This window comes from Pantoea phytobeneficialis (assembly GCF_009728735.1).
In the GTDB taxonomy this organism is placed as follows: domain Bacteria; phylum Pseudomonadota; class Gammaproteobacteria; order Enterobacterales; family Enterobacteriaceae; genus Pantoea; species Pantoea phytobeneficialis.
The window spans coordinates 4240171-4296560 of the sequence record NZ_CP024636.1 but is presented as its reverse complement, the minus strand read 5'-3'; the positions used below and the strand labels follow the sequence as shown (position 1 = coordinate 4296560).

The 56390-nt window shown below is 52.9% G+C and carries 56 protein-coding genes (2 of these 56 only partly in view); 21 read left to right on the top strand and 35 right to left on the bottom strand.

The genetic code is table 11. From position 1 onward, the window contains the following. A protein-coding gene (gene mobA, locus CTZ24_RS20015) for a molybdenum cofactor guanylyltransferase MobA (RefSeq protein WP_021186427.1) crosses the window boundary here: on the bottom strand, window positions 1-319 show its 5' portion. It extends 257 nt beyond the left edge of the window; the window shows 319 of its 576 coding nt (coding positions 1-319); it begins with the start codon at window positions 317-319; the stop codon falls past the left edge of the window. Window positions 320-390: 71 nt separating this feature from the next. On the opposite strand from mobA, the gene CTZ24_RS20010 reads away from it, so the two are divergent. From CTZ24_RS20010 to spfP, 5 genes are all read left to right on the top strand, one after another. Beyond that, window positions 391-666, top strand: a complete 276-nt coding sequence (locus tag CTZ24_RS20010; protein WP_021186428.1) for a YihD family protein — start codon at window positions 391-393, stop codon at window positions 664-666. A 45-nt stretch (window positions 667-711) separates the two neighbouring features. Beyond that, entirely contained in the window at window positions 712-1698 is a 987-nt protein-coding gene (locus CTZ24_RS20005; RefSeq protein WP_021186429.1) for a serine/threonine protein kinase, read from the top strand. A gap of 26 nt (window positions 1699-1724) precedes the next feature. Further along, window positions 1725-2354, top strand: a complete 630-nt coding sequence (dsbA, locus tag CTZ24_RS20000) for a thiol:disulfide interchange protein DsbA (protein ID WP_021186430.1) — start codon at window positions 1725-1727, stop codon at window positions 2352-2354. Between the two features lie 368 nt (window positions 2355-2722). After that, window positions 2723-5509 (top strand): DNA polymerase I, encoded by a 2787-nt coding sequence (gene polA, locus CTZ24_RS19995; protein WP_208724443.1) that lies wholly within the window; start codon window positions 2723-2725, stop codon window positions 5507-5509. A gap of 276 nt (window positions 5510-5785) precedes the next feature. After that, a complete protein-coding gene (spfP, locus tag CTZ24_RS26995; protein WP_071892919.1) occupies window positions 5786-5833 on the top strand; it encodes a small protein SpfP in 48 nt (15 codons plus the stop codon). Between the two features lie 88 nt (window positions 5834-5921). Here spfP and yihA read toward each other — a convergent pair whose 3' ends face one another. Continuing rightward, window positions 5922-6560 (bottom strand): ribosome biogenesis GTP-binding protein YihA/YsxC, encoded by a 639-nt coding sequence (gene yihA / locus CTZ24_RS19990; protein ID WP_208724442.1) that lies wholly within the window; start codon window positions 6558-6560, stop codon window positions 5922-5924. Window positions 6561-7181: 621 nt separating this feature from the next. Between yihA and yihI the strand changes: the two genes are divergently transcribed. Both yihI and hemN read left to right on the top strand, forming a co-directional pair. Then, the gene (gene yihI / locus CTZ24_RS19985) at window positions 7182-7700 is read left to right on the top strand and encodes a Der GTPase-activating protein YihI (protein WP_208724441.1); all 519 of its coding nucleotides are present in this window, start codon (window positions 7182-7184) and stop codon (window positions 7698-7700) included. Between the two features lie 236 nt (window positions 7701-7936). Next, on the top strand, window positions 7937-9310 hold the full coding sequence (gene hemN / locus CTZ24_RS19980) for an oxygen-independent coproporphyrinogen III oxidase (protein WP_208724440.1): 1374 nt from the start codon (window positions 7937-7939) through the stop codon (window positions 9308-9310). Between the two features lie 31 nt (window positions 9311-9341). Here hemN and CTZ24_RS19975 read toward each other — a convergent pair whose 3' ends face one another. The 4 genes from CTZ24_RS19975 to glnA all read right to left on the bottom strand — a co-directional run bounded on the left by CTZ24_RS19975 (window position 9342) and on the right by glnA (window position 13703). Continuing rightward, window positions 9342-9467, bottom strand: a complete 126-nt coding sequence (locus CTZ24_RS19975) for a YshB family small membrane protein (protein WP_021186435.1) — start codon at window positions 9465-9467, stop codon at window positions 9342-9344. 99 nt (window positions 9468-9566) lie between these two features. Continuing rightward, a complete protein-coding gene (gene glnG, locus CTZ24_RS19970; protein WP_013511066.1) occupies window positions 9567-10976 on the bottom strand; it encodes a nitrogen regulation protein NR(I) in 1410 nt (469 codons plus the stop codon). 7 nt (window positions 10977-10983) lie between these two features. Continuing rightward, complete coding sequence (gene glnL / locus CTZ24_RS19965) at window positions 10984-12033, bottom strand: nitrogen regulation protein NR(II) (protein WP_013511065.1); 1050 nt, start codon at window positions 12031-12033, stop codon at window positions 10984-10986. 260 nt (window positions 12034-12293) lie between these two features. Next, complete coding sequence (gene glnA, locus CTZ24_RS19960) at window positions 12294-13703, bottom strand: glutamate--ammonia ligase (RefSeq protein WP_013511064.1); 1410 nt, start codon at window positions 13701-13703, stop codon at window positions 12294-12296. Window positions 13704-14147: 444 nt separating this feature from the next. Between glnA and typA the strand changes: the two genes are divergently transcribed. The 5 genes from typA (at window position 14148) to fabY (ending at window position 19103) form a co-directional block, all read left to right on the top strand. Further along, window positions 14148-15968, top strand: a complete 1821-nt coding sequence (gene typA, locus CTZ24_RS19955; protein ID WP_021186437.1) for a ribosome-dependent GTPase TypA — start codon at window positions 14148-14150, stop codon at window positions 15966-15968. A 224-nt stretch (window positions 15969-16192) separates the two neighbouring features. After that, the gene (gene yihX / locus CTZ24_RS19950; RefSeq protein WP_021186438.1) at window positions 16193-16789 is read left to right on the top strand and encodes a glucose-1-phosphatase; all 597 of its coding nucleotides are present in this window, start codon (window positions 16193-16195) and stop codon (window positions 16787-16789) included. Window positions 16790-16792: 3 nt separating this feature from the next. Then, the gene (locus CTZ24_RS19945) at window positions 16793-17662 is read left to right on the top strand and encodes a virulence factor BrkB family protein (protein ID WP_021186439.1); all 870 of its coding nucleotides are present in this window, start codon (window positions 16793-16795) and stop codon (window positions 17660-17662) included. Beyond that, window positions 17659-18096 (top strand): D-aminoacyl-tRNA deacylase, encoded by a 438-nt coding sequence (gene dtd / locus CTZ24_RS19940; RefSeq protein WP_208724439.1) that lies wholly within the window; start codon window positions 17659-17661, stop codon window positions 18094-18096. The genes CTZ24_RS19945 and dtd overlap by 4 nt, the downstream gene beginning before the upstream one ends. A 59-nt stretch (window positions 18097-18155) precedes the next feature. Beyond that, window positions 18156-19103, top strand: coding sequence for a fatty acid biosynthesis protein FabY (fabY, locus tag CTZ24_RS19935; RefSeq protein ID WP_021186441.1), 948 nt, complete (start codon window positions 18156-18158; stop codon window positions 19101-19103). Between the two features lie 103 nt (window positions 19104-19206). Here fabY and CTZ24_RS19930 read toward each other — a convergent pair whose 3' ends face one another. The 3 genes from CTZ24_RS19930 to CTZ24_RS19920 all read right to left on the bottom strand — a co-directional run bounded on the left by CTZ24_RS19930 (window position 19207) and on the right by CTZ24_RS19920 (window position 23408). Then, entirely contained in the window at window positions 19207-20889 is a 1683-nt protein-coding gene (locus CTZ24_RS19930) for an AsmA family protein (protein ID WP_208724438.1), read from the bottom strand. Between the two features lie 119 nt (window positions 20890-21008). Beyond that, complete coding sequence (locus CTZ24_RS19925) at window positions 21009-22388, bottom strand: nucleobase:cation symporter-2 family protein (RefSeq protein WP_208724437.1); 1380 nt, start codon at window positions 22386-22388, stop codon at window positions 21009-21011. 84 nt (window positions 22389-22472) lie between these two features. Continuing rightward, entirely contained in the window at window positions 22473-23408 is a 936-nt protein-coding gene (locus CTZ24_RS19920; protein WP_208724436.1) for a quinone oxidoreductase family protein, read from the bottom strand. Window positions 23409-23478: 70 nt separating this feature from the next. Between CTZ24_RS19920 and CTZ24_RS19915 the strand changes: the two genes are divergently transcribed. After that, window positions 23479-23967, top strand: coding sequence for a MarR family winged helix-turn-helix transcriptional regulator (locus CTZ24_RS19915; protein ID WP_208724435.1), 489 nt, complete (start codon window positions 23479-23481; stop codon window positions 23965-23967). Window positions 23968-24030: 63 nt separating this feature from the next. Here the strand turns inward: CTZ24_RS19915 and recG are convergent, their stop codons facing one another. From recG to gmk, 5 genes are read right to left on the bottom strand one after another with little or no spacing between them, the layout of a single operon-like run. Further along, window positions 24031-26109, bottom strand: a complete 2079-nt coding sequence (gene recG / locus CTZ24_RS19910; RefSeq protein ID WP_208724434.1) for an ATP-dependent DNA helicase RecG — start codon at window positions 26107-26109, stop codon at window positions 24031-24033. Beyond that, window positions 26106-26801: a tRNA (guanosine(18)-2'-O)-methyltransferase TrmH gene (gene trmH, locus CTZ24_RS19905; protein ID WP_208724433.1), complete on the bottom strand. Its 696-nt coding sequence runs from the start codon at window positions 26799-26801 to the stop codon at window positions 26106-26108. The genes recG and trmH overlap by 4 nt, the downstream gene beginning before the upstream one ends. Window positions 26802-26804: 3 nt before the next feature. Further along, window positions 26805-28913, bottom strand: a complete 2109-nt coding sequence (gene spoT, locus CTZ24_RS19900) for a bifunctional GTP diphosphokinase/guanosine-3',5'-bis pyrophosphate 3'-pyrophosphohydrolase (protein ID WP_021186074.1) — start codon at window positions 28911-28913, stop codon at window positions 26805-26807. A gap of 20 nt (window positions 28914-28933) precedes the next feature. Next, complete coding sequence (rpoZ, locus tag CTZ24_RS19895; RefSeq protein WP_013511051.1) at window positions 28934-29209, bottom strand: DNA-directed RNA polymerase subunit omega; 276 nt, start codon at window positions 29207-29209, stop codon at window positions 28934-28936. 54 nt (window positions 29210-29263) lie between these two features. Further along, complete coding sequence (gmk, locus tag CTZ24_RS19890) at window positions 29264-29887, bottom strand: guanylate kinase (RefSeq protein WP_036627742.1); 624 nt, start codon at window positions 29885-29887, stop codon at window positions 29264-29266. A gap of 239 nt (window positions 29888-30126) precedes the next feature. Here gmk and ligB point away from each other — a divergent pair, with 239 nt between their 5' ends. Then, window positions 30127-31863 (top strand): NAD-dependent DNA ligase LigB, encoded by a 1737-nt coding sequence (gene ligB / locus CTZ24_RS19885; protein ID WP_208724432.1) that lies wholly within the window; start codon window positions 30127-30129, stop codon window positions 31861-31863. On the opposite strand, the gene CTZ24_RS19880 is transcribed toward ligB, so the two are convergent. The 8 genes from CTZ24_RS19880 to CTZ24_RS19845 all read right to left on the bottom strand — a co-directional run bounded on the left by CTZ24_RS19880 (window position 31810) and on the right by CTZ24_RS19845 (window position 39683). Continuing rightward, entirely contained in the window at window positions 31810-32427 is a 618-nt protein-coding gene (locus CTZ24_RS19880) for a trimeric intracellular cation channel family protein (protein WP_013511048.1), read from the bottom strand. The two genes, ligB and CTZ24_RS19880, sit on opposite strands and share 54 nt — an antisense overlap. A 325-nt stretch (window positions 32428-32752) precedes the next feature. Next, window positions 32753-33400, bottom strand: a complete 648-nt coding sequence (locus CTZ24_RS19875; protein ID WP_208724431.1) for an oligosaccharide flippase family protein — start codon at window positions 33398-33400, stop codon at window positions 32753-32755. Window positions 33401-33475: 75 nt separating this feature from the next. After that, complete coding sequence (locus tag CTZ24_RS19870) at window positions 33476-33742, bottom strand: hypothetical protein (protein WP_071783606.1); 267 nt, start codon at window positions 33740-33742, stop codon at window positions 33476-33478. A 436-nt stretch (window positions 33743-34178) separates the two neighbouring features. Next, window positions 34179-34574 (bottom strand): polyketide cyclase, encoded by a 396-nt coding sequence (locus CTZ24_RS19865; protein WP_208724430.1) that lies wholly within the window; start codon window positions 34572-34574, stop codon window positions 34179-34181. 112 nt (window positions 34575-34686) lie between these two features. Continuing rightward, a complete protein-coding gene (locus CTZ24_RS19860; protein ID WP_437180267.1) occupies window positions 34687-35832 on the bottom strand; it encodes an alanine racemase in 1146 nt (381 codons plus the stop codon). Between the two features lie 70 nt (window positions 35833-35902). Further along, window positions 35903-37324: an efflux transporter outer membrane subunit gene (locus CTZ24_RS19855; protein WP_208724429.1), complete on the bottom strand. Its 1422-nt coding sequence runs from the start codon at window positions 37322-37324 to the stop codon at window positions 35903-35905. A gap of 168 nt (window positions 37325-37492) precedes the next feature. Beyond that, window positions 37493-38416 (bottom strand): kdo(2)-lipid IV(A) palmitoleoyltransferase, encoded by a 924-nt coding sequence (lpxP, locus tag CTZ24_RS19850; protein ID WP_208724428.1) that lies wholly within the window; start codon window positions 38414-38416, stop codon window positions 37493-37495. A 403-nt stretch (window positions 38417-38819) separates the two neighbouring features. Beyond that, the gene (locus CTZ24_RS19845) at window positions 38820-39683 is read right to left on the bottom strand and encodes a YicC/YloC family endoribonuclease (RefSeq protein WP_208724427.1); all 864 of its coding nucleotides are present in this window, start codon (window positions 39681-39683) and stop codon (window positions 38820-38822) included. A 151-nt stretch (window positions 39684-39834) separates the two neighbouring features. Between CTZ24_RS19845 and CTZ24_RS19840 the strand changes: the two genes are divergently transcribed. Continuing rightward, window positions 39835-40278 carry a DUF3574 domain-containing protein gene (locus tag CTZ24_RS19840; protein ID WP_021186095.1) on the top strand — a complete coding sequence of 148 codons (444 nt, stop codon included), beginning with the start codon at window positions 39835-39837 and terminating at the stop codon, window positions 40276-40278. A gap of 79 nt (window positions 40279-40357) precedes the next feature. Here CTZ24_RS19840 and CTZ24_RS19835 read toward each other — a convergent pair whose 3' ends face one another. Next, on the bottom strand, window positions 40358-41542 hold the full coding sequence (locus CTZ24_RS19835; RefSeq protein ID WP_036627752.1) for a NupC/NupG family nucleoside CNT transporter: 1185 nt from the start codon (window positions 41540-41542) through the stop codon (window positions 40358-40360). Window positions 41543-41686: 144 nt separating this feature from the next. Here CTZ24_RS19835 and rph point away from each other — a divergent pair, with 144 nt between their 5' ends. Then, the gene (gene rph, locus CTZ24_RS19830; RefSeq protein ID WP_021186097.1) at window positions 41687-42403 is read left to right on the top strand and encodes a ribonuclease PH; all 717 of its coding nucleotides are present in this window, start codon (window positions 41687-41689) and stop codon (window positions 42401-42403) included. 49 nt (window positions 42404-42452) lie between these two features. Next, entirely contained in the window at window positions 42453-43094 is a 642-nt protein-coding gene (gene pyrE / locus CTZ24_RS19825; protein WP_021186098.1) for an orotate phosphoribosyltransferase, read from the top strand. 36 nt (window positions 43095-43130) lie between these two features. On the opposite strand, the gene slmA is transcribed toward pyrE, so the two are convergent. The 3 genes from slmA to coaBC form a co-directional block, all read right to left on the bottom strand. Further along, the gene (gene slmA / locus CTZ24_RS19820) at window positions 43131-43727 is read right to left on the bottom strand and encodes a nucleoid occlusion factor SlmA (RefSeq protein WP_021186099.1); all 597 of its coding nucleotides are present in this window, start codon (window positions 43725-43727) and stop codon (window positions 43131-43133) included. Window positions 43728-43844: 117 nt separating this feature from the next. Further along, on the bottom strand, window positions 43845-44303 hold the full coding sequence (dut, locus tag CTZ24_RS19815) for a dUTP diphosphatase (protein ID WP_013511034.1): 459 nt from the start codon (window positions 44301-44303) through the stop codon (window positions 43845-43847). Then, the gene (coaBC, locus tag CTZ24_RS19810) at window positions 44281-45501 is read right to left on the bottom strand and encodes a bifunctional phosphopantothenoylcysteine decarboxylase/phosphopantothenate--cysteine ligase CoaBC (protein ID WP_208724426.1); all 1221 of its coding nucleotides are present in this window, start codon (window positions 45499-45501) and stop codon (window positions 44281-44283) included. The genes dut and coaBC overlap by 23 nt, the downstream gene beginning before the upstream one ends. A gap of 193 nt (window positions 45502-45694) precedes the next feature. Between coaBC and radC the strand changes: the two genes are divergently transcribed. The 4 genes from radC (at window position 45695) to mutM (ending at window position 47886) form a co-directional block, all read left to right on the top strand. Then, window positions 45695-46348, top strand: coding sequence for a RadC family protein (radC, locus tag CTZ24_RS19805; protein WP_208724425.1), 654 nt, complete (start codon window positions 45695-45697; stop codon window positions 46346-46348). Between the two features lie 243 nt (window positions 46349-46591). Beyond that, entirely contained in the window at window positions 46592-46828 is a 237-nt protein-coding gene (gene rpmB / locus CTZ24_RS19800) for a 50S ribosomal protein L28 (protein ID WP_013511031.1), read from the top strand. An 11-nt stretch (window positions 46829-46839) separates the two neighbouring features. Further along, complete coding sequence (rpmG, locus tag CTZ24_RS19795) at window positions 46840-47007, top strand: 50S ribosomal protein L33 (RefSeq protein ID WP_001051798.1); 168 nt, start codon at window positions 46840-46842, stop codon at window positions 47005-47007. A 69-nt stretch (window positions 47008-47076) separates the two neighbouring features. Then, window positions 47077-47886 (top strand): bifunctional DNA-formamidopyrimidine glycosylase/DNA-(apurinic or apyrimidinic site) lyase, encoded by an 810-nt coding sequence (gene mutM / locus CTZ24_RS19790; RefSeq protein WP_208724424.1) that lies wholly within the window; start codon window positions 47077-47079, stop codon window positions 47884-47886. Here mutM and coaD read toward each other — a convergent pair. The 9 genes from coaD to CTZ24_RS19745 form a co-directional block, all read right to left on the bottom strand. Beyond that, window positions 47883-48368, bottom strand: a complete 486-nt coding sequence (gene coaD / locus CTZ24_RS19785; RefSeq protein WP_021186104.1) for a pantetheine-phosphate adenylyltransferase — start codon at window positions 48366-48368, stop codon at window positions 47883-47885. The two genes, mutM and coaD, sit on opposite strands and share 4 nt — an antisense overlap. After that, the gene (locus CTZ24_RS19780; RefSeq protein ID WP_021186105.1) at window positions 48365-49141 is read right to left on the bottom strand and encodes a glycosyltransferase family 2 protein; all 777 of its coding nucleotides are present in this window, start codon (window positions 49139-49141) and stop codon (window positions 48365-48367) included. Before CTZ24_RS19780 ends, coaD begins: the two co-directional genes overlap by 4 nt. Beyond that, window positions 49141-50415: a lipid IV(A) 3-deoxy-D-manno-octulosonic acid transferase gene (gene waaA / locus CTZ24_RS19775; RefSeq protein WP_021186106.1), complete on the bottom strand. Its 1275-nt coding sequence runs from the start codon at window positions 50413-50415 to the stop codon at window positions 49141-49143. Before waaA ends, CTZ24_RS19780 begins: the two co-directional genes overlap by 1 nt. Window positions 50416-50507: 92 nt before the next feature. Beyond that, window positions 50508-51641 carry a glycosyltransferase family 4 protein gene (locus CTZ24_RS19770; RefSeq protein WP_208724423.1) on the bottom strand — a complete coding sequence of 378 codons (1134 nt, stop codon included), beginning with the start codon at window positions 51639-51641 and terminating at the stop codon, window positions 50508-50510. After that, window positions 51634-52710, bottom strand: coding sequence for a putative lipopolysaccharide heptosyltransferase III (gene rfaQ, locus CTZ24_RS19765; RefSeq protein ID WP_208724422.1), 1077 nt, complete (start codon window positions 52708-52710; stop codon window positions 51634-51636). Before rfaQ ends, CTZ24_RS19770 begins: the two co-directional genes overlap by 8 nt. A gap of 72 nt (window positions 52711-52782) precedes the next feature. Then, entirely contained in the window at window positions 52783-53766 is a 984-nt protein-coding gene (locus CTZ24_RS19760) for a glycosyltransferase (protein WP_256402038.1), read from the bottom strand. A 21-nt stretch (window positions 53767-53787) separates the two neighbouring features. Next, window positions 53788-55041: an O-antigen ligase family protein gene (locus tag CTZ24_RS19755; RefSeq protein ID WP_208724420.1), complete on the bottom strand. Its 1254-nt coding sequence runs from the start codon at window positions 55039-55041 to the stop codon at window positions 53788-53790. A gap of 35 nt (window positions 55042-55076) precedes the next feature. After that, entirely contained in the window at window positions 55077-56069 is a 993-nt protein-coding gene (locus CTZ24_RS19750) for a glycosyltransferase family 8 protein (RefSeq protein ID WP_208724419.1), read from the bottom strand. Window positions 56070-56078: 9 nt separating this feature from the next. Continuing rightward, window positions 56079-56390 carry the end of a glycosyltransferase family 9 protein gene (locus CTZ24_RS19745; protein ID WP_021186112.1) on the bottom strand. Its footprint extends 765 nt past the window's final position, so only the last 312 of its 1077 coding nucleotides appear in the window; its start codon lies off the right edge, out of view; it ends in the stop codon at window positions 56079-56081.

Sequence of the window (56390 nt, the reverse complement as noted above, 5' to 3'; positions counted from 1 at the left end):
CGAAATCATCAGGGATCCACGGGGTATCGCAGGCACAGAATGCCACCCACTCAGACGGGCTGTGACGCAAACCGCTCAGCATTCCCGCCAGAGGGCCGGGGTAATCCGGCAACGAGTCGCTGACAACCTGACAACCGCTTAACTGATAACGATCAATGTTGCGGTTGGCGCTTATCAACACAATATTGACCTGTGGCCGAAAACGGCGCAGAACGTGTTGATAAAGGGGTTCACCTTGCAACAGCAACAATCCTTTATCCTCACCGCCCATACGGCGCCCCTGGCCACCTGCCAGAATCACGCCGGTTAATGCTGTCATCTTCGTCTCCTTATCAATAGTGGACGATACTTACAGGCTGGCAGCCTCACACCTGCATAAAGGAAAAAATGATGAAATATCACCGTCTCAACGAACTGCTCGAACTTCTGCAACCCGCGTGGCAGAAGGAGTCTGATCTTAACCTGTTGGCATTTTTACAAAAACTGGCGCAGGAATCAGGTTTCAGTGGCCCATTAAGTGAATTAACCGATGACATATTGATTTACCATCTCAAAATGCGTGATGCAGGCAGTGATGCTGAGATTCCCGGTCTGAAAAAGGATTATGAAGTGGACTTTAAAACCGCGCTATTACGCGCACGCGGTGTGATTAAGGACGATGAGTAGTGCTATCCTTGCGCATTAAAGCAAAGGTAACACACAGGCGAAATGATGAGCGAAGCCACCTTTAATTTCCAGACGTTGAACCCAGATGTGATCCTCGATGCACTTTGGGACACGGGTCTGCGCGTAGAATCTGGCTTAACCGCCCTCAACAGCTATGAAAACCGCGTTTATCAATTCAGTGATGATGAGAAACGTCGCTATGTGGTGAAGTTTTATCGCCCGCAGCGCTGGAGCGCTGGCCAAATCCTGGAAGAACACCAGTTTGCGCACGATTTACTGAATGATGAAGTGCCGGTTGCCGCACCTCTGACGTTACAGGGAAATACGCTGAACAACCATGCCGGTTTTATGTTCGCGGTATTTCCCAGTCTGGGTGGGCGGCAGTACGAAACCGATAATGAAGAACAGATGGAGTGGGTCGGTCGCTTTCTGGGGCGGATTCATCAAACTGGTCGCCAAAAAGACTTTCAGCAACGTCCAACCATCGGACTGGATGAATATATTTTACAGCCGCGCCAACAGCTCGAGCAGAGCATGCTGGTGCCGGATGCGCTCAAAGCACAACTGATGGCGGCGATAGACAGATTGAGTCACACGCTGCATCAGATATGGCACACGCGCTGGCAGCCATTGCGACTACATGGTGACTGCCATCCCGGCAATATTCTATGGCGTGATGGCCCCATGTTTGTCGATCTTGATGATGCACGTACCGGACCGGCGGTACAGGATCTGTGGATGCTGGTGAATGGCGATCGGCAGGAACAACTTATCCAGTGGGATATTTTACTGGAGGCTTACAATGAATTCAGTGACTTTGATATACATGAATTGTCACTGATTGAGCCTTTACGCGCGATGCGCATGGTTTATTATTTAGCCTGGGTCGTGCGTCGCTGGCAGGACCCTGCTTTTCCGCGTGCTTTTCCGTGGATGACCGATGAAGATTTTTGGCGTCGGCAAATTACACTTTTTACCGAGCAGGAAAAGCTGTTACACGAACCGCCGTTGCAGCTTAGCCCGCAATTTTAATGAAGCAGTCAGGAGAATTTTTCACGATGAAAAAGATTTGGTTCGCGCTGGTAGGTTTAATGCTGGCATTTAGCGCCTCCGCGGCACAATTTACCGATGGCAAACAGTATGTCACGCTGCCGAAACCCATCGCCGGTGAACCGCAGGTAATGGAGTTTTTCTCTTTCTTCTGTCCGCATTGCTATCAATTCGAACGCGTTTATCATGTCAGCGATGCCGTGAAAAAGAATCTGCCTGCCAACACCAAAGTAACTAAATATCACGTTGATTTCCTGGGTGGTGATTTTGGCCCGGTAGTGACGCACGCGTGGGCAGTGGCAATGGCGCTGGGTGTAGAGGATAAAGTCACGGCTCCAATCTTTGATGGTATCCAGAAAACTCAGACGGTCACTGATGCGGCTAGCCTGAAAGATACCTTTATTAAGGCTGCGGGGATTACCTCTGAAGATTACGATGCAGCGTGGAACAGCTTTGCGGTTAAAGCGCTGGTTGCGCAACAGCAGAAAGCCGCTTCCGATGTAAATCTCCAGGGCGTACCGGCGATGTTTATCAATGGCAAATACATGGTTAACAACGGTGGCCTTGATACCAGTTCGATGGACAATTTCGTGGCAGATTACGCCAACGTAGTTAAATTCCTCGTCGAGAAGAATTAATTTAAGCAGTTAAAACGCCGGCTATGTCGGCGTTTTTCAATTATCCCTCAGCCTTTTATTTACCTTCCTGCTGCAAACCTTGTGGTTAATATCCACATGGACGATCATCTTTTCAAAAAGATGCTTGCTATCACAGAAACTTAATAACCATATGAAAAACATCAGTTTTTACTGGCTATTTACTTGTGTTCAAAGGAAATAACAATACGTTATGAAATTTACGCACAAAGTTATCCACAATAAGATCCCTGCGATCCACCCCGCGTAATGAGGAAAAAGCATCACATCTTCTGGTGCTAATTCAACATTCGTCTCCGGTTATGGCATCCTTATACATCTCTTAATCGCAACGAAGAAAAATCAAACTTATGGCGCACATTGCAGAAAATCCCCTGATTCTGGTAGACGGATCCTCCTATCTCTACCGTGCATATCATGCCTTTCCGCCCCTGACCAACAGCGCAGGCGAGCCAACTGGCGCCATGTATGGTGTTCTCAACATGTTGAAAAGCCTGTTGATGCAGTACCAACCCAGCCATGTTGCTGTGGTCTTCGATGCGAAAGGAAAAACATTCCGCGATGAGTTGTTCGAGCACTACAAGTCACACCGCCCCCCTATGCCTGACGACCTGCGTGCGCAGATCGAACCGCTCCATGAAATGGTTAAAGCAATGGGCTTGCCACTGCTGGCGGTAACCGGTGTGGAGGCGGACGACGTCATCGGCACGCTGGCACTTGAAGCAGAAAAGCAGGGACTAGCGGTACTGATCAGTACCGGTGATAAGGATATGGCCCAATTGGTCACGCCTGGCATCACGCTGATCAACACCATGACCAATACGGTGCTCGGGCCAGAAGAGGTTGAGCAGAAATATGGTGTGCCACCCTCACTGATTATCGATTTCCTCGCCATGATGGGTGACAGCTCGGACAACATTCCTGGCGTACCCGGCGTGGGTGAAAAGACTGCGCAGGCTCTGCTGCAAGGGCTGGGTGGCATGCAGTCTATCTATGACAACCTGGAAAAAGTGGCCGACCTGTCATTTCGTGGTGCCAAAACGATGGCGGCGAAACTGGAACAGAATCGTGACGTGGCATTCCTTTCTTATCAGCTGGCAACCATTAAAACCGACGTAGAACTGGAACTCGGCTGTGAGCAGCTGACGGTGAATGATCCGGATGTCGCCGTACTACAGACGCTATTCAGCCGGTATGAATTCAAGCGCTGGCTGGTCGATCTGCAAGAAGGAAAATGGTTGCAGGGCAAAAAGGGTAACGCGCAGACACCGCAAGCACTGCCGGATCAGCCTGTGGCCGAAGCCGAAACGGCGAGCGTGTTGTCATCTGATGGTTATGTCACCATTCTGGATCAAGATACCTTTGCGAGTTGGTTAGACAAGCTGAAAACAAGCGAGCTGTTTGCTTTCGATCTGGAAACCGATTCGCTGGATACCCTGAGTGCCAACATTGTGGGTATCGCCTTCGCTGTGGCTCCAGGTGAAGCTGCCTATCTGCCGGTGGCCCATGATTATCTTGATGCTCCTGATCAGCTGGACAGAGCTGAAGTACTGGCTCAACTGAAACCTTTGCTGGAAGACAGCAACGCCGCCAAAGTCGGGCAAAATCTCAAATACGATCGCGGCGTTCTGAAGAACTATGACATCGAGCTGAACGGTATTAAATACGACACCATGCTGGAGTCATATTGTCTGAACAGCGTGGGTGGGAAGCACGATATGGACAGCCTCGCAGCGCGCTGGCTGAATCATAAAACCGTCACCTTTGAAGAGATTGCCGGGAAAGGTAAAAATCAACTGACCTTTAACCAGATTGCCATCGAGCAGGCAGGGCATTACGCCGCAGAAGATGCGGATGTCACCTTGCAGTTGCATCTGAAAATGTGGCCGGAGCTGGAGAAAGAAGCGGGTCCGAAAAAAGTCTTCACAGAGATCGAGATACCGCTGCTGAAGGTGATCTCCCGTGTAGAACGCAATGGCGTGTTAATTGATCAGAACATCCTGGCAAAACATTCCCAGGAGCTAACAACACGTCTGGCTGAGCTGGAGCAGCAAGCGCACGAGCTGGCGGGTGAGCCGTTCAACCTCTCTTCAACCAAACAGTTGCAAACCATTCTGTTTGAAAAGCAGGGGATCAAACCGACGAAGAAAACCCCGGGTGGCGCGCCATCAACCAGTGAAGAAGTGTTGGCGGAGTTGGCGCTCGATTATCCGTTGCCGAAGGTGATACTGGAACATCGTGGTTTGTCGAAGTTGAAATCAACTTATACCGATAAATTGCCGCTGATGATCAACCCGGTCACCGGTCGAGTGCACACTTCATACCACCAGGCGGTTACGGCAACCGGTCGTTTGTCATCCACCGATCCCAACCTGCAAAATATCCCGGTACGCAACGATGAAGGACGGCGTATTCGCCAGGCGTTTATTGCCGGACCGGATAAGCGCATTGTCGCGGCGGACTACTCACAGATTGAGCTGCGTATTATGGCGCATCTGTCGCAGGATAAGGGGCTGCTGGACGCTTTTGCGCAAGGGGAGGACATTCACCGTGCTACCGCAGCAGAAGTGTTTGGAGTGGCGCTGAGTAAGGTTTCTGGTGAACAGCGCCGTAGCGCGAAAGCGATCAACTTTGGTTTGATCTACGGGATGAGTGCATTTGGCTTGTCGCGCCAGCTGAATATCGGTGCCGGTGAAGCGAAAAAGTATATGGATCTCTACTTTGAACGCTATCCGGGCGTATTGCGTTACATGGAAGAGACACGGGAGCTGGCGGCGGAGAAAGGCTATGTTGAGACCCTGGATGGTCGTCGCTTGTGGCTGCCGGACATCACCTCCAGCAACGCGATTCGCCGTAAAGCAGCAGAGCGTGCGGCGATCAACGCCCCGATGCAGGGAACGGCGGCGGATATTATCAAGCGTGCGATGATTGCGGTGGATGGTTGGTTACTGCAACAAAATGACGACAACGTCAAAATGATCATGCAGGTGCACGATGAATTGGTGTTTGAGATTCATCAGGACGCGGTGGACAGCGCCAGCGACAAGATCCGTCAATTGATGGAGAGCAGCATGAAGTTGGACGTTCCGTTGCAGGTTGAGGTCGGTACCGGCGAAAACTGGGACCAGGCACACTAAGTCACACCTCATAAGCGGTGAAAAGCCGCTTATGACAATGTCATAAGAAAAAAGTTTACTTAATCGGTTCAGCAAGCCGGTAAAGCGGTCTGTAAAATGCGCGTTTTGTAACTGCTTAACGTCTAAGCATTTTTTTGGTAATTAAACTACATCGGATGCGCGTTTTTGTGACGAACCTGGTAAAAAAGATGTCGATTCCTGAAACTAAACAACAAAAAATCCTTTGTGGGTCAGGAAAAATCAGGTAAAGTTTCTCGCGTAGGGTACAGAGGTAAGATGTTCTATCTTTCAGACCTTTTACTTCACGTAATCGGATTTGGCTGAATATTAGCCGCCCCAGTCATTTATGACTGGGGCGTTTTTTATTGGGCGTTTATCTGAAAATGCGGGTCATTACACCCGCAGAGACGCGTTATGCAGAGGGCGGGCTGTCATCTTCCTGTGCCGGTTCCAGTTCACTGAACCAGTTATCCAGTTTTTGACGCAGTTTATCGACACCCAGCTTCTTCAGGGACGAAAACATTTCGACCTGCACATCCCCCTGAAAAGCCAGCGACGCTTCGCGTACCATATTCAGTTGTGCTTTACGTGCGCCAGAAGCCAGCTTGTCAGCTTTGGTCAGCAACACTAAAACCGGGATCTGACTCTGCACCGCCCATTCAATCATCTGTTGGTCGAGATCTTTCAGTGGATGACGAATATCCATCAGCACCACCAACCCCTTCAACGCCTGACGTTTTTGTAGATATTCCCCCAGCGCGCGTTGCCATTTGCGCTTCATCTCCTCGGGGACTTCGGCGTAACCATAACCGGGTAAATCCACCAGACGTTTGCCTTCCACCACCTCAAACAGGTTGATCAGTTGGGTACGACCCGGCGTTTTACTGGTACGCGCCAGGCTTTTTTGGTTGGTCAGGGTATTCAGCGCACTGGATTTGCCTGCATTCGAGCGACCGGCAAAGGCAACTTCAATGCCTGTATCTGAAGGCAAGTGACGAATATCCGGGGCACTGAGAACGAAATGGGTGATGTGATAGTTCAAAGCAGACAAAGTAAAACTCCAGCAAAATGATTCACGCAATTGCGCAGAGTATACCTGTTATGGCGCAAAAGTGCCCGATGGCGTCTTTGCGCGCCATTTTGTAAGAGATATGCGATAAGTGCTGCCAGTCATTAACGTTTCTCGTTACTAGGCTATGAATATTTATATTTTAATTTCAATGAATTAATAAAATTCGTGGCATTTTCACTATAAATAAGAGAAGCGTCTTACTTGTTCATTTTACCTATTGGTCTACATTTGGAGTCAGTGCAAGGCCGCACTCATCAGATGATGTGCTCAGGAGCGTCAGGGGGGACGAAGAGCAGGCAGGACTCGATTCAGGAACGAATCGGACAAGGACAGGGAAATTCGCAGGAGCGATTTGGCGAGGGAAAAACCGGGACGTTGTGAGCCATTAATGGATTTATCTCGTGTTTCCTTCGTATGAAGGTGCGAAATAAGGCGACAGCATTGGCTGTCGCCTTTTTTCTTTGTCTGCTTTCTGCTAGATTTCGCCGCAATTCTATACCTTAAATCATTCGGGCTGCGGTAAGGCGAAAAGCGCACTCACCTCACCAGTCCGTAATATGACGGGTATATACTGATTAAAAATTGCCGAGGCCCAACACCATGAAGCAACCTGCACAATCCCCCCGCGGCAAACCGGCCGCGAAAGCGAAACGTAAATCGCGTGAAGATTTGAATCTTGAAGCGCGCGACCGTAAACGCGACAAAAAGCACCGTGGCCATGCTGCGGGTAGCCGGGCGAATCCGGAAAAACAGGCCACAGGAAAAGGTCAGGGCAAAACTGCCCAGGATCCGCGTCTGGGCAGCAAAAAACCGATTGCCCTGGTGGCGGAAGGACAAACTTCAGTCGTGAAAAAACCGGCTCCTAAAGCAAAAGCGGAAAAAGTTCGCCTCACGCCGCAGGAAGAGCTGGCAAAGCTGGAGAATGATGAGCGTCTGGATACATTGCTGGATCGTCTGGAAAGCGGTGAAACGCTGAGCGGTGAAGAGCAGGCCTGGCTGGATGAAACGCTGGACCGTATCGATGAGCTGATGGAAACGCTCGGCATCGCGCTGGATGATGACGCTGACGATGATGAGCAGGCAGAAGAAGACATGATGCGCCTGCTGAAAGGCAAATAAGGGCATTTTTGATCGGCATGCGTATGTGCGCATGCCACGCTAAACAGGTATTGACCGATGTTTTGGCCTGGATCAATTTTAGCGCTGCTGCTGGCATGTTATCTCATCAGCTTATTGTTTAAACTACGCCGTCTGTCGCGCCTGAAGTCGCGTTTACGCCGGGTTTCTGCTCGTCACCCTGTTCACTCTTCTGCTTCGCGACCCGCCTTCAGACGACGTCACCGTAAGGAGTGAGCATGTCATCGCAGCAGATTGAATGGGATCAGCGGCTAATCGAAAAGTATAATTACGCCGGTCCACGCTACACCTCCTATCCTACTGCGCTGGAATTCAGTGAGAATTTTGGCGAAGCCGATTTTCAGCAAGCGGTGGCTCGCTATCCCGAACGTCCTCTCTCACTTTATGTGCATATCCCGTTTTGCCATCGGCTGTGCTACTTCTGTGGTTGCAATAAAATCGTCACGCGTCAGTTGCACAAAGCAGACCGTTACCTTGATGTGCTGGAGCAGGAAATTCGTCAGCGTGCGCCGCTATTTGCGGGCCGCCGTGTTACCCAGCTGCACTGGGGTGGTGGAACGCCCACGTTCCTCAATCAGCAGCAGGTTAGTCGGCTGGTGGGCCTGTTGCGCAGCCATTTTCTCCTTGCGGATGATATCGAAATGTCGATCGAGGTTGATCCGCGCGAAATTGAGCTGGAGATGATCGATCATCTGGGCGCGCTGGGTTTCAACCGCCTTAGCATGGGCGTACAGGATTTCAATAAAGCGGTGCAGGAGAAGGTCAATCGCGTGCAGGATGAGGCAATGATCTTTGCGCTGGTGCAACGTGCGCGTGATCAGGGTTTTCGCTCGGTCAGTATCGATCTTATCTACGGATTGCCCCTGCAAACGCCAGAGAGCTTTGCATTTACCTTGCAACGCGTTATCGACCTCAACCCTGATCGTCTCAGCGTATTTAATTACGCGCATCTGCCCGCGTTATTCGCCGCCCAACGCAAGATCAAAGATGATGAGCTACCCAGTGCTACGCAAAAGCTGGAAATTTTGCAGCAGACCATTGCCACGTTAACCGGTGAAGGCTATCAGTTCATTGGTATGGATCACTTCGCCCGGCCGGACGACGAACTGGCGGTGGCGCAGCGTGCTGGCAAATTGCACCGTAATTTTCAGGGATATACCACGCAGGGTGAGACGGACCTGCTGGGGTTGGGGGTGTCGGCAATAAGTATGATCGGCGACAGTTACGCGCAGAACCATAAAGAGTTAAAAACCTGGTACGCCAGCGTGGAGGAGCAAGGTAACGCGCTATGGCGCGGCCTGACCCTTAGTGACGATGATTGCCTGCGTCGTGATGTTATTAAGGCGCTGATTTGTAACTTCGCACTGGATTACGCGGCTATTGAGGCGCAGTGGCCGATCGCCTTCAGGCGCTATTTTGCTGAGGACTTGCAACTATTGGCGCCGCTGGTGGCGGATGGTTTAGTGGAACAGCATGAAAGGGGATTGCGCATCACTGGCGTGGGCCGCCTGCTGATCCGTAATATCTGCATGTGCTTTGATGCGTATCTGCGGCAGAAAGCGCGCCAGCAGCAGTTTTCGCGGGTGATTTAAAACGACAAAGGGAGCCAGGGCTCCCTTTGTATTAACTGAACAGACTCACGGTAATGGCGCACATCACAGCAGCAATGGCCGTTTGCGGTGAATGGCTGGCCGCGTTGCCGATCGCCGCGATATTATGCGTGATCACCTGGATGACTGACTGGAACATGTTCTCTTCTCCCGATTGCCGCCCGTATGATACTGAACGGCACCGGTCTGTACAGATGGGGTGAGCATAAAAATCGTGCAATAAGCCCGCTTTTTACACTTACTCCATGCCCAGCTCTTTCAGTTTACGTGTCAGGGTATTACGTCCCCAGCCAAGCAAACGCGCCGCTTCCTGTTTATGTCCCTGCGTATGACGCAAAGCGGTTGTGAGCAGGGTGCGCTCCATCTCCGGCTGTGCCTCAGATAGCAGGTTTTGATGACCGGAACGCAGTGCACGATCCGCCCATTGTGCCAGTAAGGTGGCCCAGCTATCCGGCAGCGACTGCACCGGACTTTCCGGCGTACTGGATTCAAACAGTTCTGCGGGCAGATCCTGAATCAGTACTTCCTGGCCCGCAGCCATCACGGTCAGCCAGCGACAGGTATTTTCCAGCTGGCGCACGTTACCGGACCAATGCAAACGCGTCAGCGCCGCTTCGGTTTCCGGGTGCAAAATTTTCGCTTCTACACCCAGTTCGCGTGCAGCAACTTGCAGGAAGTAGCGGGCCAGGCGCGGAATATCTTCACGACGTTCACGCAGCGGTGGCAGATGAACACGAATTACGTTCAGACGATGGAATAAGTCTTCACGGAATTTGCCTTCCTGTACGCGCATTTCCAGGTTTTGGTGGGTTGCGGCGATGATACGCACATCCACTTTAACTGGCGCATAACCGCCAACACGGTAGAACTGACCATCGGCCAGCACGCGCAGCAGGCGGGTTTGCACGTCGAGCGGCATATCGCCGATCTCATCAAGGAACAGCGTACCGCCATCAGCTTGCTCAAAACGTCCCTGACGAATCTGATTGGCACCGGTAAATGCACCTTTCTCATGACCAAACAGCTCAGACTCAATCAAATCTTTGGGAATCGCCGCCATGTTCAGCGCGATAAAGGGTGCTTTAGCGCGCGGGCTATGGCGATGCAGGGCATGCGCCACCAGTTCTTTACCGGTCCCGGATTCACCGTTAATCAGCACGCTGATAGAAGAACGCGACAGACGGCCAATAATGCGAAACACATCCTGCATCGCTGGTGCTTCACCGATAATATCGGTCGTCGGGCCGCTTACCGGTTGATTGCGCGGCTGCTGCTGCTCCTGATAGTGGCTGATGGCGCGTTCTACCAACGCGACCGCTTCATCAATATCAAATGGCTTTGGCAGGTAATCAAAAGCACCCTGCTGATAAGCACTGACGGCGGCATCAAGATCGGAGTGCGCCGTCATAATGATGACCGGCAGCATCGGATGGCGCTGTTTGATTTGTTTCAGCAATGCCAATCCGTCCATGCCTGGCATACGAATATCTGACAGTAAAACATCTGGGGTTTTGGTCGAGAGCGCTTCCAGCACCTCGTTGCCGCTGTCAAACGTTGCACAGCTCAAACCGGCTCCAGTGAGCGCACGTTCAAGCACCCAGCGGATGGAGCTATCGTCATCGACGATCCAGACTATCCCTCGTTGCATAGAAACCTCACTGGCGAATAGGCAGGTAAACCGAGAATTCGGTGTGACCAGGCCAACTGTTAAATTCTATTTTTCCTGAATGCTGATCGATCAGACTGCGGGCAATCGACAGACCTAAACCGGTGCCGCCTTCGCGCCCACTCACCATCGGATAGAACAGCGTATCCTGCAGTTGAGCCGGAATGCCTGGGCCGTCATCTTCAATATCAATGCGTGCCACCAGGCGATATCGCACACCATGCAGCGTTAACTGGAACGCGGTGCGGGTGCGGATAATAATTGTGCCGCCTTCTTCACCCAACGCCTGAAGTGCGTTGCGTACTACATTCAGCAGAACTTGTTCGATTTGATCCGGGTCGTGTGGCAACTCCGGCAGGCTGGGGTCGTAATCACGCACCAGCGAAACGTTATCCGGCAACTCCATCGACACCAGATTGACCACGCGTTCAGCCACCTGATGAATGCTCTGAGTGACATGCAAACCAGGCTGCTGAGGGCCAAGCAAACGATCTACCAGATTTCTCAGTCGATCGGCTTGCTCAATAATGACCTTGGTATATTCATTCAGCGAAGGGTCGGGTAGGGCGCGAGATAGTAATTGCGCGGCACCACGCAACCCCCCCAGCGGGTTTTTAATTTCATGTGCCAGACCACGTACTAAATCGCGGGCGGCGACCTGCTGAGCATGCTGAATTTGTTCCTGACTGAGGCGGCGTTGATTATCCATCGGCGCCATTTCCAGCAAAATTAAGCCATCGGGCAGACGTTGCGCCGTGAGCGACATAATATGCGCGCGGCCATCCACCACTAAGGTCACTTCGCTGTCTGTAAAGCCCTGGCCGGCCTCAAGACTCTCGCGCATAACCTCAATATTCAGCGAAAAATAGCCGGTTAATTCAGGTAACGGCGTGCCAAATAATTTCCGTGAACTCTGCGCCAGTAATTGCTGTGCCGCCGGATTGGCGTAATGAATAACTAATTCATTATCAACCAGCAAAATACTGTTTATCAGGGAGTTGAGAATCTGCCCCGCATCGGGCAGCGTGCCAGTTGCCATACAGCGTTCCTCTGCACTAATTTAGTGCATTATAGCCTTTGGTTGTAAAAACCGTAATTTGAACGATGAATTCGTGGAGAAAAAAGCCCATCCGAAGATGGGCTGAAAGTTTCCACGGCAACAAAAAATCTTCAGCGTCTTTCGTGCCGCAGCCGCGTTGGCTGCTCTCACTCACTCGGGGCACTGAGCTATCTCAGCTCCCCGGGATTCATTCGGTTGCCGCCTTGCTGCAACACGAAATCCGCGGAATATTTAATTAATTACACGCTGTAGTACAGCTCGAACTCTACCGGGTGCGGAGTCATGCGAACGCGGTCGTTTTCAGACTTACGCAGTTCGATGTACGCGTCGATAGCGTCGTCGGTGAACACGCCACCACGGGTCAGGAACTCGCGGTCTTCGTTCAGGCAGTTCAGCGCTTCTTCCAGTGAACCAGCCACTTTTGGAATCTCAGCTTCTTCTTCCGGCGGCAGGTCATACAGGTTTTTGTCCATCGCATCGCCCGGGTGGATCTTGTTGATGATGCCGTCGAGGCCAGCCATCAGCAGCGCGGTGAATGCCAGGTACGGGTTAGCAGCCGGGTCCGGGAAGCGCGCTTCAATACGACGTGCTTTCGGGCTGGCAACAACCGGGATACGGATTGAAGCAGAACGGTTACGGGCAGAGTAAGCCAGCATTACCGGAGCTTCGTAGCCTGGGACCAGACGCTTGTAAGAGTTGGTGGTCGGGTTAGCCAGGGCGTTGATGGCTTTAGCGTGCTTGATGATACCGCCGATGTAGAACAGAGCAGTTTCAGACAGGCCGCCGTATTTGTCGCCAGAGAACAGGTTCACGCCGCCTTTAGACAGAGACATGTGGCAGTGCATACCTGAACCGTTGTCACCGAACATCGGCTTCGGCATGAAGGTTGCAGTTTTGCCGTAAGCGTGAGCAACGTTGTGAACAACGTATTTGTAGATCTGAATTTCGTCAGCTTTTTTGGTCATGGTGTTGAAGCGGGTTGCCACTTCGTTCTGACCAGCAGTTGCCACTTCGTGGTGATGAGCTTCAACCACCAGACCCATCTGCTCCATGGTCAGACACATAGCAGAACGGATGTCCTGAGCTGAGTCAACCGGCGGAACCGGGAAGTAACCACCTTTGATGGCCGGACGGTGACCTTTGTTGCCACCTTCGTATTCTTTACCGGTGTTCCATGCTGCTTCGATATCGTCGATAGCAACGTGTGAACCAGAAGTTGAAGAACCGAAACGGATGTCATCGAACAGGAAGAATTCCGGCTCAGGTCCGAACAGAACGGTATCAGCGATACCAGAAGAACGCAGGAAGTCTTCTGCGCGCTTGGCGATAGAACGCGGGTCGCGATCGTAGCCCTGCATGGTGCCTGGCTCAAGGATGTCACAACGGATGATCAGCGTCGGATCTTCGAAGAACGGGTCCAGAACGGCAGTGGTTGCGTCCGGCATCAGTACCATGTCTGATTCGTTAATGCCTTTCCAGCCACCGATGGAGGAGCCATCGAACATTTTGCCTTCTTCGAAGAAGTCAGCGTTAACCTGGTGAGCAGGGATAGTAACGTGCTGTTCTTTACCTTTGGTATCGGTAAAACGCAGGTCAACAAACTTAACTTCGTGCTCGTTCATCATCGAGAGAACGTGTTCAGCGGACATACTCAACTCTCCTGGAAATTGTCATTGTCGTCGTGGTGAGAGAACTTCGTTGCCTGGAATGTGTCATGGGTTCTGACATCTCCTAACCAAAGATCTCGGCAAGCTCTTCAACCGTTGTGCAACTGTCGTTTTCGCTTGAGAATACTAAAGCGAATTCTGTGCCAACTTTATTACAGCGGATAAAATCGTGCTGTGATGCGCCCTGTCGTGAGTCGATGACTGCACCAGGATGGATTTGATGCACTGAAATGGTGCCTTTGTGGCAAATAAAAGCACCATTTCAGTGCAAAATGCCATCGCAGTGCAGATTAATGCACCGCAATTGGTGCTAAAAACCAGCGCTGTAAGAAACTTTAGGCGAAATCTGTGATCATGTTCAGTCTTCCGCTTAATCCGTGTACAATAGCGCGTTATTTCTATTTCTATAATGCCTGAGGCAAAGCTGTGACCGAAAATTTGCGTAACATCGCCATCATCGCGCACGTTGACCACGGTAAGACCACCCTGGTTGATAAACTGCTGCAACAGTCCGGTACTTTTGACGCCCGTACCGAAGCGACTGAGCGCGTAATGGACTCCAACGATTTGGAGAAAGAGCGTGGAATCACCATCCTCGCGAAAAACACCGCCATCAAATGGAATGACTATCGTATCAACATCGTTGATACCCCGGGACACGCCGACTTCGGTGGTGAAGTTGAGCGCGTGATGTCCATGGTGGACTCGGTGCTGCTGGTTGTCGATGCGATGGATGGCCCGATGCCGCAAACTCGCTTCGTAACCAAAAAAGCCTTTGCTCACGGCCTGAAGCCGATTGTTGTTATCAACAAAGTTGACCGTCCTGGCGCGCGTCCGGACTGGGTGGTTGATCAGGTATTTGACCTGTTCGTTAACCTTGATGCGACTGACGAACAGCTGGACTTCCCGATCATTTACGCTTCTGCGCTGAATGGTATCGCAGGTCTGGATCACAACGACATGGCAGACGACATGACCCCGCTGTATCAGGCGATTGTTGACCGTGTTTCTCCGCCGCAGGTTGAAGTCGAAGCGCCGTTGCAGATGCAGATCTCTCAGCTGGACTACAACAACTACCTGGGTGTTATCGGTATCGGCCGCATCAAACGCGGTAAAGTGAAGCCGAACCAGCAAGTGACCATCATCGACAGCGAAGGCAAAACCCGTAACGGTAAAGTCGGTAAAGTACTGGGCCACCTCGGTCTGGAACGTATCGAAAGCGACCTGGCTGAAGCGGGCGACATCATCGCGATCACCGGTCTGGGTGAGCTGAACATCTCTGACACCATCTGTGATCCGCAGAATGTGGAAGCGCTGCCAGCCCTGAGCGTGGACGAGCCGACAGTAACCATGTTCTTCAACGTCAACACCTCACCGTTCTGCGGTAAAGAAGGTAAGTACGTGACCTCGCGCCAGATTCTGGAGCGTCTGAACAAAGAACTGGTACACAACGTTGCGCTGCGCGTTGAAGAAACCGCTGATGCTGACGCCTTCCGCGTTTCAGGTCGTGGTGAACTGCACCTGTCCGTACTGATCGAAAACATGCGTCGTGAAGGCTACGAGCTGGCGGTATCCCGTCCGAAAGTAATCTTCCGTGAGTTCGAAGGCCGTAAACAAGAGCCGTTCGAAAACGTTACCCTCGACATCGAAGAAACCCACCAGGGTTCTGTGATGATGGCGATGGGTGAGCGTAAAGGCGACATGAAAAACATGGATCCAGATGGTAAAGGCCGTGTGCGCCTTGACTACGTGATCCCAAGCCGTGGCCTGATCGGCTTCCGTAACGAATTCATGACCATGACTTCAGGTACTGGTCTGCTGTACTCCACCTTCAGCCACTACGACGACGTGCGTCCGGGCGAAGTGGGTCAGCGTCAGAACGGCGTACTGATCTCGAACGGTCAGGGTAAAGCGGTAGCCTTCGCCCTGTTCGGTTTGCAGGATCGCGGTAAGCTGTTCCTCGGCCACGGTGCAGAAGTCTATGAAGGCCAGATCATCGGTATTCACAGCCGTTCTAACGACCTGACCGTAAACTGCCTGACCGGTAAAAAACTGACCAACATGCGTGCGTCAGGTACCGACGAAGCGACCACTCTGGTTCCGCCAGTGAAAATGACGCTGGAGCAGGCTATCGAGTTCATCGATGACGACGAACTGGTAGAAGTAACTCCACAGTCAATCCGTATTCGTAAACGTCACCTGACCGAGAACGACCGTAAGCGTGCGTCTCGCGGCAGCAAAGACTAAGCGAACACATAGAGAAAGCCCCGCAATGCGGGGCTTTTTTTTGCCTGAGTGTCGGGCAATTGTCTGATAAATGTGCAAGGCCAATTCTGCATGTAACCCGCGTGCGAGCTGAAAAAGAGAAGAGTGCGCCCGCTTCCAGATCGGGCATTTCCCCGCCACCCCGCCTGTTCAGCCTTCGCATTTGCCGCTAGAGTGAATGATCCAGGGAATATAAAGGAGGCGTCATGCTCTACATCTTTGATTTAGGCAATGTGATTGTTGATATCGATTTTAACCGGGTACTTGGCGTCTGGAGTGACCTGGGGCGCGTGCCGCTGGCAACGCTACAAAGCCGTTTCCGCATGGATGAAGCCTTCGAACAACACGAACGCGGCGAAATAAGCGACCCGGAGTTTGCTGCCCGGATATGTGAGCAGCTCGATGTGGCGCTGAGTTATGAACAATTCACCGCAGGCTGGCATGCCGTGTTTATCGATGTACGCCCAGAGACGCTGGCGCTGATGAACCAGCTGCGTGCAGATGGACACCGGGTGGTGATCCTCTCCAATACTAACCAGTTGCACTTTGAGTTCTGGCCGTCGCAATTTCCCGAGGTCCAACAGGCTGCCGATAAACTCTACATGTCGCAGGATATTGGTATGCGTAAACCCGAAGCCCGCATCTATCAGTTCGTGCTGGATAACGAAGGCTTTACGGCTGACCAGGCGGTATTTTTCGATGATAACCCGCCCAATATCGAGGCCGCTCGTGCGCTCGGCATTGAAAGTGTGTTGGTTACCGACAGCAAAACCGTGCCAGCCTGGTTCGCGAGTCATCGCTGAGTGATGTACCTGCGCCATTTGCGCCACTCCTGGCATGCCTTTTTCCTGTGGGTCAAACTGCTGTGGCGGCGCATTGATGAAGACAACATGACGACACAGGCAGGTAACCTGGCCTACGTCTCATTGTTGGCACTGGTGCCCCTGATTGCCGTGGTCTTTGCGCTGTTCGCCGCCTTCCCGGTGTTCTCCGATATTAGCGTGCAGCTCAAAAACTTCATTTTTACCAATTTTATGCCAGCGGCAGGCAACACCATTCAGCGCTATCTGGAACAGTTCGTCGCCAACGTCAATAAGATGACCGCCGTGGGCGCTGTCAGCCTGATCGTCACCGCGCTATTGTTGATGCATTCGGTAGACAGTGCGTTGAACGTTATCTGGCGCAGTGATAAAAAACGGCCAATGGTGTACTCGTTCGCGGTCTACTGGATGATTCTTACCCTTGGTCCACTGCTGGCGGGAGCGAGTCTGGCGATCAGCTCCTACCTGCTGTCGTTGCGCTGGGTGAGCACCTCTGGTGTCAACAGCCTGATCGAGCAGGTGCTACGCGTCTTTCCTCTCTTGCTCTCGATTCTCGCTTTCTGGTTGCTGTACAGCATTGTACCTACCCGCCGCGTTCCCGGACGCGACGCGCTGGTGGGCGCAGTTGTTGCGGGCCTGCTGTTTGAGCTGGGCAAAAAAGGCTTTGCGCTCTATGTTACGATGTTTCCCTCGTATCAGTTGATTTACGGGGTGTTGGCCGTAATCCCGATTCTGTTCCTGTGGGTTTACTGGACCTGGTGTATTGTGTTGTTAGGGGCAGAAATTACCGTCACGCTGGATGACTATCGTCAATTAAAACTGCGTGAACGAGAAAAAGAACGAGAGGAAACATGATTGCTTTGATTCAACGCGTCAGTCGCGCCAGTGTCAGCGTCGACAACGCGGTGGTAGGGGAAATTGGTGCCGGTTTGCTGGTGTTGCTGGGTGTTGAAAAGGGCGACGGTGAGAAAAAAGCACAACGGTTGTGTGAGCGCGTTCTGGGCTATCGCATTTTCGCTGATGAGAACGACAAGATGAACCTTAACGTACAGCAGGCAGGTGGCAGCGTGCTGGTAGTGTCGCAGTTTACGCTGGCTGCTGATACCCAAAAAGGCATGAGACCCTCCTTCTCTGGCGGCGCTGAACCGGCAGAAGCTGAACGTCTCTATGAATATTTCAGCGCCTGCTGCCGTGAGCAGGGCGTATCTACCGCCAATGGCCGCTTTGCCGCCGATATGCAGGTTGAGCTGGTTAACGATGGTCCGGTGACCTTTTGGTTGCAGGTGTGAGATTTTCAGCCGAGCGGCAAGGGATTAGCCACGTAAGCTCCGAACGAGAGAATCACTTTATGTATCATCTTCGCGTACCGCAAACCGCTGAAGAACTGGATATGTACTACCAGTTCCGTTGGGAAATGTTACGAAAACCGTTGCGGCAGCCGCAGGGTTCCGAGCGTGATGCATGGGATGCGTTGGCCCATCATCAAATGGTGGTGGATGAACAGGGCAAGCCGGTCGCTGTCGGGCGGTTATACATTAATGCTGAAAATGAAGCGGCTATCCGCTTCCTTGCCGTTCACCCGTCAGTCCAGGGTAAAGGCTTGGGTACATTGGTGGCGATGACGCTGGAATCAGTGGCGCGCCAGGAAGGGGCAAAACGCGTGACCTGTAGCGCGCGTGAAGATGCCGTCGAATTCTTTGCCAAGCTGGGGTATGTCAATCAGGGGGAGATCACCGCGCCGCAAACCACCCCGGTACGCCATTTCCTGATGATTAAACCGGTGGTGACGCTCGATGATATCCTGCACCGCGCCGACTGGTGCGGGCAGCTCCAGCAGGCATGGTATGAGCATATCCCGTTAAGTGAAAAAATGGGCGTGCGAATTCTGCAATATACCGGGCAGAAGTTTGTCACCACCATGCCGGAAACCGGCAACCAAAACCCACACCATACGTTATTTGCCGGTAGCCTGTTCTCACTGGCGACGCTGACCGGTTGGGGGTTGATCTGGCTGCTGCTGCGTGAGCGTCATCTGGGCGGCACCATTATTCTTGCCGATGCGCACATTCGTTACAGCAAACCGATTAGTGGCCGGCCGGGGGCGATTGCCGATCTCGGTTCGTTGAGTGGCGATCTCGATCGTCTGGCGCGCGGGCGTAAAGCGCGGGTGCAGATGGAGGTTGAACTGTTTGGTGACGATGAGCTGGGGGCGGTGTTTGAAGGGGTATATATCGTTTTACCTGCCGATTCCCAGGGGGCACTGGAAGAGGGTGGCTCTGGCGCGCGGATTGATTAATTAAATCTTGCATACACCGTAGCGACGCGATTTATCGCGCGGGTTTTGAAAGCCGTGAAAATCGCGGGATAAATCGCGCCGCTACAGGGGGTGGTTAGCGTGTTTACGGCTGAATCTGCCCGTCATGCATGGTCTGTTGCACCGACTGGGTATCTGTTGTTACCGACAGATTGCCATTGACGCTTGGACGTAGCGGTGACGCTGCGTTCAGCGAACCGTTCACCTGCAACAATAAATTGCTATTTCCGTTCAACGGCAACGCTGGCCAGCCCCAATTTTGCAGGATATTTGCCGGGACCGCCTGGCCTTTCAGATGCAGCGTCAACGCACGTTGCGGCTGCTGGTTGACCGTAGCCGTCCCCTCCAGTAAACCGCTGCCATTAAAGGCACTCAGTTCATTGACCTGAATCTGTTGATCATCTGCGCTGAAGCTAATTGACGGATGACGTAAATCAGTACGGTTAAAGGTCGCCTCGGCGGCGTTAAAACTGGCTTTACCGGCCCAGAACCCCCATTGCTGCTGTCGGGCCAGCAGCAGGTTTTCACCGCTGCCATCCAGTGCCGTCATCTGGAATGGAAACGCCGGATTGATATCAATAATCAGGTTGCGGTTGGCGGTCACACGTTTCACCAGTACGCTGTCGAGCCACGTTGGTAAGCTCTGTTGCCAGCGGTCGCGCCAGTTCTGCGGCAGGGTATATTCCAGTCCGGCTACCGCCAGTTCATCCAGCGTCAGGCGTTTATCACTGCGCGTCCAGTTACCGCTGGCACGGATGACGCCATTGGCCCAGCGGGAACTGAACTGCGTCAGCGCGATGCCCTGCGTTGAGAAGTCGGCATTCACGATGGGGTCATTCAGTTCAAAGGTACCGTTAATAAAATTCCCGGCATTCATCGCCAGAGAACCGTCTTCGCTCTGCCAGTCATTACCGCGCCAGGTGAAATTCTTCAGGGTTAAATCGAGGTCAGTGACCGCCCAATCCGGCCCTTGCAAACGTGCATCAGTCATATCCAGGCGATTAATTGTCACCGAGGGCACATCACTGATCGGGTTGAGGAAATCGAGCAGATCTTTATGGGTTTGCAGGCGGATATCATTGAGGCGCAACTGGTTAATCTTCCAGTTGCCCTGCGCATCACGTTCGGCATCACCGGTCATCGATCCACGCGCCAGATCGGCCCCAATATTACTCAGCACCAGACGATGTTGTGCCACATTACCTTGCAGCAACACGTTATTTCCCTTCACACCATCCAGGGTCATCTCACCCGCGCTCATCTGAAACTGCGCATCGCTACCCAGCATATCATTGGCAGTTGGCTTCCACGGTAAAATGCCACCGTTCACCTTACGGGCAAACATCGGTAACGCACTGCCCGGACTATCGATGCGCATATTGTTGAGCTGCAAACGGTTGGCCTGAAGCGGCAGCGCGTTATCCGGGGTCAGGTTAGCCAGATTCACTTCGCCGTCACGCAATTCGATGCTGCTAAAGTGCAGTGGATCGCTGAACTGTACCAATGCCAGCCCGAGATCAACGCGTTTCGCGACCAGCACGGCCGGTTGACCATCGTGCCCAAAGCTAAAGTCATCAAGGACGATATGCGAAGGGGAAGAGAAGTTGTGTTCGATTTTACTGAGGGAAAGATGCCAGTCGGTTTTATCACTCACCCAACGGCTAAACCAGCCTGCACCCCACTGTGTTTGCAGCAACACATACAGGATGACCAGCGCCAGCAGAATTAGCAGCAGTAAGGTAAGGAAAAATTTGCCTAGAAATTTCATTGCATCCATCCCGATCTTTTATCCGGTAAGAGGTTGTTATGCCTGAATTACCGTTACAGCTCAACAGCCTGGATGTAAAAGCGGATAAATATCAGGCAGGCCTCAGCCTGCCGTGAGTATTACTTTTCCTGGGGGAAGACGAGATTGAGCACGATAGCGGTGATACCGCCAGCGGCAATGCCTGATGAAAGCAGGGTTTTCAGCCAGTCTGGCGCGAATTGCAGAATCAGTGGCTGCTGAGAAACACCAAGGCCAACAGCCAGCGACAGCGCGATAATCATAATCGCGCGGCGATTCAATGGCTCGCGAGAAACGATGCGTACCCCGGAAGCCGCGATCGTACCAAACATCACTATCGTTGCGCCGCCCAGTACCGGTTCAGGAATGTGCTGCACAAATCCGCTGACCGCCGGGAACAACCCGAGCACAATCAACATCAGTGCCACCACAAAGCCCACATAGCGGCTGGCCACACCGGTCAGCTGGATCACGCCATTATTCTGGCCAAAACAGGAGTTTGGAAACGTATTGAACAATGCGGATACAAAAGAGTTAAGACCATTGGCCAGCACGCCCCCTTTCAGGCGTTTCATATACAGCGGGCCGCTCACCGGTTGTTCAGAAACGTCCGAGGTGGCGGTAATATCGCCGATGGTTTCCAGGGAGGTCACCATAAATACCAACATCAACGGAATCAGCAGATTCCAGTCAAAACCAAGGCCGTAGTAGAGCGGTGATGGCACCGAAACCAGCGCCTGATTGGTCGGGGTGGTATTTTCCGGCAGCATACCTAACGCCCATGCCAGCAAATAGCCAACGGCCATAGCGATCACCAGCGAGGCGACACGCAAATAAGGATTGCGCTGACGGTTGAGCAGAATAATCACCAACAACACCGCGCCAGCCAGCAGCAGGTTTTTCGGTGCGCCAAAACTGTGATCGTTCATGGCTGCAAAACCACCGCCGATGGAGGTTAGCCCAACCTGAATCAGCGACAAACCGATGATCATCACCACAATGCCAGAAACCAGCGGCGTGATAATGCGACGAGCCAGATGCAGCACGCGGGACAGCACCATCTCGGTGCAGGAGGCGACCATCAGCGTTCCAAATAGCGCTGCCATCATGGTGGGAATATCGGCCCCTCCATTTTTCAGCGCCATGCCACCCATAATCAACGGGCTGACAAAGTTAAAACTGGTGCCCTGAATTGACAGCAGCCCGGAACCGACCGGTCCCCAGGTTTTGATTTGCAGAATCGATGCGACGCCAGAGGCAAACAGCGACATGCTAATAATGTGCTGGGTGTCCTGTGCCGGCAGGCCCAGCGCCTGACAAATCAGCAGCGCGGGGGTAATTACCGCGACAAACATCGCCAGCAGATGCTGGCAGGCAGCAAACAGTGTTTGTGGCAACGGTGGGCGATCTTCAAGACGGTAAATCAGTTCACTTTTTGCCGCATTGGCAGGCTGGCGGGGTTCAGCGGTATCGACGGACATGGTGGACGTTCTCAATCACAACAAAGGGGGCGATTTTAAACCGATGCCGAATGAAAGCAAACGTTTGCAATGCCCCTCACCACCTCAGAGCGTAAATACCGTACGGCAACGGCTATCGTCTTCACCCCAGGCGCTATGGACTTCACTCAGTGGTCGCATCTGGAAGGGAATCGAAAAATCGCTTTGCGCTGCGGCTGTCAGTAGCTCGCCGATACAAGCCACCAGTTCGCTATTGGATACGCTACCGAGGCCGCTGCCCATTAGGGTCAGCCCAGAGGAGCGCAGTAACTTGCTGTGCAATGAGATCTCCTGGCCGCTGAGGGAACCAATTTGCACAAAACGGACCACCTTCTCACCACCGGCCACCGCCGCCTGCATGATATCGAGCGCGCTCTGGCCCCACAGATAATCCAGCACCACATCAATGCCGTCAGCCATCAGCGCGGGCAGAGCGGTCGGTAACGCATCAAGGGTCAGCGTAATATCTGCCCCCTGGGTGTGAAGTTGTTCCAGCACCGCACGGTTGCGTCCGGTGGCAATAATTTTTCCGGCACCAAGATGACGCGCGATACGCACTGCCAGTCCACCTGATGTCCCGGTTGCGCCATTGATTAGCACGGTTTCGCCTTGTAGTAAACGTGCGCGACGCGTTAAAGCCGCCCACGAGGACATACCCGGATTGGCAAGTGCAGCAGCCAGCACCGGATCCAGCGTTTTCGGTAGCGGGACGATAGCCTCGGTGGGCACCCGTGTTTTTTCCGCCATACTTCCCCAGGGGGCGTTAAATGCCAGGAAGTACACCGGGTCGCCATTGTTGAGATAACCGGTGCCATCGATCCCGGTAATAAACGGATAGTGCGTGGCCGAGCTGTAATGGGAACCTGCGGCACGCGCCTTCGCCAACTGGCTAATGGCGGCGGCTTTGACTGTGACCACAACCTGGTGGTCATCGGCTTGAGGTTCAGGGAAATCGCCGTATACCGGCAGTTCGCCTGCTGCGGAAACTATTGCTGCTTTCATGTTTTCACCTTCAGTTAATCGGAATATATGTGTATTATGCACACATTATTCCTGTCTCTGGATGCCGTCAATGAAAAGTGTGCAAAATACACATAATAGTTCAGCTTTCGATGATCTGCACAATGCGTTACTGACCATTGTTGGGACGTTCAACCGCCCACAACGTGATGAATTACTAATAAAAGAATCCAATATTCAGCTTGATCGAGCGCTGTTTCCGCTGCTGGTGCAGATCAGTCGTTTCGGTCCGATTGGTGTGGTTGAACTGGCGGATCGGGTTGGGCGTGACTACACCACCGTCAGTCGACAGGTCGCGAAGCTGGAGGAAATTGGTCTGGCGCAGCGCCAGAAGAATACAAAGGACAAGCGCGTCAATGAAGCGGTCATTACGGCTGCGGGTAAAGTGATGACCGACAAAATCGATGCGGCACGGAGCAGGATTTACGGTGAGGTGTTTCAGGCGTGGCAGGAGAATGAGCGTGTTGAGCTGGCGCGGTTACTGCAAAAATTTGTCGGGGATTTTACCGCGCTGGAGCGTGATAAAAACACGGGGACCTGACCCATTCGTAGCGACGCGATGTATCGTGCGGGGTTTTCCTGCAACACGCACGAAATCGTGCCGCTACGCGTTGCTGTAGCGTTCGGTTTCCGGTAGCCAGCGCTCAATCAACGCCACGGCCTGCTCAGGATAATGCTGGTGGATATGGCGTGCCACGCGCTGAACTTCTGGGATCATGCCCTGATCACGCAGCAAATCGGCGACTTTGAACTCGGCGTTACCGGTCTGGCGCGTGCCAAGCAGTTCACCGGGACCACGAATCTCCAGATCATGCTGGGCGATAACAAAGCCGTCGTTGCTGTCACGCAACACCTGCAAACGCTTTTGTGCCGTTTTACTTAGCGGTGCTTTGTACAGCAACACACAATGCGAGGCGATCGCACCGCGCCCGACACGTCCACGTAACTGATGCAGCTGTGCAAGGCCGAGGCGTTCCGGGTTTTCGATGATCATCAGACTGGCGTTCGGCACATCCACTCCAACCTCGATGACCGTCGTGGCGACCAGCAGTTGGATTTCATTGGCTTTAAATGCCTGCATCACCGCCTGCTTTTCAGCCGGTTTCATACGGCCATGCACCAGCCCGACCTGGAGATCCGGCAACGCGACTTTTAGCTCTTGCCAGGTCGCTTCGGCCGCCTGTGCTTCCAGCAGCTCAGACTCTTCAATCAGTGTACAGACCCAATACGCCTGACGACCTTCCTGGCAGGCGCTTTGCACACGCGTGATGATATCGTTACGGCGGCTGTCGGGGATCGCGACGGTGGTGACCGGGGTTCGGCCTGGCGGTAACTCATCAATGGTAGAAGTATCGAGATCCGCGTAGGCGGTCATCGCCAGGGTGCGTGGAATCGGTGTCGCGGTCATGATTAGCTGATGCGGATGAAAACCCTGTTCTTCGCCCTTTTCCCAGAGTGCCAGACGCTGGTGGACGCCAAAACGGTGCTGTTCATCGATAATCACCAACGCCATGCCGTTAAATTGTACCTGCTCCTGAAACAGCGCATGGGTACCGACCACCATCGCTACCTGCCCGCTGGCAATCGCCTCCTGCTGCGCCTGACGAGCCTTACCTTTTTGCTTACCCGCCAGCCAGCCCACCTCAATACCGAGAGGCGCAAACCATTGGCGGAAATTATTAGCGTGCTGTTCGGCGAGCAATTCGGTGGGGGCCATCAGCGCCACCTGCTTGTCGTGGGCAATCACATTTAACGCAGCCATTGCCGCGACCAACGTTTTGCCCGATCCCACATCGCCTTGCACCAGACGCATCATCGGGAAGTCGTGTGCCAGATCGCGCTCAATTTCCGCGACCACCCGTTGCTGCGCGCCGGTAGGGGAGAACGGCAGGGCGGCCAGCAATTTATCGACCAACTGATGATTGGCCGGCATCGGCAGTGCGTGATGGCGCTGTGCACCAGCGCGCACTGCCAACATGCTGAGGTTATGTGCCAGCAGTTCTTCCATAATTAACCGGCGCTGTGCCGGATGACGGCCCGTTTCCAGCTCGCTCAGACGCAAATCAGGTGGCGGGCGATGCAGAGTACGCAATGCGTCTGGCAGGCTAATCAATCCACCGCTCAGTTCTGGCGGCAACAGCTCGGCAATGGCGCAGGTTTCCAGCAGCGCCAGCGCCTGATCGGTCAGGTTGCGCAGCGTTGCCTGGCGGATACCTTCGGTGGTGGGATAAACCGGCGTCAGGGTTTCCTGCAACTCAACGCTGCTGTGTTCGCCCTGAATGCGATATTCGGGATGGATAATCTCTGCACCGCGCTGACCGCGTTTAATCTCGCCGTAAGCAGTGACGCGACGGCCTGACGCCAGGCTGTTTTTCATCCCGGCATTGAAGTTGAAGAAGCGCATGGTCAGCACGCCAGTGCCATCGCTGATTTGGCACACCAGCATACGGCGGCGGCCAAAGGTGATTTCACTGCTCAGCACTTCCCCTTCCACCGTGGCCCAGATGCCCGGCAGCAGGTCATTAATACGATAGAGTTGGGTGCGATCTTCGTAGCGCAGCGGCAGGTGCAGCAGCAGATCCTGGATGGTAAACAGGCCAATTTTGGCCAGTTTCGCCGCCTGGCTGGCGCCGACGCCGGTCAGGGTACTGAGCGGGATGGCATCCAGCAGACGGCCTTTCATTTTTTGCCCGTCGCTTGCATTGTTGCCCACCATTCGGCATCGGCTTCCACTTCACCGAGGTCGTTGATGTGCGGATAGGGCAATCCTTTTTGCTTCGCCACGCGTGCCAGAACCGGGTAACCCCCTTCGAACAGCAGGCGCTGCTGCTCCTCTTCATCCAGCAAACTGTAGGTACGCTGGTACATACCGGCATTTTGTCGCTGGCGTTGTGCTTCATACAGAATCAGCGCGGAAGCGACTGAGACATTAAGCGACTGCACCATGCCAACCATTGGGATAATGATGTCCTGATCCGCGAGGGCCAGCGCTTCTGCGGTGATACCGGTTTTTTCCTGACCCATCAGAATACAGGTGGGACGTGTGTAATTGATCTCGCGAAAATCCACGGCCTTGGCCGACAGGTTCGTCGCCAGCACCTGCATACCCTGCGTCTTCAGATGGGATACGGCTTCAGCGATATTGCGATGCGTTTTGACCTTCACCCAACTGTTGCTACCAGCGGAGGCCGATACCATGGTGCGCATGCGCACGCTGGGCCAGACCGCATGGACCTCATGGATACCGACAGCATCGGCCGTGCGAATTACCGCCGAGACATTGTGCGGCTTATGCACCTGTTCCATACAGACGGTGAGATCGTGCTGGCGCAGGGCCAGCATCTCGCGGATACGAGCAAAACGTTGATCGTTCATGCACTAATTACGATTTCGGTGAACTTTAATCACATCGGGCATTACGCGAATTTTACGCATAATGTTAGCCAGATGGACGCGATCGTGCGCGGTCAGACGGATAAAGGCGCTATAAACACGGCCGTCTCGTTCTTCGGTATTGAGACTTTGAATGTTTGAACCGGCGGTATTGATGGCCGCGGTCAGGTTTGCCAGCGCGCCCTGATGGTTGAACATGTCGACTTTAATTTCGGCGACAAATTCCTGATCGGTCACTTTATCCCATTCTACCGGCATGAACTTTTCTGGTTCTTTCTGGTAGCCGCGAATATTGCGGCAGGACTCGTGGTGCACCACCAGGCCTTTACCAGGGCTGACGTGTGCAACGATCGGATCGCCCGGAATCGGACGGCAGCATTTGGCGAAGGTAATCAGGACACCATCAGCACCTTTAATCGGCAACTTATTACGTTTGTTGCTGACGAGTGGTGCTGAGTTCTCTGATTGCAGCAGATTTTTCGCCACCACTACGCTCATCGCGTTCCCCAGACCAATTTCCGCCAGGAGATCATCCATACTGGTCAACTTCATGCGTTCCAGCTCGCGCTGGATATTTTCTGCCGGAATTTCAGCCAGTTTACGGCTACCACCCAGCGCATGGCTGAGCAGGCGACGGCCGAGGTTAACAGAATCTTCGCGTTTGAGGTTTTTCAGCAACTGGCGAATCTTGGCGCGCGCTTTGGAACTGACGACAAAGTTAAGCCAGGCGGCGTTGGGTCGGGCACCCGGCGCGGTAATAATTTCGATGGTTTGCCCGCTGGTGAGTGGCTGCGACAGCGGATAAGGCTGGCGATCAACGCGTGCGCCGACACAGGCATGGCCAATATCGGTATGGACCGCATAGGCAAAGTCGACAGGTGTTGCGCCAGCGGGCAGTTCGACAATGCGGCCTTCAGGCGTGAACACATAAATCTCGTCCGGGAAGAGATCTGATTTCACGCTTTCAATAAATTCAAAGGAGCTTCCCGCGCTTTGCTGCAACTCCAGCAGGCTTTGCAGCCAGCGCTGGGCACGTACTTGCGCGGTGGTGCCGCTTTCACCGGCCTGTTTATAGGCCCAGTGTGCCGCAACCCCCATTTCCGCCATCTGATCCATATCTTCGGTACGGATTTGCACCTCAACCGGCACGCCGTGCGGGCCAATCATCGAGGTATGCAAAGATTGATAGCCGTTGGCCTTGGGGATAGCGATGTAATCTTTGACGCGTCCAGGACGCGGTTTGTACAGACTGTGCATCTGTCCGAGTACGCGATAGCAGGTATCTAAATCTTTCACGATGACGCGAAAGGCGTAAATATCCATGATCGAGTGAAATCGTTGCTCTTTCAGATGCATTTTGCGGTAGATCGAATAAAGATGCTTCTCACGGCCACTGACGCGACAGGGAATCCCAGCCTCTTGCAGGCGGCCGTCAATCTCAGAAAGAATCTTCTGGATCATCTCTTTACGGTTACCGCGCGCCGCTTTAACCACCTCTTTGATGACCCGATAGCGGTTCGGGTACAACGCTTCAAAGCCCAGCTCCTCCAGCTCGGTTTTCAGGTGATGAATACCGAGACGGTGGGCCAGCGGGCTATAAATTTCGAGGGTTTCTCGTGCGATACGACGGCGTTTATCCGGTCGCAGCGAGCCAAGCGTGCGCATGTTATGGGTGCGGTCAGCCAGTTTGATCAGAATGACGCGGATGTCCTGCACCATCGCCATGATCATTTTGCGGAAGTTTTCAGCCTGGGCTTCTTTCTTATCCCTGAACTTCAACTTATCGAGTTTTGACACCCCTTCAACCAGTTCGGCAACGCTTTTGCCAAACAGTTGTTCCATGTCCTGGTAAGTTGCGGGGGTATCTTCGATAACATCATGCAGCAACGCGGCCATCAGCGTTTCGTGGTCGAGTTTCATCTCGGCCAGAATGCAGGCAACGGCAACAGGATGGGTGATATAAGGCTCACCGCTGGAGCGTGTTTGTCCCTCGTGGGCATCACGCGCGACAAGATAAGCTTGCTTGAGGCGCTTGATTTGCTCCTCAGGCAAGTATTTTTCAATCAGTTGATTGAGGCTTTCAAACAGATACAAGGTTGACCTGCAGGCTGCTGTTAACGACGACCTTCAGCGATAGCGGTAACGGCTTGTAATTCAGCGGCTTCCTGCTCTTGCTGTTCCTGACGATCACGCACATCCAGAATCTGGTTGGTGATCAGACCTTCTTCGATTTCGCGCAGCGCGATAACGGTGGCTTTATCGTTTTCTTCCGGAACCAGCGGATCTTTGCCGCCTACCTGCATCTGACGTGCACGACGTGCAGCGACCAACACCAGGTCAAAACGGTTACCAATTTTTTCTACTGCGTCCTGAACGGTTACGCGTGCCATAGGTGTGCTACTCCACAGATGAAGAAATGACTGGGCATAATACTGAAAGTGAATTCAGACTGCCAATAGTTTGCTGATTAAAGCATCATGTCGCGATTTCTGGCGACTCATGCGCAGACGTTCTGCGCGAATAATGGTTTTCAGATCGGACAACGCCAGATCAAAATCATCATTCACAATTAAATAATCGTATTCGGCATAGTGGCTCATTTCCGCCACGGCCTGCGCCATACGGCGGGCAATCACCTCTTCGCTATCCTGGCCACGGCCGCGCAGACGGCGATCCAACTCTTCCGTTGAGGGTGGCAAAACAAAAATGCTGCGTGCGGCAGGCATTTTCTGGCGGATTTGCTGCGCACCTTGCCAGTCGATATCCAGAAAAACATCAACGCCGGTTGCCAATACACGTTCAATGGCCGCACGGGAGGTGCCGTAATAGTTGCCAAAGACTTCCGCATGCTCAAGGAAGGCATCCTCGGCAATCATGGCTTCGAATTCCGGTTTTGACACAAAAAAGTAATGTTCACCATGACTCTCACCGGGGCGCACGCCACGGGTGGTATGGGAAACAGACACTTGCGTATCGTATAACGGTTGTGTCTTCAACAGCGCCTGAATCAGACTGGATTTACCTGCGCCGCTGGGGGCAGAAACAATATAGAGCGTGCCTTGAGCCATGATTTTCTTGAATTGAGTAAAGAGCGGAGTCGATTTCCTGCACAGTATACACGGCTTACGCCCGCCACGCAGCGTTTGCCGCCGCGTCAGGCGCATTTCTTTTTTTGTGAGGCTGCTCCAGCCGTATTGTTCAGCGCTGCAACTCGTGAAAAAACGCGGGAACATAACATCCAGAATCCTTTTTCGCTGCTGGCTGCCAGATGCAGGGTGTTCTCCAATAGACAAAAAGGAGAACGAAGATGAAAGGATACATGGTTTTGTTGTTATGGCTCTTCAGCGCGGGCGTATTGGCTGAGAGGGTTTGTCCCAACTGGTCCCCGGTACGGGCTGGGCAGGAGATTACGCAGTTACAAACCCAACTCCGACACTGGGATGATGCCTATTACCGGCAGGGACAGAACCTGGTAAGCGATGCTGATTACGACAGCCTGCAACAACGTCTGCAACATTGGCAGCTGTGCTTCACGCCAGACATGGCGACTTACGCGGCACAACCCACAACAGACGGCACTGCGCAGCACCCGGTGGCACATACCGGCGTGCGCAAATTGCGTGACCAGCGGGCTGTCATGGAGTGGATGCAGGGTAAGTCAGATGTGTGGGTCCAGCCGAAGGTTGACGGTGTGGCCGTCACATTGATTTATCGTCAGGGGCGGTTGGCCTCTCTGGTCAGTCGTGGTGACGGCCTGCGCGGTGAAGAGTGGCGGGATAAGGCAGCCATGATCCCGGCTATCCCGCAGCAGATCAGCACCAATCAGAATGAGGTGGTGCTGCAAGGGGAATTATTTTTGCAGATGACCGATCATCAGCAGGCGCAGGATGGTGGCAGCAATGCCCGGGCACAGGTGGCGGGCGCGATGATGCGCCGTGATGCCACTCCGTTGTTGGCGCAACTGGGGGTGTTTATCTGGGCGTGGCCGGATGGTCCGGCGTCCATGTCAGAACGGCTGGCACAATTGTCGCGCTGGGGATTTGACCTGGCCGAACGCTGGAGCGAACGGGTCAATGATGAGGACGAGGTAGCAAGCTGGCGCGATCGCTGGTTTCAGGGAAAATTACCCTTTGCCACCGATGGTATTGTTATCCACCAATCGCCTGTTCGCATGGGGCGTGACTGGCAGCCCGGGCAGGGCAACTGGTCAGCTGCGTGGAAATATCAACCAGCGGAGATCAGCAGCGAAGTGCGTTCGGTGGAGTTCAATGTCGGACGAACCGGAAAAATCGCGGTGGTTTTGAATCTTATCCCGGTGCAGCTGGATGATAAAACCGTGCGCCGGGTCAATATTGGTTCGCTACGACGTTGGCGTGAGCTGGATGTGATTGCAGGCGATCAGGTGACATTGGTTCTCGCCGGATTGGGCATTCCGCGTGTTGAACGGGTTATCTGGCGTGTTGGACTGCGCGAATACCCCGACGCACCACAAAGCAGCGATTTTAATGAACTCAGTTGTCTGGCATTCAATGCACCGTGTCGGGCACAATTCCTGTCACGACTGAGCTGGCTCAGCGAAAAATCAGTGCTGGATATTAACGGTATACAACGCAGCACCTGGCAACGCTTGCTGGATAGCGGCACCATCACCCATCTGTTTTCCTGGCTGGAACTGACTCCCGAACAAATCGCTCAGGTGGCTGGGATATCACCGACGCGGGCGCAACAGATCTGGCGGCGGTTTAATCAGACCCGCCAGCAACCGCTACGCCGTTGGGTGATGGCGCTGGGCTTGCCGATACCGCGTGCCGCATTACAAGCCTTGCCTGACACTCAGTGGCAACAATTGCAGATGCGCACGACGGAGGGCTGGCAACAGCTACCGGGTATTGGCAGCACGCTGGCGCAACGGATTGTGACCATGCTGCACGATCATCAGGTGCAGCAACTCATCACGTTTTTACAGCAACAGGCGATCCCCGGCGGCGCATCAGTGATCGGGATGGGGATAGTTGAAAATCGGCAAGCCGAGGCGGAACCGTAGCGCCAGCAGGCGAGCGAAAAAGCCGAACAATAGGGTGACGATTACCACTACCTCATTGGCCAGCGATGTTTTCAACAGCAGGATATAGAGCCAGCCTGAGGCGAAGGCGACAGCGGCATACAATTCTTTCTGAAACACCAGCGGGATGCGATTGCAGAACATATCGCGCAGTACGCCGCCAAATACACCGGTGATGACTGCGCTAATCGCGGCGATAACTGCGGTATGGCCCCCATCCAGTGCCACCTGGGCACCTATTATGGAGAAAACCACCAGGCCCAACGCATCCAGCACCAGGAAGACTTTGCGCAGATGATTCATCAGCGGTGCTACCACCGTGGTGATTACCGCCGCCGCCGCAACAATCATGATGTATTCGGGATGCTTAACCCAACCCAGCGGATAATGGCCGAGTAGAATGTCACGTACCGATCCGCCACCAATCGCGGTAACGGAAGCGATAATAATGACGCCAAACAGATCCATTTTGCGTCTGCCTGCCGCCAGCGCACCAGTCATGGCCTCGGCGGTGATACCAATGATGTAGAGAACGGTTAACAGCATAGAGCACTCCAGATAATTGGCGGCAAGGCTAAAGACTTCCCAGAGTGTAGACCACTGAGATTTTCTAAAAAAGTGACATCGGATTAGTTGTTTTGATATTAGTGGCTTTATAAGGCCTGTTTTACGGGGGTGTGAGGATAGATGTTTCTTATTCGCATTATAAAAAATGATGTGAAAGGTGTGTTCAGTATGCGCCAATCCGGCTTAACGCATGTGGACAGAAGGGGGGTAGTTGCCGGCGTGGAAAAGAAAAAAGCGTGCTGGCAAGCAGCACGCGAACGCATCCTCTCAGATGCCCAGAGCCCACCATACAGACTTGTTTTTATTATCCGTTTCTTGCTCGCATACCGGCAAAGCTTTTCAGGCTAAAACGGTATTCAGGTTGGAACCATGAACGGCCGTAGTAGCAGTAGACCAGCATGCGAATTGAGACCATCGCCAGGTAACCCCAGATAGCACAGAGTACTGAAGGGGTCAGCCACACGGTGAACAAGGTCACACTCAGTCCAACCAGCACTGACAAGATTTCTGTAAATGCAATTCGAGTGAATTGTTTTTCTCGCTGCAATATGGCGCGGTAATGTTGCCCTTGCGGAACAATAATGAAAATCACCGAAATCATTTCCAGCATAATTGCCAGTTCGGGCTGATTCATTATTCGGCTAAAAAGATCGCTACCAATAAACATGACGGCGAAAATTAATAGCCCAAGCAACATGTTCCCCCAATAAAGAACGGAGAGATCGCTGATGCTTAAATTTTGGTTGCGAATAGCGGAGTTGCCAAATCCGCGATCGGCTAATGTGTCTATAACTAATAAACATGCAATGGCAACGGCAAGTAAATTTAACTCGTTTGCCTGTAATATTTGCGCCAGAAGTGAAAGCTGTAATACACCGATGCCAATGATTTTTATTGATGACAATATTGACCACTTGGTAGCGCCGGTCAGATTTCTTACACGTATCGTCATACTCTGCTCGTTATGGTACATGTACCAGTGCAATTTGAGGGTCGCCCGGGCGACAAGGCCAGAGCACAGATTTCATCAGTGCAGCCAATCCTGGCGAAGCCCTGAAATACCTTTCAGTGATTGCCATGTAATGATGCATTCGATCAAATGATGTTCTGAATTTAAAAAGACGCCCCTGGTGTGCAATTGTTTTTGTGTCATAGCACTATCTCCTCCTGTCAGAAGAAAATCAGCCAGATCACGATAAAATCCATTTTGATAATTATATTCCCCAGCCAAAATCCTTCTGGCAATCTCAACGAATTCTCTTTCTGACAATAAAGGATAGGTTGAGCGGTCCATGTTATTTACCCTGCTATTGTTATTATTAAGTACTGCTGTGTGTAAGGGAGTTATACCGTGTTTTATTTGAATTAACACCATGAGAAAACTCCTATAAATGACACTCAATAATAAATGGTTTTGGTTTTTTCATCTGAAAATATAATGAGAAGGGTAAGGGATCTATTAGTCTTTTACGTTATTGTCAGAGAGGGTAAATAACGTTTTTCAGCCCGGATAAAAAAAACGTCAGAAAATCAGTGGACCTGAAGTGAGAGATGACTTCCGTACCAGGAATTTTCCTGGTACGGAAGCGTTAGCCAAACTGGTGGTTACAATGAAAAACGGCCACAAAATGTGCAAAACAGTTAAAGGCTTTGGTGAAGAAAAATTGTTTGTCAGTGCCGATTACTGCCAGAGAATAGCTGAGTAAGAAAGTTTTTATAATTCATTGATTCTAATGGGTTAAAAGGTGTAGAAGGTTATCCAGATCACGTTTTACCCATGCAACGTCTTGGGCAAATTTCTCATCAGACATTAGTGGCTGACGGTAAACGACTATCACCACCTCGGCACCTTGTTCGTTCGCAATCACCCGCATCGGCATGTAGATCTCCTTACCGATGCCGGTATCGATCCAGTGATCCATTACGCCAAATGGATTGTGCGGCGTGAAACGAATCTTTACCGTGCCTTCAGGTCCTTTGGCTTTCCAGATATTCCCTTCCTGCGTTAGCGTGCTGCTACTTAGCCCGCTTGCCCATTTTGCGAAACACTCGGGTTTCCAGATGGTTTCATATAAATCTAACCAGTTACGTGGAATGGTCAGAGTCACTGTCTGAGATGGCAGCATGGGACCTCCTGTTGGGCGGATAAAGAGGCATTAAAGCACGCGGTCACCGGGCTGGAAACGGCCCGGTGCCGGAAGTGTGGCGCAGAAGAGGTTTCCAGAAAAAGCCTCGTGGTCAGATGAACTTGCCCCGTCCCTCTATGTTGAGCACTTCAGCCAAACCGTCGGCATGGCGCAACACAAAGCGGTCGGACTGTGCCACAACCGCACAACTGTGGTTGGGGAAGATACGCAGTAGCGCCCCCACAGCGGGAGCCTGATGGCTAAATTGCAGGAAGCCGTGTTCCTCGGATAATTTCACCACCTCAAATTGATTCCCTTGCTCATCCACGGCAATGCCGAAACCGCTGGCATTGGTGCCGTGGGGGCCTTTATCGGAGCTGAGCATTTTGGAGCCCGCATCGATAATGGCGTAATGCGTATTCACCGCCACCACGCGCGTGACCACACTTAACGCCAGCGCGTCTGGCGTACATAAGCCTAAACGCCAGGCCGTCAGATCAAGTAACGCGTAATTACCGGGACGAATTTCATTGCTGCCTTCCGCAACCGGGGCCGCCAGTGCCGTGGGGGTTGAGCCGACAGAGATTGGGCAAGGCGTAAATCCCGCAGACATCAGGCGTTGCTGAACACCACGCATCAGTGCGATTTCCTGACGGGCAACCTCGCAGATGGCGGCGGGATGACCGGCACCATAAGCCTGGCCGGCATGAGAAACCAGCCCGGCAAAAGGAAGTCCGGCGGCATTGATAGCTTCAGCCAGCGTCAGCGCAGCATCACTTTCAGGATCGACCCCCACCCGATGCAGCCCAACATCCACCTTGATGGCAACCGCCAGCTCCGCTGTCGGCTGTTGCTGATGCGCTGTTGCTAACGCAGACACGCCATTCAGGGAGTCAGCAATGCAGGTAATACGGGCATGGTTTTCTGCGGCGACCTGAAGTAATTCGGTCAACGTATCGGCCAGCACCACCGGATAAGCCAGTAGCAGGTCACGCTCGCCCCCTAAAATAAAGGCGACACCTTCGCTCGGTTTTGACACCGTAACACCACGCGCGCCAAGCGCTCGTTGTTGCCGGGCTATCCAGACGCTTTTATGGGTTTTGATATGAGGACGCAGAGCAACGCCAGCCGCATCGGCTTTTTGTTGCATCTGCTGAAGATTGCGTTGCAGGCGAGCTGCATCAATCTCCATAAAAGGGGTAAGTCGGTCAGCAATAAGAGGCCGGAGCCAGCCAGCCTCAATATCTTGTTCCATCATGATTATCCGCAGGTTGAGCCAATGAGCGAACCATCATTCACCAACCTGCGGCAGAATACCAGCCATCCGCTTAACTGTGGGGCGTAGCATCCCCGTTATGGAATCCACCACCTAAATCTTCAATCAACACCACCGCCAGATTGATCTGCTGGGCTTTAAGCACCACCAGTTTCTGGTCGGATTCGATTAACTGATTCTGGATGGTCAATACGTCCAGATATGGACGCAGGCCCGCTGCATATTCGCGGTTCAGGTCATCCCAGGCACTGTGAATCAGCTGGTTGGCACTTTCCTGCTGTGCCAGTTGATCCTGAATGGACTGCAACTGGGTGATGGTATCGCTGACATTACCCAGCGAACTAATCAGCAATTTGTTGTATTGCGCCACCGCCAGATCCCAGTTGGCATCACTTTCAGCTAAATCGGCACGGCGCTTACCGGCATCAAAAATTGGCAGCGACAGGCTTGGCCCAACATTAAAGAAGCGGCTCGGCGCGCCAAACAAAGCGTCACCCAGCAGTGAGCGTGTACCGGCTTCCGCCACCAGGTTGATATTGGGATAGAACTCGGTTTTGGTCGCGGCGATGTCTTTCGCTGCCGCTTCTACTCGCCAACGTGCGGCGACTACATCCGGGCGGCGACCCAGCAGATCGGCTGGAATATTGCCTGGCAGCAGTGCAGCGGTGGGTACGTTCAGTTTCGCTGGCTTCAGGTTATGCCAGTAATCCGGGCCTTTGCCGACCAGCGTCGAAAGTTGAATACCGGCGTCGGTGACGTCCTGTTTTGCTTCCGTAAGCGAGGCTTCAGCGGTTTTTTGCTGCGATAACGCCTGCTTGTATTGATAGTCAGACGTGAGTCCGGCGGAAACATATTGCTGCTGAATTTTGGCGATGCCATTGGCACGATCGGCGGCCTGTTTTGCCAGATCGGCATTGGTCCACGCCAGATTAAGGTTGTTCCATGCACGCGTGACGTTAGCGGCCAGGGTTAACTGGCTGGCCTGGCGATCCAGTTCGCTGGCGCGCGCCTGGCCGAGTGCTGCTTCGGCTGCATCTTTCTTCCCACCCCATAAATCAAAGGTGTAGCTCAGACCTACGTTGGCGGTACGCAGCGTACTGTAGGTTTTGCCCTCTAGCAGCGGGTCGTCCACTTTTGCTACCCGTGAGCGGGTAATCCCGGCGTTAAGATCGACATCCGGATAACGTTCAGCGTTGGCGGCGATAACCTGTGAATTGGCTTTGTCGGCCTGGGCGTTTACTACTTGCAGGTCTGGGCTGGAGGCCATGGCATCGTTAATCAGATGATTAAGCTGAGCATCGTCAAAACTTTGCCACCATTGCGTTTTCGGCCAGTTAGCGGTGCTGAAGTGGGCATTTTTCAGCGTGTCCTGTGCCTGCAATGTATTGGCATCAAGCATATGGTTGCTGGTATGTAAGCCGTGAGGATTGGCGCAACCGGCCAGCAGCGCGCTGGCAACCGCAATTGCGAGCATCGCTCGCCGGGGTGAAGTCAAAAGCAGAGTCATAAGTTTGGTCAGGAAAAGGAAATGGCGACCATTACAAAAGGCTGTGCAAATTTTGACAAACCTGTTTTTCGTTAAGAATGGTTGTGAAATGTTTTTTGGCGGGTCAGGCAGCAGGCCGGAGCCTGCTGCATCAGGTCAGACGTAGAGCGACGCTTCACCTGGCGGGCGGGTTTTAAAGCGGCGATGCAGCCAGAGATATTGCTCAGGTGCACGCAGGATTTCACGCTCGATCACTTTGTTCATGTAAGCGGCCGCAGCGGATTCATCATCATGTGGGTAGTTTTCCAACTCCGGCTGGATGATCAACTGATAGCCGTTTTTCTGCGGATTACGAATCAGCACGATAGTCAGCATCGCCGGGCGAGCCAGACGTGATAACACAAAAGTCCCGTTGGTCGTTGCCGCTTTCTCAACGGCAAACAGCGGCGCAAAGACACTGCCTTTCGGGCCGTAGTCCTGGTCTGGAGCGAACCAAACGGCTTCGCCCTGTTTCAGCGCTTGCACCATGCCACGCAGGTCACGCCGGTCAATCATGGCTTTGTTGGAACGCATACGGCCTTTGGTTTGCGCCCACTCCATCGCCTGATTGTTATGTTTGCGATACATCGCCATCATTGGCTGGCACAGCCCGGTGATGCGGCCGCCCAATTCCAATGACATAAAATGCACGCCAATTACCATCACGCCTCGTTTATGGTCTTGGGCGGTTTTCAGGTTGGCCATACCACTCACCTGAAACAACTGGCGCACCCGACGATCCGACCAGAACCAGGCAATGCCCGTTTCCGCCAGCGCCATGCCCAGGGAGGCAAAGTTGCCCGCGATCATCTGCTCTTTCTCTTCATCACTGATGTGAGGAAAGCAGAGTTCAATATTACGACGCGTAATGCGCTCGCGGCGTTTCAGGAAGCGGCGTGACAGTTTGCCAGCACCGGCCCCGAGACGGATAAGGATGGGGTAAGGAAGTTGTACCAGTAGCCATAACACGCCCAACCCAAACCAGGTAAACCAGTAGCGAGGGTGGAGGAGTTGAGAGCAGAACTGCCCGGTTTTTTTCATAACACCTTCATGTGATCAGTGAATGTATCGCACATAGAAGCAGGTCCAGGTGTTCAGGGCGCGGTACAGCAGTCTTAATTTCGACCAGCAGATTAGCAAATAGTGCCGTTAAAGAAACCTAATCTCCGCAATCTTTAAGATTGAATGGATTCATTGAACGGGGAATTATCAAGAAGAATTGTCTTGATAACGGACAGATATATCTTGATTAACAATAGATTATAAGCGGATTGGGAGGCATTTAACACTGTCGAAGTGGTTAAGGGGTGTCCCAAACAGACATGGCTGGGTACGAATCTTTACGCATTATTTACGTTGCGCGTTGAAAAAAATCGACTAGCGAACAGGAACTATACTGATTTGTTGTACTGCCCCCCGGCAGAAATGGGGGGCAGTACAGATGTTACTCAATATTCTGAATCTGCTCGCGCATCTGCTCAATCAACACTTTCAGCTCAATTGCTGACGCGGTGATGTCGGCGTTAATCGATTTCGATGCCAGGGTGTTCGACTCACGGTTGAACTCCTGCATCATAAAATCGAGGCGACGACCGACCGCTTCTTTCTTCTTCAGAATGTTGAAAGTTTCTTTTACATGCGCGTCCAGGCGGTCCAGTTCTTCGGCGACATCAATACGCTGCGCCATCATCACCAGTTCCTGCTCCAGACGATTGTTTTCTAACTGGACTTCGGCTTCTTCCAGTTTGGTCACCAGACGTTCGCGCTGCCACTTCAATACTTCAGGCATCTGCACACGAACTTTGCTGACCTCCTGGGTTACGCCATCAAGGCGCTGTTCAATCAGGGTTTTCAGAGCTGCACCTTCGGTTTCGCGCGCGGTGATAAAGTCATCGAGTGCACCATCCAGCGCGGCCAGCAGTTCGGCATTAATGGCGTCGAGATCCTGCTCTTTTGCTGACATCACACCCGGCCAGCGCAGAATATCCAGTGGATTGATCGCACCTTCATCGCTCTGCATTTTCACCCAGTTGGCCGCCTGGACCAGCTGTTTTGCCAGCGATTCGTTGAGAATCAGTTCGCCCTGCGCGCCCGGATCGGCATCAAAACGCAAGTTGCACTCAATTTTGCCGCGTGTCAGTCGGTTGCGAATACGCTCGCGAATGACGGGTTCCAGGCTGCGGAACTGCTCTGGCAGGCGGATGTAGGTTTCCAGGTAGCGCTGGTTAACGGAGCGGAGTTCCCAGGCGGCGCTGCCCCAGTGGCCTTTGGCTTCGCGACGTGCGTAAGCGGTCATACTGCGGATCATAAGCGATACTCGTGTGAAGAAAATTTAGTGAATTATAGCGAGCTACGCTATGGCATGACAGGTAAAAGCCTGAAATATGGGCAGCTAAGCACTGGCCTTTTCAAACCAGACACCTATGATAGCGACGGGCATTCAGTTCAGGGAAATCTGTATGGCAACAAAATTTATCGCATCTTTCGCATTGGCATTGCTGCTGGCAGGCTGTCAGACGCATCCCACTACCATCACCCAGTCTGCGCCAACCAGCACGCCGACGCCGGTGTGTGCCGGTGGGGATATGATGATGCAAACCACGTTGTGGTTTGGCATGAGTAAACCGCAGGGCGGCACGGTGACTGAGCAGGAGTGGCAGCATTTTGTCGATAGCGATGTTACGCCGCGCTTCAAAGATGGCTTGTCGGTGTATGACGCCAAAGGGCAGTGGCTGGGGGAGAATGGCAAACTGGCGCGTGAAAACAGCAAAGCGCTGATGCTAATTCATTCGCCAGATCGTGCCAGCTCAGACAACATCAACGCATTGCGTGATATCTACAAGAAACGCTTCAGCCAGGAATCGGTAATGCGGGTTGATGGTCTGGTGTGCGTGGGTTTTTAAAATAGTTTCCGTAGCGGCGCGATTTATCGCGCAGGTTTTTCTGGCAGCGCGCGATAAATCGCGCCGCTACGAATTCGTATCAGATAAACAATCCGGCAAACGCCGCAGACAGCAAACTGACCAGCGTTGATCCGTACACCAGTTTCCAGCCGAAGCGCGATACCACGTTACCCTGCGCTTCGTTCAGCCCTTTAATCGCTCCGGCGACGATGCCGATCGAGGCGAAGTTGGCGAACGACACCAGGAATACCGACAAAATCCCCAGACCGCGTGGCGTCATTTCGGCAGCCACTTTTTTCAGCTCGATCATTGCCACAAATTCATTGGCAACCAGTTTTGTCGCCATGATGCTGGCCGCCTGTAACGCATCCGCAGAGGGAATGCCGACCAACCAGGCGAACGGATAAAATACGTACCCCAGTAATTGCTGGAAACTGTAGCCGAACACGGCAGCAAACAGCGCGTTCACGGCGGCAATCAGCGCGATAAAACCAATCAGCATCGCCAGAATAATCATCGCTACTTTGAACCCGGCGAGAATGTATTCCCCCAGCATTTCAAAAAAGCTCTGATCCTCATGCAGCTTATCGAGCGCGATATGTTCTTCATCCTGTGCGCGCGTCGGGTTGATGATCGACAGGATAATAAAGGTGCTGAACATATTGAGCAGCAGCGCAGCGACCACGTATTTCGCTTCAATCATCGTCATATAAGCGCCAACGATGGAGAGAGATACCGTGGACATCGCCGTTGCCGCCATGGTGTAGAGGCGCGGCGCGGAGATATCACCCAGAATACCTTTGTAGGCGATGAAGTTTTCCGATTGCCCAAGAATCAGGGTGCTGACCGCGTTAAACGACTCCAGTTTGCCCATGCCGTTAACTTTTGACAGCAGGGTGCCGACCAGACGGATCAACAACGGCAGAATTCGCCAATGCTGCAAAATACCGATTAGTGCAGAGATAAAAACAATCGGGCAGAGCACGCCGAGGAAAATAAACGCCAGGCCCTGTTTACTCATGCCGCCGAAGACAAAATCGCTGCCCTGAGCTGCGAAGGTCAGCAGCGTTTCGAAGAAACCACCCACAGAACTCACCACCGCCAGGCCGCTGGCGGAGTGCAGGAAAAACCAGCCGAGTGCGGCTTCTACCAGCAGCAATTGCAGAATAAAACGTGGACGAATCTGTTTACGGTCGTGGCTGACCAGAAGCGCAAGGGCAAAGATCACCACCAGCGCCAGCAGGAAATGGAGTATCGCTGTCATCATTTATCTTTTTAAGTGGGAAAACGCGCATTTAGCCACAGAGCGAGCGGAATTTCATCTGCGATTGTGCCGCCTCAGGACAGGACAGGCGCAGAGGAAGTCCGTATAATGCGCAGCCAAACCTAAGCAAGCCGGAGAGAAACCATGCGTCCAGCAGGCCGACACGCCAATCAAGTGCGTCCCGTCACCCTCACTCGTCACTACACCAAACATGCCGAAGGCTCGGTCCTTGTTGAGTTCGGTGAAACCAAAGTGCTGTGCACTGCCACCGTTGACGAAGGCGTACCGCGTTTCCTCAAAGGCCAGGGGCAAGGCTGGGTCACCGCCGAGTACGGCATGTTGCCGCGTTCTACGCACAGCCGTATGGCGCGTGAAGCGGCTAAAGGCAAACAGGGTGGCCGCACGCTGGAGATTCAGCGCCTGATCGCTCGCTCGCTGCGCGCCGCAGTCGATTTGCAGGCGCTGGGTGAATACACCATCACGCTGGATTGTGACGTGATTCAGGCTGATGGTGGCACGCGCACCGCGTCCATCACCGGGGCCTGTGTAGCACTGGCTGATGCTCTCAACAAGCTGGTGGCGGATGGCAAATTGAAATCCAGTCCGTTGAAAGGCATGGTCGCCGCCATTTCTGTCGGTATCGTTGAAGGCGAAGCGCGTTGCGATCTTGAATATGTGGAAGATTCTGCCGCAGAAACCGATATGAACGTGGTGATGCTGGAAGATGGCCGCATGATTGAAGTGCAGGGCACGGCAGAAGGTGAACCGTTCAGCCATGACGAGTTGCTGCAACTGTTGGCGCTGGCGCGCGGCGGGATTGAGCAATTAATTGTGGCGCAGAAAGCGGCGTTAGCAGATTGATGTAACAGGCGACCAGAGAGTCGCCTTTTCTTTATTTGAGGAGTGAGAAATGAAAGCCTGGCAGCGTCAGTTTATTGAGTTCGCCCTGAACAAAGGGGTATTGAAGTTTGGTGAGTTCACCCTGAAATCCGGGCGCAAAAGCCCTTATTTCTTCAATGCTGGTCTGTTTAATACCGGGCGTGATCTGGCGTTGTTAGGTCGTTTTTACGCGCAGGCCCTGGTGGATGGCGGTGTTGATTTTGACCTGCTGTTTGGTCCGGCTTACAAAGGCATTCCGATCGCCACCACCACTGCGGTAGCACTGGCCGATCATCATGACCGTGACGTGCCTTACTGCTTCAACCGTAAAGAAGCCAAAGATCACGGCGAAGGTGGCCTGCTGGTTGGCAGCCCGCTCCAGGGCAAAGTGATGCTGGTGGATGATGTGATCACCGCAGGTACGGCGATTCGCGAATCAATGGACATCATCAACGCCCATAACGCCACTCTGGCGGGCGTGCTGATTTCTCTCGATCGTCAGGAGCGTGGTCGTAGTGACATCTCGGCGATTCAGGAAGTGGAGCGCGATTACCGCTGTAAAGTCACGGCAATCATTACTCTGGCGGAATTGATTGATTATCTGGAAGAGAAGCCGGAGATGGCAGACCATCTGGCGAAAGTGCGCGCGTATCGTAAAGAGTACGGGATTTAATCATCCGTTGCGGCGCGATTTATCGCGCCGCGACAGTTAAACCAGTTGTGCCGCCAACAATGGCCAGCGGGTATCGAAATCCGCGGTGGGACGATAGCGGAATTCAGAACGGACATAGCGCGACAGCAACCCTTCGCAGAACGCCAATAGCTGGCTGGCGAGCAGGGTTTCATCGGTCTGGAAGCCTTCACCATCACGCATCTTCTTCTCTTTCATCACCTGGCGTAGCTGCACTTCAATGCGCTCAAACAGCTGATTGATGCGTCCTTGCAGGCGGTCCTGCTCAAACATCAATGCGTGGCCGGTCAGAATACGCGTCAGTCCCGGATTACGCTCACCAAATCCCAGAAGCAATTGCACGATAAGACGCAGGCGCGCCACCGTCTCTTTTTCATCTTTCAGGATTAGATTGATGCGCGTAATCAGGCTGTCTTCGATAAACTCGATCAGGCTGTCAAACATGCGTGTTTTGCTGGGAAAGTGACGATAGAGTGCCGCTTCAGAAACACCTACACTGGCCGCCAGTTTCGCGGTGGTGATGCGTTGGCTGCCATCGCTCGACTCCAGCATTTGCGCCAGTGCCTGCAAAATTTCTTCGCGACGGTTGCGCTTCGCGACCTTTTTTTCTGCCATGACCTTCAAGACCCCTGAAATTCACCATAAACAGGCAACACTCACGCGTCTGCCCTGTGTTCAATGCGCACAGAGCAGAAAAGAAGCAAGGGCAGAGGCGTAAGCGAAAAGCGCGTGTTACTGACGGCCAGAGTGACCGAAGCCGCCCGCGCCACGCACGCTGGCGTCAAAATCTTCCACCAGATTAAACTCGGCTTGCACCACAGGTACAAAGACCAGCTGTGCCAGACGGTCACCTGGGTTCAGCGTGAAGCTATCCTGCCCACGATTCCAGACAGAAACCATCAGCTGACCCTGATAATCGGAGTCGATCAAACCCACCAGGTTACCCAGCACGATGCCGTGCTTATGGCCAAGACCGGAGCGAGGCAGAATGACGGCCGCGAGGCTGGGATCGCCAATATGAATCGCCAGGCCAGTCGGCACCAGCACGGTGCTGCCTGGGGTGATTTCCAGTGCCTCATCCAGACAGGCGCGTAAATCCAGTCCGGCTGAACCCGAGGTTGCATAAGTCGGCAGCGGGAACTCAGTTCCTACGCGCGCATCAAGAATTTTAACGTCGATTTTTTTCATCATAACGGCTGACAATCTCGTCTAATAATTGTTGGCCAAGGAGCGTCTTATCACTGAGCGGTAAGACTTTTTCTCCTTCCTGCCAAAAAAGGTGAAGAGCATTGATGTCGCTATTGAACCCCTGGCCCGCTTTTGCCACATCATTGGCGCAAATCAGGTCGAGATTTTTACGTACCCGTTTTTGCCGCGCGTATTCTTCCACATTCCGGGTTTCGGCGGCAAACCCGACGACATAGGGACGGCCCTCTTTGAGTGCCGCCACCCCCGCCACGATGTCGGGATTCTTCACCAGTTGCAGTGTGACATTATCATCGCCACCCTGTTTTTTGATTTTCTCTGCGGCAATATTTGCCGCCCGGTAGTCTGCCACGGCTGCGCTGGCAATGAAAATATGTTGTTGGCTGATTTGCGCCATCACTGCCGCTTCCATCTCCTGAGCACTCGTGACATCCACGCGTTGCACCCATGCGGGTGTGGGCAACGTGACCGGACCGGCAACCAACGTCACTTTCGCCCCGCGTCTGGCGGCGGCGGCGGCAATGGCAAACCCCATTTTACCTGAACTGTGATTGGTGATGTAACGTACCGGGTCGAGAGCCTCACGGGTCGGTCCGGCGGTGATCATAATGTTGAGATGTTGCAGATCGTTGACGGGTGAGGCCCATTCCAGCGCATAAGCTACAATCGCCAGCGGATCGAGCATCCGTCCCGGTCCGATATCGCCACAGGCCTGGCTGCCGCTGTCTGGTCCCCAAATCAACACACCACGCGCATGCAGGCGTTGCAGGTTCTCCTGCGTAATGGCAGCACGATACATTTGCTGATTCATGGCAGGCACGATGGCAATCGGGGCCGCGGTTGCCAGACAGGTTGTGGTCACCAGATCGTTCGCCATGCCAGCGGTGACGCGGGCAATCAGGTCAGCGGTAGCCGGTGCCAGCAAAATCAGGTCTGCCCATTTCGCCAGCTCAATGTGGCCCATTGCGGCTTCGGCTGCCGGGTCAAGCAGATCGTCAAATACCGGATACCCCGATACGGCCTGGAGGCTGAGGGGCGTAATAAACGCTTTGGCCGCTTCGGTCATCATCACACGCACATCGGCACCGCGATCGCGCAATCGTCTTACCAGTTCCGGTGCTTTATAGGCTGCAATGCCGCCACTTACGCCCAGCAGAACTTTTTTTCCGGCTAATCCCGTCATTTTCAATCGCCTCGGTTCAACGCAGATTGCCGCGCCAGGCGCGGCAGATAACGCAACTTTACCACAAAAACCACTCGCGCCATTTTCACGGGTTGCGACCTTTGCGAGGCGGCTCTGAAAACCCCATAAACTGGCTGGATTTCACCACGTTGCTGGTTCAGGATGGCCGCAACGCAGGGAAGAGGGCGTAATCATGGAACTGGCACCAAGAGAGAAACTGGCGTCGAAGGGCGCTGAAGCGCTGAATGATGAGGAGCTGCTGGCGATTTTTTTACGTACCGGTTCCTACGGCGTCAGCGTTATGGCACTGGCGCGACAGATGCTGAATAAATTTGGCTCACTGTATGATGTCTTGAGCGCCAACCAGGAGCAGTTGGCGGATACTAAAGGCGTAGGGGTAGCCAAGATTACTCAGCTTCAGGCGGTGGCTGAGACAGCAAGGCGTTTCTTTGCCAGCCAGTTGGCGCGTGAAAACGTGATGGAAAACCCGCAGGTGACACGCCACTACCTGCAAAGCGTGTTGGCGCATCAGGAACGGGAAATTTTTATGGCGCTGTTTCTCGACAATCAGCACCGCGTTTTACAGGCGCAAAAAATGTTTTCCGGCTCGATAAACAGCGTGGAAGTCCATCCGCGCGAAATTGTGCGTGAAGCGCTAAAACTCAATGCGGCGGCAGTGATTCTGGCACACAATCACCCTTCAGGCATTGCCGAACCCAGCCGCGCTGACCGGGAAATTACCCAAAGAATCAGCAAGGCTTGTACGCTGCTGAATATCCGACTGCTTGATCATCTGGTGATCGGTCATGGCGAGTTTACGTCCTTTGCCGAGCGTGGCTGGCTGTAATTCTGGTGACGAAACCGGCGGAAACGGTGTGTTTTTGCGCGATCCATAGGGATCTTTATTTGTTCGGGACTTGAGCACCAGCGCTGACCGGCGTATACTACGCCACCTTTGAGAATCTCGGGTTTGGCGTTTGGGCCAGCTTAGCGGGTTCACATGGAACTCGCCTGGGCGGGCTAAGGCCTGACGAGGCGGCCAAAACCTAGTTTTTAAAGCTCGAGCTGATTTGATTTTTGGAGAATAGACATGTCACGAGTCTGCCAGGTAACTGGAAAGCGTCCGGTGACCGGTAACAACCGTTCCCACGCATTGAACGCGACGAAACGCCGTTTCCTGCCGAACCTGCACTCACACCGTTTCTGGGTTGAGAGCGAGAAGCGCTTCGTTACTCTGCGTGTATCTGCTAAAGGTATGCGTGTTATTGATAAGAAGGGCATCGATACGGTTCTGGCCGAAATCCGCGCCCGTGGTGAGAAGTACTAAGGAACTGAATCATGGCTAAAGGTATTCGTGAGAAGATCAAGCTGGTTTCCTCTGCTGGTACAGGTCACTTCTATACCACCACGAAGAACAAACGTACTAAACCTGAGAAACTGGAACTGAAAAAGTTCGATCCGGTTGTACGTCAGCATGTGATCTACAAAGAAGCTAAAATTAAGTAATTTTAGTGTTCTGCGAAAAACCCGGCTTCGGCCGGGTTTTTTGTTTCTGCGGTTCGTTGAGGAGATGAGATGCCTGAATTACCCGAGGTAGAAACCAGCCGACGCGGCATAGAACCCCATTTAGTGGGCGAAACCATTCTGCACGCCGTCGTGCGCAATTCCCGCTTGCGCTGGCCTGTTTCCAGCGAAATCCACGCGCTAAGCGACCAGCTGGTTCTGAGTGTACAGCGTCGTGCGAAATATCTGCTGCTGGAGTTGCCGCATGGCTGGATTATCATTCATCTCGGCATGTCCGGTAGCCTGCGCATGCTTCCCGGCGAACTGCCACCAGCTAAGCATGACCATGTTGATTTGGTGATGAGTAACGGCAAAGTGTTGCGTTATACCGATCCGCGTCGCTTTGGTGCCTGGCTGTGGGCCCATGACCTGGCGGGCAGTAGCGTGCTGGCGCATCTCGGTCCGGAACCGCTCAGCGACGAATTTGATGGCGACTATCTGTTTGAAAAATCTCGCGGTAAACGCACGGTGATCAAACAATGGCTGATGGATAACAAAGTGGTCGTGGGCGTGGGAAACATTTACGCCAGCGAATCGCTGTTTACTGCCGGGATCATCCCTGATCGTCCGGCGATGAGCCTGAGCCAGACTGAAGCGACGCTCTTGGCCAATACCATCAAGGCAGTATTGTTACGCTCGATTGAGCAGGGCGGCACGACGCTGCGTGATTTTCTGCAAACCGACGGCAAGCCAGGCTATTTTGCCCAGGAATTACAGGTTTATGGTCGGGCCGGTGAGCCGTGTCGTGCCTGCGGCACGCCAATCGTCAGTGGCAAGCATGGGCAACGCAGCACCTTCTGGTGTCCACGCTGCCAGCATTAAGGCTGCGCTAACTTACTCAGCAGTGCCTGATGTACCACGGCAGGCAGAAATGCCTGCACGTCGCCCTGGTGACGTGCCACTTCTTTTACCAGCGAAGATGAAACAAACGAGAAACCTTCGGATGGCATCAGAAACACGCTTTCGAGGTCAGGCAGCAGATGGCGATTCATATGTGCCAGCTGTAGCTCATATTCGAAGTCGGAGACAGCACGCAGGCCACGCACCAACACATTCGCCTGTTGAGCCTTGGCGAAATTCGCCATCAAATCGCTGAAGCCGATCACCTCAACATTTCCCAGATGCGCCGTGACCTGGCGTGCCAGATCAACACGTTCATCCAGGCTGAACAGCGGCTTTTTACTCGGACTGGCGGCAATTGCCAGCACGATGTGGTCGAACATCCGGGCAGCGCGTGTGACGATATCCAGATGACCGAGAGTAATGGGATCGAAGGTGCCGGGATAAATCGCTTTGGTGCTCATACGCGGCCTTGTGTTGAGGTGTGATGCAGCGCCCACAGCGCCGAATATTTATTGAAGGTGTACTGCGCGTTAACCACAGCCAGAATCCAGCCTTGTTTACCATCAAGGAAACCCGCACGCAGCAGCAAGGTTTTCAGAAATGCCCCAAGCGTGTGACTGAAGATGGAGAAAATTCCGCAGCGTTTGCCGCGCTGAAAGCGCTCCTGAGCCCAGGCTTCAGCGTAGTTCAACTGTTTGCGCTGGAACACCACCAAATCGCGGCAGGTCAGATGTTGTAAATCCCCCTCCAGCCTGACGACCGGGGCACCTTGCGTTTCCAGCGACTCATGCACCAGATTATCGTTGTAGTTCAGGTGGCGCGGATACAGGCGCATCACGCGATCGGGATACCAACCGCTGTGCCGCATAAAGCGACCAAGAAACAGGTTGCTGCGGTTCAGGCTGTAGACGGTAGCGGCAGGAGGCTGCGCCAACACCTGCTCGATGGCGTGGCGTAGCGGCGGGGTAACGCGCTCATCGGCATCGATCATCAAAATCATATCGCCACTGGCCCTGGCTTGTGCGCGCTGACGTTGTTTGCCAAATCCTGCCCAGGCTTCCGCCTGGTACACCTGAGCGCCATGCTGACGAGCAACCTCAGCGGTTGCATCATGGCTACCGGAATCCAGCACCACGATCTCATCCGCCCAACTGACGGAAGCCAATGCCTCCGGCAGCAGTTCCGCTTCATTTTTGGCGATCATCACCACGGAGAGACGTTGGCGTTGCGACATTAGTGTGCTCGCGGTGGCAAATGGGGTTCGAGTAAATGTAGCAGACGCTGTAATGCACCCTGATTTTGATGCAGTACGTCAACGGCGTGGCGACCATAGTAGCGACGATAGTCATCATCCTGTAGTAGATTGGCGACTTCTTTCTCCAGTGACACCACATCGGTCACGGTAATCAGCCCTTCCGCCTGTTGCAGCCTGGCGCAGATATCTTTGAAGTTCCAGATATGCGGGCCCATCAGTACCGGAATCGCATGGGCGGCGGGTTCGAGCGGGTTATGACCGCCACGTTCCACCAGGCTGCCGCCGACAAAGGCCAGATCGGCAATCCCGTACAACAACATCAGTTCACCCATGGTATCGCCAATCACCACCTGCGTAGCACTGGAAGGGATCTCGCCGCTGCTGCGTAGCGTAAAACTGAAACCACGCTTCTGCGTCAGTTCACAGGCATCTTTAAAACGTTCCGGATGGCGCGGTACCAGAATCAGCAGCAGGTCGGGAAATTGCGCCAACAGACGGCGATGCGCATCCAGCACAATCGCTTCTTCACCATCGTGGGTGCTGGTGGCAATCCACACCGGGCGACGCGGTGCCCACTGGCGACGTAGCGTGACAGCTTTAGCTGCCAGCTCCGGCGTAACTGAGATATCAAACTTCAGGCTACCGGTGACCGCCAGATGTGAACGTTTTAGCCCGAGGCTGAGAAAACGGTCGCCATCTTCCTGATTCTGCGCCGCAATCAAAGTGATGCGTTGCAGCAGGTCGCGCATAAAGCCGCCCAGCTTTTTGTAGCCTTTCGCGGAGCGTTCCGAGAGACGCGCATTGGCAATCACTAACGGGATCTGACGCTGATGCAGAATACGGATAATGTTGGGCCACAGCTCGGTTTCCATGATGATCACCAGTCTGGGATTGACCGTATCAAGGAAACGATTGATGGCACCCGGCAGATCGTAAGGCAGATAAACGTGATGCACATCTTTGCCAAACGCCGATTGTGCACGTTCTGAACCGGTGGGTGTCATGGTGGTCACGGTAATCGGCAGTGTCGGGTAGCGATGGCGTAGCGCGCGCACCAGCGGCACCGCAGCGAGGGTTTCTCCCACCGAAACTGAATGCAGCACAATGCCGTTCGGCTCAACTTTTCCACTGCAATAGCCATAGCGCTCCGCCCAGCGTTTGCGATACGCCGGGGCTTTTCGACCGCGCAGCCACAGGCGCAGCCAGATAAGAGGCTGGATCAGGTAGAGCAGGGCTGTGTATAGAATCGTCATAGTTATCGTTACGACAGGTTCGCGTCAAAAAGCATAAGAAATCAAGATGACGGCATGTTATCAGAAACCTGACGCCTGCTCATACCCCTTCGTCAAACAGGCTTAAGCACTTGCTGGTAAAGCGAGGTCAGCGCTTGTGCCAGTCGTTGTGGACCATAAGGTTCAATTCTGCGGCGTGCGGCCTCACCCAGTGCGGAGTTCTGCGAAAGTGATGGAATTGCCAGCACGGCTTCATTCAACGCTTTGATATCCAAAGCATCACATACGAAGCCTTCCTGACCAGCCTGAATGAATTCAGCGCCGCCGCAACCGGTACTGGTGATCACCGCCAACCCGCAGGCCATGGCTTCCAGCACCACATTCGGAAAAGGATCATAGAGTGTTGGCAGCAGCAAGGCATCGGCAGCATGATAGAAAGGCTGCACGTCCTGCTGCACACCAACAAATCTCAGGCGATCCAGACAATTCAGTTGGTTAGCCAGCTGCTGATAACGCGTCATCTGCTTGTCCTGGCCGACGACAACCAGGAAGCGATCGCTGCGCGCAACGGCTTCAATTGCCGCTTTTAAGCCTTTGCGTTCAAAACCGGAGCCAACATAAATCATCACCGTCGCGTTCTGCGGCAGCCGGAGCTGCTGGCGTGATATGTCGCGCTGTGCTGCGGTAGCCGGTTGAAAACGTTGGCTATCAATAGCGTTGTGAATGACATGGATCTTGCTGGCATCTAACGAGAAACAACGCAAAATATCCTGCTTTACCATCTCTGAATTACAGATTACCGCTTTCAGCGACGGTGCATTGAACATTTCGCGTTCGGCCTGTAATACGTAGCGATGATAAGGGCTAAGCGAGGCGCTCAGGCGCTGCCATGATGAGACAATACGCGCGCGTTGCTCCAGCCAGACACGATGCACGCCATCGCCTGCGCGAAAGATATCGCAACCCGCAATACGCTCGTGGCTCTGCACAATATCAAACTTTTCCCGTTCCCAGCAGGCGCGGGCGGCCACGGCAAAGCCACGCTCACGCGAGACACGGCCAAATTTGGTCGGATTGCAAATGTGCAGATGCCAGGCCGGGTTTGGCGTGCCTTGCCAGCTGCGAGTAATGATATTGAGGTCCAGTTGCTCGCTGTCCAGTGCTTCCAGCGCGCGCGAAATAAAGCGCTCGGCCCCGCCGTCCGGACGATACTTCTGCCGGACAATTGCCAGGCGTAGCTTAGTCATGCAAAAAACTCCTTGCCGCGGCGACCACATCGGCAACCGGGATGATCGCTAAGTAGCGCTGGTGCGTTTTGGTGTCGATGGAGTCCGGGTCGGGCAGGGGGCCGTAATCACCGGCCCAGATAATGCGATTATTATCGCCCCAGGGACGCCAGAACTGTAGCTTAGTGGGGCCAAACAGCGCCAGGCAGGGCGTATCAAGCGCGGCAGCCATATGCATCGGCGCGGAATCGACACCAATAAACAATCGGGCTTTGGCGATCAGTGCCGCCAGTTGTGGCAAAGAGAATTGACCGGCGAGTGATACGACATTGTCGCTCTGACACAAGGACCGGATACGTTCAATCATCGCCAACTCTTTTTTATCCGGGGCGGAGGTCAGCACCACGGTATGACCGTCTGCGGCCAGAGCGTCGATTAACTGCGCGACTTTTTCATCATCCCAGCATTTGAATTCCCAGCGTGAAGTGGGTTGCACTACCACATAAGGTGCATTGACCTGTTGCCGGGCTAATATTTCCTGCACTTTTTGCTGGTCGGCGGCGCTGAAATGCATAGACGCTTTGGCCCCTGCCGCGGTGATGCCGAGAGGGGACAGTGCCGACATATTTTGTTCAACGGTGTGGAGATTACCGTGATCATCGGTACTCACCAGCAGGTTATGGCACCAGCGCCAGATGGCGCTATCGCGCTTGTGAAAGGCGAAACCAATACGAAACGGGGAACCAGAAAGTTTGGTGAGAATGGCGCTACGCCACTGATCCGCCAGATTAATCACCAGATCGTAATGGCACGCGCGTACAGCAGAAATCAACGCAACTTCATGGCGGAATTTCTGCCAGCCGCCTTCCTTTTTCCAGTTGCGATCGATGATGTGCAGTTGCCGAATGGCCGGATGAGCTTCCAGCATTGGGCGCGTTTCTTTATACAACAGGACGTCAATATTGGCTTGTGGGTAACGTTGGCGAAGTGCATTGATCACCGGCGTGGTCAGCAGCATATCGCCATGATGGCGCAGCTTTATCAGCAGAATATTTTGGGGTGAAAAGTGGTCTGGAATCGGGCTTGCCATACTAAATGATCTCAAAATTCAGTGAGCTGATTGTAGGGCAAACCCACCAGGGGTGAAAGCCAGGCGCGGCGCTTATTTCTTACGCCAGCGATAAAGACGACTTAGCCACAACAGCAACTGATACCATTGCCGGATGCCACGCGCATTACGCAGCATACGCCTATGCGTTTGGGTCGCGAAGAGGTCATGAATGATCGCCTGGCGCGCACCCGCATCGGGTTCACGGCGAATACTATGGCAGACGCTCAACGCTTCGTGCGTAATCTGATAATGAAACGTCGGGTAGATTGTCACTTTATGCTGGTAGCGGGCATTGATCTCCTCCAGCATTTGGGCAATTTTCAGGTAATGGCGTTGATAGGCCACATTCTTTTCACCCGTGCGCTTGCGATTGCTGACAGAACTATCGTGCATGTAATAACGATAAAGCACGCGATCGGTGTAGCGTACACGTTGAGCGTTGAGCATGAATTCCGTCGTCCAGGGAATATCCTGATGATGTAACCCGGGTGCAAAATACAACTGTAGTTGTTCAATTAACTCGCGACGATAAATACCCAGCCAAACAACATGCATATAGCGATGGGTCTTCAGCGCCCGATTTAACCATTCCGGACCACGCAGTACTTCGGTGGACCTTAACCGGTCATGGGGTATCAACGGCTTGATAAGTTGGCTGGCTTGAAAGAACCATTCAGCATTGCACTGGGCGGCATCGAGGTTATCACTTTCAGCCATTTCGACTAAGGTCTGATACATCGTCGGATTCATGGTGTCATCGGCGTCTGGAAAAGTCACATACTTGCCGCGTGCTACGGCCAGACCCGCGTTTCGCGCGCGCGATACACCACCATTCGGTTGATGGATTACCCTCACCTGTGCGTGCTGCTGTGCATAAACATCAGCACGCTCACCGGAGCCATCGGTAGAACCATCATTGACAATGATGATCTCCAGATTGGTCAGCGTCTGCGTCAGCAGTGATTGCATAAAAGAGTCCAGCATCACCCCGGCGTTGTACATTGGGGTGATGATGGAGAGGAGAGGGAAGGGCATACTTTCTTTCATCGCTCGTGTTTAATCATGGTGCCTGGAATGCTCGGTTTTTACCTGTCGCGTCATCATAAAATATCCCCACACCAGAAGAATGAAGTAGGGAGATTCTCGGTTATAAAATTGCGAGTCGCCCATACTAAAATAGATAACCGGGATAGCTAATAATAAAGCTTCGTAGCGCGGAGATTTACCAAATAACGGCACCAGCAATAAACCAAGAAAAAAGCCCAGCATGATCATCCCGCCAACGATGCCTTGCAATGAAAAGCTCTCAACGAGATCGTTGTGGGTATGGTATTGAATATTGAGATAGGCGATTTCATTTTTCGGCTGATGTTTATCCAGCCATTCTTTCGTTTCCAGACTGCGCGTGTCGGCACTTTGCCCCCACGGATGCTGCGTGAAGGCCCATAATCCTGCCTGCCACATGCCAAATCGTCCACCAATTGAGGTGCTCGGATCCCCTGCGGAATATTGCTGAACCTCTGTTTTAACCGTCTCTACGCGGTCAAATAGTTGGTCTGAGTATTTGCTGAGGCTAAAAATACCGGTAAGCAGGATGGCTGAAAAAATGCCCAGCCAAATCAATCGTGAACGCCCGGGGGTGGTCACAATGTGATGCAACATACTGGCAATGCAGAACAGGCTGAACAATAAAATAGCGGAACGCGTTTGGGTAACGCCGAGTAAAATAAAGGAGACAACCAGGGTGATAAAATATGGCGCGGCGTAATGTCGGGGAAAAACACGGCGGAGAGACCACAAGGTCACCAGCGAAAGCACTGTGAACATGTAAGCCCCAGAGGTTGCCGCATCTGAATTAATTTTAGGGCGTTCTCCGGTATGGATAACTTGTTCAATCCCAATACAGGCTACAACGAAAATCGTGAGACACAAAATCAACGTCCCAACCTGGACCAGACGGGCAGGCAATCGCCATTCAGGAGACAGACGATAGACGCAGTAAATGACAAACGCCCCCAGAATCATTCTTTTTCCACTGATTTTATAGTGTTCAGCAATCAGTGGTAACTGGTGGTTAATCGTTGTGATTGCCCAAACCCACTTACTCAGGCCTAAAAGTAGGACCAGGGTAGGTATCCAGTAAAAATAGAGTTTTTTCTCGCGCCACACCAGCCAGGCGAAGCTAAAAAACGAGATGTAGGTAAGCATGTAATAGGCGTTGCGGGAAATCTCTCCGGAGACAAAGAAAAATGCCATCGAGATTATTGTGAGAGAATAAAATACTATCCCTCTTCCCTGTTCAGTTTTCATGAGTTTAGAAATTTCAGCAATGCGCATCATCATTCTTATTTAAAAAATTTATGTTTAATATAATTAATCATCCAGAAGAGACTGGCAGCGTACTCTTTTTTATGGAATTTTATCCTGGCAAAACGTTTCATCTCTTTATGATGACGAGGTTTATCAAGATGCAGTGATGACCAGGGAGATAAACGATAATAATCTAAATAAAGATGTGAAAGATTACCGCCGCTCCATGCATGCCAGGGTTTGCATTTTCCAGTGTAGTGGATCATGACAGTATCATTAGGGGTGCTAAAATTATGCCAGACCTTGTTCGCAATGATGTCGTAAATAAAATTGTATTTATCCGGCAATATCAGGGTGTCATTTTCCAGAAGAATGTTTAATGCATCCTGGTCGGGGAATCCAAAATTTGCACCCTGAGCAACTAATAAATCTATTATTTTCTGGGTGGTGTCATTCGCCAGCCAACGCGGGATATTGATCAACATAAAACCAGAGTTAAAATAATTGCCTTGTTTAAGGCCCAGCTTCGGACATTGATTCTGGCGTGCACGTACGGTGTCATTACTGGCACACAGGATGACATGGCTGATATCCAGCGTGAATAGCGGAGAGTAATCTCCCACCACTAATGTATCGGCATCAAGGTAGAAAACACGATCGCTATAGCGAGCGACAGTTTCCGGAATCAGGAACCGATAATAAATACTCTTTGGATAGCGTCCGACTACGGGCAGCTTTTCCAGCCAACTGTCATTGAAAAGATGGAGTGTTATGGCGAGCGGCTGGTTACCGGCCAATTGCTTCAGGCGATCAATATCATCATCAGCTAATGTATCGGTAAATATATGAATATGAAAAGCCGTAGTGGGATGGTGCTTTAGCAATGAAAAGAGGGTAATACCCATTCCTCTGGCATAGTTATGATTAATGCCAAATGCAACATGTATAACCGATTCGTCGTTGTGAGGCAGCGTGTTAAGCAGTGTTTCGCTTTGCTGGACGGCCTCAGTATGAAGGTGTGTTGCCATTATGCTGTACTACCCCTGACTATTTTCAATAAATTTGCTAATTTTCATAATCTTATCTTCATTCAGACCAAACAGAACTTCGGCGGGCTGTTCAAATTTAAATCGAGTGGCGAAGACAAAGGTTGAGGCTTCAATGTTGTCGGGTCCAATAAACAAGACGCGATATACCGGACGCTGCTCTCTGATTTCACAGGGGCCATAGAACATAATTACCGGAACTTGCTGAGCATCGGCAATATAGGCATTTCCCGAATCAGATGCGATGTAAAAGTCCATCTGTGAGATAGCCCAGGGCACATCTTCTAAATTCAGCTGACCAAT

What these genes read in the sequence shown, in the direction of transcription:
- CTZ24_RS20010 (WP_021186428.1), top strand. Translation starts at nt 391, where the DNA reads ATGAAATATCACCGTCTCAACGAACTGCTCGAACTTCTGCAACCCGCG.
- CTZ24_RS20005 (WP_021186429.1), top strand. Translation starts at nt 712, where the DNA reads ATGAGCGAAGCCACCTTTAATTTCCAGACGTTGAACCCAGATGTGATC.
- dsbA (WP_021186430.1), top strand. Translation starts at nt 1,725, where the DNA reads ATGAAAAAGATTTGGTTCGCGCTGGTAGGTTTAATGCTGGCATTTAGC.
- polA (WP_208724443.1), top strand. Translation starts at nt 2,723, where the DNA reads ATGGCGCACATTGCAGAAAATCCCCTGATTCTGGTAGACGGATCCTCC.
- yihI (WP_208724441.1), top strand. Translation starts at nt 7,182, where the DNA reads ATGAAGCAACCTGCACAATCCCCCCGCGGCAAACCGGCCGCGAAAGCG.
- hemN (WP_208724440.1), top strand. Translation starts at nt 7,937, where the DNA reads ATGTCATCGCAGCAGATTGAATGGGATCAGCGGCTAATCGAAAAGTAT.
- CTZ24_RS19975 (WP_021186435.1), bottom strand. Translation starts at nt 9,467, where the DNA reads ATGTTCCAGTCAGTCATCCAGGTGATCACGCATAATATCGCGGCGATC.
- glnG (WP_013511066.1), bottom strand. Translation starts at nt 10,976, where the DNA reads ATGCAACGAGGGATAGTCTGGATCGTCGATGACGATAGCTCCATCCGC.
- glnL (WP_013511065.1), bottom strand. Translation starts at nt 12,033, where the DNA reads ATGGCAACTGGCACGCTGCCCGATGCGGGGCAGATTCTCAACTCCCTG.
- glnA (WP_013511064.1), bottom strand. Translation starts at nt 13,703, where the DNA reads ATGTCCGCTGAACACGTTCTCTCGATGATGAACGAGCACGAAGTTAAG.
- yihX (WP_021186438.1), top strand. Translation starts at nt 16,193, where the DNA reads ATGCTCTACATCTTTGATTTAGGCAATGTGATTGTTGATATCGATTTT.
- CTZ24_RS19945 (WP_021186439.1), top strand. Translation starts at nt 16,793, where the DNA reads ATGTACCTGCGCCATTTGCGCCACTCCTGGCATGCCTTTTTCCTGTGG.
- dtd (WP_208724439.1), top strand. Translation starts at nt 17,659, where the DNA reads ATGATTGCTTTGATTCAACGCGTCAGTCGCGCCAGTGTCAGCGTCGAC.
- fabY (WP_021186441.1), top strand. Translation starts at nt 18,156, where the DNA reads ATGTATCATCTTCGCGTACCGCAAACCGCTGAAGAACTGGATATGTAC.
- CTZ24_RS19930 (WP_208724438.1), bottom strand. Translation starts at nt 20,889, where the DNA reads ATGAAATTTCTAGGCAAATTTTTCCTTACCTTACTGCTGCTAATTCTG.
- CTZ24_RS19925 (WP_208724437.1), bottom strand. Translation starts at nt 22,388, where the DNA reads ATGTCCGTCGATACCGCTGAACCCCGCCAGCCTGCCAATGCGGCAAAA.
- CTZ24_RS19920 (WP_208724436.1), bottom strand. Translation starts at nt 23,408, where the DNA reads ATGAAAGCAGCAATAGTTTCCGCAGCAGGCGAACTGCCGGTATACGGC.
- CTZ24_RS19915 (WP_208724435.1), top strand. Translation starts at nt 23,479, where the DNA reads ATGAAAAGTGTGCAAAATACACATAATAGTTCAGCTTTCGATGATCTG.
- recG (WP_208724434.1), bottom strand. Translation starts at nt 26,109, where the DNA reads ATGAAAGGCCGTCTGCTGGATGCCATCCCGCTCAGTACCCTGACCGGC.
- trmH (WP_208724433.1), bottom strand. Translation starts at nt 26,801, where the DNA reads ATGAACGATCAACGTTTTGCTCGTATCCGCGAGATGCTGGCCCTGCGC.
- rpoZ (WP_013511051.1), bottom strand. Translation starts at nt 29,209, where the DNA reads ATGGCACGCGTAACCGTTCAGGACGCAGTAGAAAAAATTGGTAACCGT.
- gmk (WP_036627742.1), bottom strand. Translation starts at nt 29,887, where the DNA reads ATGGCTCAAGGCACGCTCTATATTGTTTCTGCCCCCAGCGGCGCAGGT.
- ligB (WP_208724432.1), top strand. Translation starts at nt 30,127, where the DNA reads ATGAAAGGATACATGGTTTTGTTGTTATGGCTCTTCAGCGCGGGCGTA.
- CTZ24_RS19880 (WP_013511048.1), bottom strand. Translation starts at nt 32,427, where the DNA reads ATGCTGTTAACCGTTCTCTACATCATTGGTATCACCGCCGAGGCCATG.
- CTZ24_RS19875 (WP_208724431.1), bottom strand. Translation starts at nt 33,400, where the DNA reads ATGACGATACGTGTAAGAAATCTGACCGGCGCTACCAAGTGGTCAATA.
- CTZ24_RS19870 (WP_071783606.1), bottom strand. Translation starts at nt 33,742, where the DNA reads ATGGACCGCTCAACCTATCCTTTATTGTCAGAAAGAGAATTCGTTGAG.
- CTZ24_RS19865 (WP_208724430.1), bottom strand. Translation starts at nt 34,574, where the DNA reads ATGCTGCCATCTCAGACAGTGACTCTGACCATTCCACGTAACTGGTTA.
- CTZ24_RS19860 (WP_437180267.1), bottom strand. Translation starts at nt 35,832, where the DNA reads ATGATGGAACAAGATATTGAGGCTGGCTGGCTCCGGCCTCTTATTGCT.
- CTZ24_RS19855 (WP_208724429.1), bottom strand. Translation starts at nt 37,324, where the DNA reads ATGCTCGCAATTGCGGTTGCCAGCGCGCTGCTGGCCGGTTGCGCCAAT.
- lpxP (WP_208724428.1), bottom strand. Translation starts at nt 38,416, where the DNA reads ATGAAAAAAACCGGGCAGTTCTGCTCTCAACTCCTCCACCCTCGCTAC.
- CTZ24_RS19845 (WP_208724427.1), bottom strand. Translation starts at nt 39,683, where the DNA reads ATGATCCGCAGTATGACCGCTTACGCACGTCGCGAAGCCAAAGGCCAC.
- CTZ24_RS19840 (WP_021186095.1), top strand. Translation starts at nt 39,835, where the DNA reads ATGGCAACAAAATTTATCGCATCTTTCGCATTGGCATTGCTGCTGGCA.
- CTZ24_RS19835 (WP_036627752.1), bottom strand. Translation starts at nt 41,542, where the DNA reads ATGACAGCGATACTCCATTTCCTGCTGGCGCTGGTGGTGATCTTTGCC.
- rph (WP_021186097.1), top strand. Translation starts at nt 41,687, where the DNA reads ATGCGTCCAGCAGGCCGACACGCCAATCAAGTGCGTCCCGTCACCCTC.
- pyrE (WP_021186098.1), top strand. Translation starts at nt 42,453, where the DNA reads ATGAAAGCCTGGCAGCGTCAGTTTATTGAGTTCGCCCTGAACAAAGGG.
- slmA (WP_021186099.1), bottom strand. Translation starts at nt 43,727, where the DNA reads ATGGCAGAAAAAAAGGTCGCGAAGCGCAACCGTCGCGAAGAAATTTTG.
- dut (WP_013511034.1), bottom strand. Translation starts at nt 44,303, where the DNA reads ATGATGAAAAAAATCGACGTTAAAATTCTTGATGCGCGCGTAGGAACT.
- coaBC (WP_208724426.1), bottom strand. Translation starts at nt 45,501, where the DNA reads ATGACGGGATTAGCCGGAAAAAAAGTTCTGCTGGGCGTAAGTGGCGGC.
- radC (WP_208724425.1), top strand. Translation starts at nt 45,695, where the DNA reads ATGGAACTGGCACCAAGAGAGAAACTGGCGTCGAAGGGCGCTGAAGCG.
- rpmB (WP_013511031.1), top strand. Translation starts at nt 46,592, where the DNA reads ATGTCACGAGTCTGCCAGGTAACTGGAAAGCGTCCGGTGACCGGTAAC.
- rpmG (WP_001051798.1), top strand. Translation starts at nt 46,840, where the DNA reads ATGGCTAAAGGTATTCGTGAGAAGATCAAGCTGGTTTCCTCTGCTGGT.
- mutM (WP_208724424.1), top strand. Translation starts at nt 47,077, where the DNA reads ATGCCTGAATTACCCGAGGTAGAAACCAGCCGACGCGGCATAGAACCC.
- coaD (WP_021186104.1), bottom strand. Translation starts at nt 48,368, where the DNA reads ATGAGCACCAAAGCGATTTATCCCGGCACCTTCGATCCCATTACTCTC.
- CTZ24_RS19780 (WP_021186105.1), bottom strand. Translation starts at nt 49,141, where the DNA reads ATGTCGCAACGCCAACGTCTCTCCGTGGTGATGATCGCCAAAAATGAA.
- waaA (WP_021186106.1), bottom strand. Translation starts at nt 50,415, where the DNA reads ATGACGATTCTATACACAGCCCTGCTCTACCTGATCCAGCCTCTTATC.
- CTZ24_RS19770 (WP_208724423.1), bottom strand. Translation starts at nt 51,641, where the DNA reads ATGACTAAGCTACGCCTGGCAATTGTCCGGCAGAAGTATCGTCCGGAC.
- rfaQ (WP_208724422.1), bottom strand. Translation starts at nt 52,710, where the DNA reads ATGGCAAGCCCGATTCCAGACCACTTTTCACCCCAAAATATTCTGCTG.
- CTZ24_RS19760 (WP_256402038.1), bottom strand. Translation starts at nt 53,766, where the DNA reads ATGCCCTTCCCTCTCCTCTCCATCATCACCCCAATGTACAACGCCGGG.
- CTZ24_RS19755 (WP_208724420.1), bottom strand. Translation starts at nt 55,041, where the DNA reads ATGAAAACTGAACAGGGAAGAGGGATAGTATTTTATTCTCTCACAATA.
- CTZ24_RS19750 (WP_208724419.1), bottom strand. Translation starts at nt 56,069, where the DNA reads ATGGCAACACACCTTCATACTGAGGCCGTCCAGCAAAGCGAAACACTG.